The following is a 55,311-nucleotide window of genomic DNA, read 5'->3' on the forward strand; positions in this document are numbered from 1 at the left end:
CTCATGATGTTCTCCAGGAAACTTCTCTCGGTCCCAGGGGGAAAGAGCAGATCAACTATCAGCCACCTTGGTCTTGCACCAAAAACTGCAACATCACTCGCTGCAAAATGGTAGGTGAAGAATCCGAAGGTTTCTTCGGGCACGCCAAGTGTCGGGTCTGTGGCGACGATTAAGTAGTGCTCGTGGTCGTATTCGAGGACTGCCGAGTCGAACCCTTCCCGCGGGCCGTAAATAACCCGAACATCCTCAATTCCAATGTTTGGAAAGACAACTTCTCTCAGAACATCATTCCTTAACTTTCCGGGTGGGAGTCTCACCCCTCAACCCTCCGGAACTTCGCGATTATTTCCTGTGCATCCCTTAGGGTTTCTTCATCGCAGTCCCAGCACATGATTTCGAAGCTCGGAACGCGGACGCTCATGCGAACCTTTTTTCTCCTCGCGAGCTTACTTATCTCGTAGTTTACTCTATAAGCCAAATCCATGAGCTTGGGAGTTACAATTTCCTCACGGTCTATGTACTGCAACGGACAGCCCTCGCGCCACTGCCTTCTGCGGGCGTGTTCATACATGCGGTATGGCCTTATTCTGGCCTCTTCCGCAAGAGCTTCAACTTCCTCGGCGGTGTACTTAATCAATGGCCTGAAAAATGGGATGCCAATTCTCGGGAGGCCGCAGAGCCGTATATCCGTCCTGCACTGGTCGAGCAGGGCGCCAATTATCTTGTCGTTGGCGTTATCACCTTTAGCCAAAACATCAAAGCCGTTGTTGATGGCAAACCACTTGGCGTTCCAAAGCATCACTTTCTTGCAGTTGATACATATGGGACCCTTTCTGCCAGCTGTCTCACGGAGAAGACCATCAGTTACGTCCACAAGGTAGTGTTCAACGCCGAGCTTTTTCGTAAATTTCATGGCCCAGTTGAGCGTTTCCCTCCAGCTCCAGCGGTGGAAGAATGTGAGGGCTGAAACGTTGAGACCTGCTTCATTGAGCAGGTAGAGGGCCAAGCTGCTGTCCTTTCCCCCGGAGAATAGGACAAGAATCCGTTTCTCATAAAGCCCGCTTCGTTTAGAGAACTCCCGTATTTCATTAACGACACTCTCAATCATGGGGAAAAATACTGAAAGAGGCTTAAAAATCTAAGCCTCAGATGTTAATCTTGCCGACCCACTTCTCGGCGAGATTGCCGAAGATCGGGAACTTGTAGTACTCACCCTGGTAAGCCTTAAGTATTCCAAGTATCAAAAAGACAAGCCACGCCAACCACACCAACATACCCAGTAATGTGAAGAGAAGTCCTAGTGGTCCAGCAATGATACTCAGAATTGCACCTAGTATCCACAGAACTATCCAGATAATGGTGAGACCTATGAACGTAATCGTTGACTGCATAGCATGGAAACGGACAAAATCACTTTCCTTCTCTAGCACCAGAAAGAGTATGCCAGTGAGCCATCCGAGCACATACGCCAGCAAAGCCTCAACGTTCTCCTCCATGCCCAGAGAAGTCTTCTTTTTGGGTTCTTCGGGTGGAATCTCCTCCATAGACAACACACCTCCGAAATTCAATTAATTGTATTCTCTTTAATTCCTTAAATATCTTTCCAAAGTTTTAACATAGGCTCCAAAGAAGAAATCTTACGTAAGCCTACATCTAAACCAACAGTTTTCTGATTTCGAACCATCGGGCTTTGTTAGGCCCACCAAAGCTTTTTAAGGCTATCTACATACCCAAAATAGAATTAGGATAACCTAACGGTGATGCTCATGATTGTACCCTTAAACACCCTAAGACCCGGAGAAGGGGGAATCGTGGTTAACATAGTGGCTGGGTCCTATGCAAGACAGAGACTGGTTTCTATGGGGCTTACACCTGGAACCACGGTTCAAATCATCGAATCGCACTCAATGGGCCCAATGATTATCTCCGTTGGAGGAGTAAAGTTTGCCATTGGTAACGGATTAGCCGCCAAAGTCATGGTCAGAAAGCTCTGAGGTGGTTCTCCATGATGAAGGTCATTGCTCTGACCGGAAATCCTAATGTTGGGAAGACCACTATTTTCAACGCCTTGACCGGCATGCGCCAGCACGTCGGCAACTGGCCGGGAGTTACCGTTGAAAAGAAGGAGGGAATCCTGGAGTACAGGGGGCAGAAGTTTCTCGTGGTAGATCTCCCGGGAACTTATTCTCTTACCGCTCATTCTGTTGACGAGCTCGTGGCGAGAGATTTTCTCCTCAAGGGGAGCGCGGATGTTGTTGTGAACGTCGTGGATGCGACGGCCCTAATGAGAAACCTCTTTCTCACGATGGAGATACTCGAAATGAGCCTTGACAACGTGATCATAGCGCTCAATAAGACAGACCTCGCTGAGAAGAGAGGCATCGAGATAAACGTTAAGAGGATGGAGGAAGTCCTTGGCGTTCCTATCGTCCCACTTAACGCGAAGGAGGGCATCGGTATTGAGGAGCTCAAGGAAAGGATATACCAGATGGCGAACGGCAAGCTGAAGGCTCACCCCGTCATCCCGACCTATGACCCAGAAGTCGAAAGGGAAATCGAACACATAACCGCGGCCCTCAGAAATACTCCCCTGGCAGAAAAGTACAGCCTCCGATGGCTCGCCATAAAGCTCCTCCAGAGGGACGACGGAGTAATAAAGCTCATCCTCAGGCACCTTGGAAAGGAGAAGCTCGACGAGATAATGACTCACATAGAGGAAGTCGAAGAGCGGTATAAGCGCGCGATGGATCTCATAATAGCCAGCCAGAAGTATGAGTTCATAGATGGACTCATGCACAGGTTCGTGAGGTATTCCCATGAGCAAGGAGAGACCTTCAGCGACCAACTCGACCGGATTCTGACGCATCCAGTTTACGGCCTCTTGGCACTCTTTGGAGTGTTCTACCTTGTCTTTAAGTTCGTCTTCACCTTTGGAATGCCCCTTCAGGAACTGCTTGATGGGGCTTTCTCGAACTTTGGAGAGTGGCTAGCCCCCCAAATAGCTAGCGAGATCCTCCGCGGTTTGGTTGTTGATGGAATCATTGCCGGAGTCGGCTCGGTTCTAAGCTTCTTCCCGCTGGTGTTCCTCCTGTTCCTTGCCATGTCCCTGCTCGAGGACGTCGGCTACATGGCCAGGGCCGCCGTCGTGATGGAGAGAATAATGCGCAAGTTCGGCCTCCCCGGGAAGAGCTTCATACCCATGGTCCTCGCCTTCGGCTGCAACGTTCCCGCAGTGATGGCCACCAGAACCCTTGACGATGAGAGGGACAGACTCGTTACGATGCTTGTAAACCCATTAATCCCGTGCAGCGCGAGGCTGAGCGTCATAAGCTTCCTCGCAGGGGCCTTCTTTATCGAGAGGCGGGCCCTCGTGGCAGTCAGCATTTACGCCACTGCCATACTCCTCGCGCTCCTCACGGCATGGGTCATCAGCAGGTTCATAATCAAAGGGGAAGAAAGCCCCTTCATCATCGAGCTACCAGAATACCTTGTGCCCTCATGGAAGACGATACTGCTCCACTCCTGGGAGAGGAGCAAGGAGTTCGTCAAGAAGGCAGGAACGATAATACTCCTGGGATCGATAGCAATATGGTACCTCAGCAGCTACCCCGTCGAGATAGGCACCGGCCAGAGCTACGCTGAGAGGCTCGGCACCTTTTTCGAGCCCTACATGAAGTTCATGGGCCTTGACTGGAAGGCTGCGGTAGGCCTGCTCTTCGGTATAATCGCCAAGGAGAACGTCATCTCGACTTACGGTATAATCTACGGAAATGAGGAGGTAATAGCGAGCGTCATGACACCCCTTCAGGCGTATGTGCTGGCCCTTGTTACGACCCTCTACGTCCCGTGTATCGCCACAATCGGTGCGATAAGGGCTGAGAGCAACTGGAAGTGGGCGGCATTTACGGTTTTTTACATGATAGCGCTGGCTTCCATAGTAGGAATAATAGTCTGGCAAATCGGCACGGCTCTGGGTCTTTGAGGTGAAAAAGATGCTTGAGCAAATCCTTGAGCTGATCAAGGAAGGGAAAAGCCTCGATGAGATAGCCGAGAGGCTCTCGCTCCCGCGGGAAGAAGTTGAGGGGGCGCTGAAGATCCTGGAAACTCTGGGCTACATTGAACGGGTAGAACTCGGAAGCTCGACCTGTGAAACATGCCCTCTCAAGAGTGTCTGCCCCGGCTCCTGTTTCCGCTTTAAGGGGCAGATATACATCGTTCCGGAATTAAATCTCAGTGGACAGAAATGAACTCCTCCTCCTTTTCGTTCATTGTGGGACATATTTAATGGCCGTAAAATATATAAGTTTCCAGCAGGAGTGTTAAATGGTGATACTATGAAAGCCGTTATTCTTGCTGGTGGTTTTGGAACTAGGTTAAGGCCACTTTCATCAACCAGACCAAAGCCGATGGTTCCAGTTCTTGGCAAGCCGAACCTTCAGTACCTTCTGGAGAGCCTTGAGAAGATATCCGAAATCGACGAAGTTGTTCTTTCGGTTCACTATATGAAGGGGGAGATAAGAGAGTTCATCGACGAGAAGATGAGCGATTATCCCAAAGACATCCGCTTCGTTAACGATCCCATGCCGCTTGAAACCGGTGGTGCGCTCAAGAACGTTGAGGACTACGTGAGCGAGGACTTCCTCGTTATCTACGGTGATGTCTTCACGAACTTTGACTTCAAAGAGCTTATAGAGGCTCACAGAAAGAACGGTAGCCTCATCACTGTTGCCGTCACCAAGGTCTATGATCCCGAGAAGTACGGTGTCGTTGAGGTCGATGAAGAAGGCAAGATTGTTCACTTCGAAGAGAAGCCCAAGAGGCCGAAGACTAACCTCGTCGATGCCGGAATATACATGGTGAACAAAAAGGTTCTTGATGCCATTCCAAAGAACAAGGAGGTCTACTTTGAGAAGGAAGTTCTTCCGAAGTTTGTCGCCCAGGGAGAGGTTTATGCCCACCAGATACCACGCGGGCACTACTGGATTGACCTCGGAACGCCAGATGATCTTTTCTACGCCCACCAAATAGCGATGGACGAGATAACTAAGCAGAATGGCTACTACACCATCAAAGAAGGTGCAGAGGTTCCAGAGGACGTTGAGATTCAGGGACCTGTCTACATCGACGAAGGGGTCAAGATAGGCCATGGCGCCAAGATAAAGGCCTACACGTATATCGGTCCGAACAGCATAATCGAGGACAAGGCATATCTCAAAAGGGCCATCCTGATAGGAAGCGACATAGTCAAGGAGAGGGCGGAGATAAAGGACTCCATACTTGGAGAAGGCGTCGTTATTAGCAGGAACGTCCTCCTCAAAGAGAACGCCGTCGTCGGTGACTATGCCAAGATATACGACAACCTCGTCATCTACGGTGCGAAGGTACTCCCGTGGAAAAAGGTCGAGGAGTACGAAGCCTACATCAAGATAAAGCTCGATCCAACCAAGGTCAGACCCGGCGTTACGCCGGAGCGCTGTCCGCTTGGACTGCCCGAGTGCATCTACACCAAATTCAAGGCCATAGCAGGAGAAAAACCATCCTGTGACGAGTGTATCGAGAACCAGTGGCTCTTCTGAGCCTTTCCTCTTTTTGAACCTTTAGGACAAGCTTTAAATGCTCGTGAAAGAAGGAAATCAAAACTGACCTCCTCCCCACCCTGAAGGGCGATGCCTGAAGAAGAAAAATGTCAAAAACTTTCGATGAAACTTTGCGCCAGCAAAGTTTTCTTCAGTACCTAATTCTCGGGTTGTACTCGAGGAGCATCAGGCCGTTCTTGAATATTCTTATCGTGCCGCTCTCGGAGAGGCTTATGGAGATGGCTTTAGTCAGCTTCGTTATTCCAGCAGCTGCTATGTGCCTGCTGCCGAGTCCCGGCGGGAGCATCAGGTCTATGGCCCTGGGATCAACCTCTATGTACCTTCCCGCCGCTATGATCCTCCCAGTATTGCTTACGACGAACGCCCCGTCAAGCTGGGCAAATTCTTTAATGATCTCCTTGCTGTCCCTGTCAAGAACGTTTATCTTGTGGCCCTTGAAGGGGTTGGGTATCATCTGGTGGGAGTGCTTCAGCACGTTCCTCGTGTCGCCGATTATGAAGAGCGTTCCTACAGGTGTGCCCTCCCTTCCTTCTATGCTCAGCTCGATGGTTATCTCAAGCAACCGCTGAAGGACGTTCTGGTTCTGGGCAAAGAAGCCTCTCATGGCGGAGATGCTTTTCTTGACAGTTTTGATTCCGATCAGCTCGCTGGTAACGTAAACGAAAGAATCCCCCTCTTTAACTATATCATGCTCAAGGAGAAATGCCGAGATTAAGTTGAGAATGTTGTTCAGATCAAGATTCTGGGGAATTGAAACTCTTTTGATCTTCTCGTTCTCAACGTCAAAGGAAGAGCTCACTATTACAACAGTAACTCCTATGTCCGGAATTCTTCCCTGCTCAACGTCTTCGAGTATCACCAGCGATTTCCCTTCGAGTTCTTTTACGATATCGATCGCGCTTTTTATCAGTATCTCGGGGATTCTCTTGCCCATATTAACCAGCCATTAATGAAGTGACTTTGGGTAGTATAAAAATCTACCGTCTTCAGAAAACGTTAAAACTAAGCGTGCTATATGGCATTTGGTGTGAAACATGAGGATCGTGGTTGCAATAACCGGGGCAAGTGGTGTAATCTATGGTGTGAGGTTGATCGAAGTTCTGCGTGAGCTGGGGCATGATGTTGTGACGGTAGCTTCTAAAACAGGTCTGGCAGTGATAAGGCACGAGCTTGGAATAGATTTCAAGCCGGATTACCGAGAGGAAAATCTCTTCGCGCCGATAGCTTCTGGCTCCAACCGCTTCGATGCCGTGGTAATAGCCCCCTGTTCGATGAAGACTCTTTCCGCAATAGCCAATGGCTACGCCGACAACCTGATAACAAGGGTAGCCGATGTTGCTTTAAAGGAACGCAGAAAACTTATCCTACTCGTCAGGGAAACCCCCTTAAACTTGATACATCTGCAAAATATGGTGCTGGCCACCCAAGCTGGTGCAGTCGTTATGCCAGCTTCCCCAGGATTTTACACAAAACCCAAAACTTTGGACGAAATGGTAAACTTTATAATTGGAAAATCCTAGATCTTCTTGGGATCGAGAACGAGATATACCCTCGGTGGAGGAGTTGATATGGTCCAGCTTGATGACCTTGATAGGGCAATCCTCCGCATTCTGAAGGAGGATGCAAGGTTGACAATATCCGAGATAGCCGAGAGGCTTAATAGGCCGGAATCCACGATCCATTTTAGGATTAAAAAGCTACAAGAGCGAAACATCATTGATAAATACACTATAATCATTGGCAAAGAGCTCCAGCCGAAGAGTCTCGCCATAGTTTACATTCAGGCCGAGACCCCTATTATAGAAGACTTCCTCGAGAGGTATATTAATTACATTATGAAAACTCTTTCCATGCTTCCCAACGTCTTGGCAGTTTCTAGGAGTGGAAAGGATGGAGTTATTGCGTTGGTAGGGGAAGAAAGTCACGAGAAGCTCAACCGCTTTGTGGACGAGACTATAAGAGTCCTTCCGACCCTCAAGCGAGTCGAAGTATTCACGCTGGACGAGTTCAGCAAGGGCGAGGGACTCGTTGGGTTCCTAGTGGGGGTCTAAATGGAGATAGAGGTTAAGTTTCGCGTTGAATTTAATGAGACCAAAGACGCAATAGAATCTCTCGGTGCCATATTCATCAGAGAAGAGCTTCAGGAAGACCTCTACTTTTCTCTTTCCCTTCCAGAGCTCCTTAGGCTTAGGCGGATAACCAACCTTGGAAAGTCTTTCCTCACGTACAAAAGGATAAAGGATCCCGGAAAGAACGAGGAGTTCGACGAAATAGAAGTTGAAGTTTCGGATTTTGAAAAAACCCGGGAGATTCTAAAACGTCTCGGCTTCAAAGAGGACGTATGGGTTAGGAAAAGGCGTCTGGTTTATAAGCTCGATGATGTAACGTTTGAGCTGAGCGAAGTTGAGGGACTGGGGGCTTTTCTTGATATAGAGGTCATGAGCAACGACATTGAAGGCGCGAAAAAGCGGATATGGAAAATTGCAGAAAAGCTCGGATTAACGGAAAAAGACGTTGAGCCAAGGCTGTATCAGGAGCTCCTCCGCGAGGTTGATAGCAGGGGCAAAATGTAAATACTTCAAACCCCATAAAGACTATCTGGGGGTACCATGGGGGGTTAATAGGGGCCAAGGTTCTCTCGAGTACCTCTTCATGATAGTGGCCGCTCTGGTGATAATCCTGGTCGTGGTACGCGCGATAAGCGGCATATCTGCACCGTACTCAACCGCACTCACAGTGGATCCTGAAAGCCTGACCAGCCAAGTTGAGGACCAGGAGAGCTTTAAGGTTGAAGCATGGGTTGAGGACAGCGGCGATGGTACATACAAGGTTTACTACCGCATATGGGCTCTTGAAAAACCCCTTACGGGCGCAGAGGTTCAGCTGGTGTGTTTCGGCCCCACCAACAACGTCGCTGGCCTTGACCCCATTAAACACGAAGGTACCCTCGAGCCGGTCAATTACTGGGCGAACTACTGGACACCAGTTCCGAGGGAAGCGTTTCCATGCCAGGTGCAGTTCACACTCTGGAAGAGGGGACTGGGATGAAGTGGGCCAGGTTTTTCGTTTTGCTAGCTTTAATCTGCTTTTCAATCTTTACAACACGCGTCTCAGCAAGCTTCACGGTCTACTACGGCCAGATAGGACCCTCAGAGTACTCTGAGCTCGGTAGCTTTGACATAATAATCCTCTCACCTACCGTAAACTCGACCTACGTTTCGAAGCTATCGTCTAACCACACCGCTGTCGGCTACGTCAGCCTTGCGACAATAGGTGGCTGGGAACCATGGGCAAAGAACCTCCCGAAGGGCCTGCTAATAGGAGAAAACCAGAACTGGGATGAAGGAGTAGTGGACTTTTCGTCGCCTGAATGGGAGCGTATAATTTTGGAAGAGGCGATTCCATATATCCTTTCCCAGGGCTTTGATGGAGTCTTCCTCGACAACCTCGATTACGTTGATCTATATCCTGATAAAAAGGACGCAATGGTCAATCTCGTGAGGGCCATTAGGGAGCGCTATCCCAACATTACAATAATCGCCAACAGAGGCTTCTCGATAGCTAAGGAAATAGCGCCCTACGTTGACTACCTCCTCCTTGAGGACTTCGTGACATACTACAACTTCTCAAGCGACCGCTACGAGGTTTTTGATGAGAGCGAACTTCAATGGGAGTTCGACCAGATTCAAAAGCTTAAGTCCCTAAACGTCTCAATACTCGCCCTAAGCTACGCTGACCTAACCAACGAATCGCAGGTGAGGGAGTTCTCTGCATTAATCTGCATGCACGCGGAGGAATACAATATCTCCGAGGTCTATCTCGCCGACCTGAGCCTCCAGAGGATAGGTTTTGACCCGTGTGGGCGTCAGAGGGAGGGCGCAAGGACTACCTGGAAAGGCACACCTCAAGAAACGTCCAGTGAAGAAAATGAAGAGGCCGTCTGTGGGCCAGTGATTTTCCTCCCGCTGATTATTCTTGGTCGTTTCATCTTGCGGTAGCGACAATCTTGATGATGTCGTTGAACCCGAGCTCGTAGTCCTCTCCAACACGCCTGTGGGTTCTGGCGTTGACGGCGTAGAGGAAGGTCTTTCCGAGGTCTGTGTGGACTTTGTAGGCTAAGTCCCTCGGCGTTGAGCCCTTGGGTAGTAAGTGGACGTGCGGCAGAACGTTGCCGAACTGGTCTGTGAGCTTGTGCTCGTCCTCGACCGGGTAAACCGGAACCAACTGGAGTAACTCGAAGACGGCCCTGTTTATGACTTCCTGCACGCCGGTAGAGCCAAACCTGTCGAGAACTTTCTCCTTGATGAGCTGGAGAGCCTTTTCCTGCTTGGCGCTCATTGGCTTCAGGATCTTGAAGTCGCTTGAGCCAGGGACGTAGTCTATGAAGCCAGCCTTTGCGGCTTTTCTGAGGGTGAGCTCAGCCGCCGCTGAAGTCGGAACAACTATGTATCCCCTCTTCTCGCCCTCCTTGATAAGCCTCTCAATATGTTCATCGGTAGCTGCATCGGCCTTGTTGGCAGCGATGATAATCGGCTTGTTCACCTTCCTTAGTTCCCTTACGAAGGCCAAAAGATCCTTATCGCTCCATTTCGTGGGATCGTTGTCCAGACCGAGCCTGTGGATTGCCTCAAAGGCATCTTCCTCGCTTACGCCTATTCCCGTCAGCTGGTCAGCTATCGCCTGCGCCAATTTGAGGTGCTGGAGCTTTATCCTCTTGGCAAACTTTTCCCAGTTCTTCCTGAGAATGCCGTATATCCAGTAGTCTATCTCCTTCTCCAGGAACTCTATGTCCTCGACCGGGTCGTGGTAGTCAGTCGGCTGCCCCTCGGCATCGGTCTTGCCCGTAACGTCAACGACGTGGATGAGCGCGGAGGCCATTCTGAGGTCGTCGAGGAACTTGTTGCCCAGACCGCGGCCCTCGTGGGCGCCGGGGACGAGACCGGCGACGTCGATCATCTTTATCGGGATGAGTGCGAGGCCATCCTTGTATTCGTAGTTCTGCGGGTTTGGCTTACAGCCGAGCTCCTTGCAGGGGTGCTCCGCTACCGCGTAAGTGACGCCGACGTTGGCATCTATCGTCGTGAAAGGGTAATTGGCAATTTGAACGTCAACGAGGGTTGCCGCCGAGAAGAAGGTCGATTTTCCAACGTTTGGCTTGCCAACGACACCTATCTCCATGCTCACCACCGAGGTAAATTAGTCAGGGGGTTTTAAAGGGCTATGGTCTGCTACAACTCCGAAAACTATAACTCTCCAAGCATCCTAATCTTTTTTGGTGAATCCCTATGAAAATCTACACCCTCGTCGAGGACTACTCCGACTATGAGAGCCCATTCCTGGCGCAGCACGGTGTGAGCTTTCTCATCGAAAAAACGGGAAAAGAATCCTCTTCGACGTCGTCGGCGCGCTGTAAGATAGATGGCGATAGAGGGGATAAGAGCAATCATTGGAAACTTTCACCTGATTGATGCAAGTAAAGAGCGGATAGAGAAAACAATAAACGGCTTTCTTGAGGTGGACGTGGAGGAGGTTTACACCGGCCACTGCACGGGGCTGAAGGCGGAGGTAGCTTTCTGGAGATCTATGGCAGGAACGACATTATCAGAATTCTGACCGTTGTCTCAGCGGTTTTCATCCCATTGACGTTCATAACGGGCATCTACGAAATGAACTTCCGCTACATGCCCGAACTGGGGTGGCGCTACGGCTACTTCATGACAATATCCGGCATGCTGCTCACTGCCGTTGGGATGCTCCACTACTTCAAAAGAAAGGGGTGGTTATAAACCGAGGGCCAGCCTCACAGCCATTTCCGCTATCACATCGAGCGGGTCAATAAGAGGGACGCTCAAATCCTCGGGCTTTAGCGCAACACTGACCTCCGTGCAACCGGCTATTATGCCTTCGCTCCTCTTTTCCAGCCTCCTGGCAACCCGGAGGAGAAGTTCCCTGCCCAGCTCGAGGTTTCCAGCTTTAACCCCCTCGTAAATACCCTTCATGACGAGCTCCTGATCCTTTTTGATGGGCACTGCTATCTGAATCCCCCTGTCAAGGAGGGCACGGTGATAAACAAGGCCCTTAATGGTTCCATCGGTGGCCAAAAGACCGACCTTCTTAAGTCCCATCTCCTCTATTCTCTTCGCGGTTTCTTCCACCATACTGACGAGTGGTATGCTTATCTTCCTCTGAATGCTTTCCGCGAAGAAGTGGGCGGTATTGCAGGGCATTATTATAAAGTCCGCCCCCCAGCTCTCGAGCTTTCTGGCGCTCTCTACAAGCTCTGGCCTCGGATCTTCGCCCTCCCCGAGGATGAACGCCGTCCTGTCGGGTATCTTCGGGTTGTTGTAGATGATTATCCTCGGGTGATCCTGATCCCTCTTTGCTGGTGTCTTCTCGATTATCCTTCTGAAGAGTTCTGCAGTGGCTAACGGTCCCATGCCGCCGAGTATTCCGATGACCCTCTCGGTCATCATTACTCCTCCAGCCAGACGGAATCGTCGCCGTAGTAATTCAGCTTGACCACGAAGAGCCTGAAGGGCTCGTCGCGCTCGTTGATGACCCAGTGGACGGTTTTTGGCTTGACGAGGAAGATGTCGCCCGGTTTTGCAAGGTACTCGGTATCACCGATGCCGAGCCTGGCCTCGCCGCTTATTATGTAGAACAGCTCGTACTGCTTCTCGTGATAGTGCTTTTTAACCGTCTGTCCCGGCTTCACCTCGACGATTTGGGCGTAGCTTCCCTCTGGAAGTTCACCCTCGAAGAGAGGGAGCTTCCTGTAAGTGCCCCTGTCGATGAGGTTTTTGATCCCGGCCTTCATGAAGATCACCAGGAGGCAATTAGAAAAGGAACTAAATAAAATCATTGCCTGCATTTCCCTATTAGTTCAAACACATCACAATGGCAGCCCGCACTCAGGGATCCTAGTATAGTTCCGTTTCCGTTAATCTCAAGTAGCTCTTTGAATTCAAGGAGCTTAGATCAGAGACAGAAGAAATGAAGACAATTAGAACCTTTCTCCTGCTGAAGTGCAGGTGCATGATTCCCCTCTTGAGTATTAAGACCTCAGAAGTTTTAATCATTTCTTTCGACAACCATCGAAACCCTCAAAAGACTTTTATATCTCTTCCCCGAGACATCAGTGGACAAACGTAAACGGTGATGACCATGGAGGCGCTTGAGAAGGCCCTTAAATGGGCTGAGGACAACCTGAAAGCGGAATACATAGAGTTAAGGTATGAGAACTTAAGAAAAACGACGCTCGGCCTCAAGGATGGTGTCTTTACAAGCTTCACCGGCAAATTCCATCAGGGCGTTGCGATAAGGGTTCTCGCAGACGGTGCCTGGGGCTTTTCTTCGACGAGCGACCTTAACAACATCGAAAAGGCCATCGAGGAGGCTTACAAACTCGCCAGGGCTGCCGCTCAAACCAAGAATGAGAAGATTGAGCTGGCCGAGGTAAAGCCCGTCCAGGACTTCGTGAAGAGCAAGATGAAGATTAAACCCGCTCACGTAGACGTCGAGGAGAAAGTCGCTCACCTTAGGGAGCTTGAGAAGCTCCTCAAGGAGGATAATGCAGTAAAGAGCGTTCAGATACGCTACGAAGACGGCAGCGGGCAGAAGATACTCCTCACCAACGAGGGAACCAGAATAGAGTGGGACTACAACTACCTCTTCCAGGGAACCTACGTTACCGGAAAGAAGGAAGGAAAGCTTGCGATGGCAAGGGACAGCATCGGAGCCGTTGACTATGGCTGGGAACTCATGACAGATCACGAACCCAACGAGAAGGTAACTGAGAGGCTCCTCAGGAAGATGCACTCCCAGCTGGACGGCATCGCTCCAAAGCGCGGCGAGTGGCCCATCGTAGCGGGCCCAATAGTCGTCGGCATCATCGCCCACGAAGCTCTTGGCCACCTTGCAGAGGCGGACTTAACGATAAACTCACCGTTTAAGGACCTCATCGGCAAGCAGATTGCCCCAGAGTACGTCACAATGAGCGAGCGCTACGTTGAGGGTGGCTTTGGCAACGACAAGTACGATGACGAGGGTGTTCCGGTTAAGGACATCCACATCATCGAGAACGGAATTCTCAAGGAGATAATGCTCAACCGCGAGTACGCCCACAAGTGGGGAATGGAGCCAAATGGCCATGCAAGGGCCGAGAGCTATCGCTACCCGCCGATAATCAGAATGCGCAACACCGTCTTCGAGCCCGGTGATTACTCCTTCGAGGAGCTCATCGAGGACATAAAGTTCGGTTACTACGTAGTTGACTTCCGCGGCGGTCAAGCGCAGCTCAACTCGGCCTTCCAGGTTGGAATTCAGGAAGGCTACGTCATCAGGAACGGTGAGATTGCAGAGCCTATAAGGGACACCTCTATCACCGGCGTGGCAATAGAAGCCCTCAAGAAGATAAGCGCGGTCGGTAAGGACTTTGGCCTTGAAGTCGGCTTCTGCGGGAAGGGACAGATTGCCTTTGTCAGCTCGGGTGGGCCTCACATGCGCTTCGACGGAGGAATACTTATCGGGTGAGGTGGTGAAGATGGAGGAGCTTATCCGCTTCGGCGAGAAGTTTTTTGACGAACTCGAAATTGCCGTTTACCGCTCCCGCAATGTTAGCGTCAACATCGAACTGAACGAGATTTCAATGGCGAGCGTCAGAAGCGGCGCCGTAACGATAATCAGGGGAATAAAGGACAAGCGCCTCGGCCTAGCGATAATCGACAGCGACGAGCCGGCAAGAATAAAGGAAGCAATAGAGCAGGCTGCGAAGATGGCAAAGCTAAACAGCCCGGATGAGAAGTGGGTTTCACTTCCGGAGCCGGGCAAATACCGCGAGGCCCCAAAGCCGAACTATGAGCTTAAGGAGACCCCTCCTGACCGACTGGTCGAGATGATAGTTCACGGCATTAAGCTCGCCCGCGAGAAAGACCCCAACGCTATCGTTGCGGGTGGAGAAGGCGGCGTAACCTGGGAGGAGAGGCAGATCATCAACTCACACGGCATCGATGTCGAACAGGAAGGAGGAGCTGCCTACATATTCTTCGAGCTGGTCGGCAGAAAAGAAGGCGTCGTAACCCCTGGCATATTCGACTTCGAAGCGAGGAGAGACCTCAACCTCGATGTTGATGGTGTGGTTGAAAGGGCCGTTCGGAAGGTCGGCTGGGCTTACAACGTGAAAGCCAGCAAGAACGAGGAAGTGCCGATAATTCTCGGCCCATGGGCGATAGCGGGCCTCTTCAGCTACGCACTCTTCCCGGCCTTCAGCGGCGAGAGGCTCGTCAAGGAGACCACTCCACTTGCAGACAAGGTCGGGGAACAGATAGCGAGCGAGGTTCTTACTCTCTACGACGACCCGTTCCACGAGCTCGCCATTGAGCCGGTTATAGCCGATGGTGAGGGTGTCCCAACGAGGAAGAACGTCCTCATCGAGAAAGGAACCTTCAGGGGCTTCGTTTGGGACAACTACTGGGCCAGAATCTACGGCACTGAGAGCACAGGAAACGGCAAGCGTGATTTGAGGAGCGGCGGAATAAACATCGGCTTCCACACCATGGCAATCGAGAACGGTAAAAAGAGCTTTGAGGATATGATAAGCGAGATTGACAGGGGCTACTTCGTGGACGGCTTCCAAGGTGCGCACTCGAGCAACCCGGACAACGGAAACTTCGCTGTAACAGCTAATCCGGCCTACCTCATCGAGGACGGTGAAGTCGTCGGCTCCAGCGTCTTCCTCATAGCGGGCAACGTCTATGAACTGCTTAAACAGGCCAGCGAGGTCAGTAAGGAGCAGATCGTTATGCCCTTCATGACGACAATGATAACGCCGTTCATCAGGTTCGAGAATGTGAAAATTGCCGGAAAGTGACGCCTTTCTTTTTTCTCAACTTTTAGAGCCTCTGCTCTCAATAAGCACGCAGCTAAAAAAGAATGTTCCCCCTAGTAAAACAGTCACTTCAAAACCCTGAAGTCTATCGCGATGTTGAACTGCCTCGGCGCGTAGGGGCGGACCTTTCTCTCATCCAAAAACTCAACGTGGAAGCCGAGCCCCTTCGCTATACCATTTATTTTCGCCTCGTGTTCAAAAAAGAGGTTCTCCTCGGGCCCAAAGCCATAGTAGTGGACAATTCCGCCGTCCTTAACGCTCAGCATAGCCTCCCTCAAAAAGCGATCGGCGAACTTGGGGAGATTCATTATCACGCGGTCGGCCTCAATTCTACCAGCGATCTTTCTAACGTCGCCAAGGATGGGGACAACATTCGGCATCTTGTTCAGCTTTCTGTTTTCTTCGAGGTACCTAACTGCCCAGGGGTTGATGTCGCAGGCGAAGACGAGCTTTGCTTTCTTTGCGAGGAGTATCGAGTATGGTCCGACGCCGGCAAACATGTCGAAGACGATCTCACCCGGCTGGGTTTTCTCGAATATCCTCATCCTCTCGGTGGCGAGCCTCGGCGAGAAGTAGACCTTAGCAACGTCCAATCTGAGCCGTATCCCATTCTCTCGGTGGAGCGTTTCGGTTCTCCTCTCACCAGCAAGGCGAATCAGCTCCCTAACGCGGTATTCACCTTCAATCTTGCTCCCCTTAGCGAAGACGGCCTTTATGTGCCTGTGGACTTTCAGAATTGCCTCACCAATGGCCTTCCCGTAGGGCATCAGCTTTTCGGGAAGCTCGATTATCGCGACATCGCCGATGATGTCGAAAGAACTCGGGAGAAGAGGCCTCACTTCTTCGGGAACCTCAACGACCTCGCGGTAACTGTGGGGCCTCCGCTTAGTCTTCTCGAACTCTGCCTCCACGATTTCAAAGCCTTCAACTGGCCCGGTGACAGGGAAGAGTATGAACTCGCCCTCCCGCTTCACGGAGTAGCTTTTAGCCAGAACACCGAGCTCGATGAGCTTTCGTCTCGTCTTTTCGGCTTCTCTCTTGGGGACTTTTACGGCGAACATCAGGGATTAGTTACGCTGGAGGTTCAAAAGGTTTGCCGTTTTGACTTCCGAGGATATTACATCCAAGCTCCAGCGACGAAAGATTTTTAAACGCTCACCCTTCCCTAATATCGGGCCCCGGTGGTGTAGCCCGGTCAAACATGCGGGCCTTTCGAGCCCGCGCCCCGGGTTCAAATCCCGGCCGGGGCACCAAAATTCTCTCACCCACCTTTCTAAGAGCAGCTTCACCACTGGAGACAAGCCCTCTTTGAAAAAGAGCCACCTCAACATGCCATTAATAAAACGAGACCTACTATAAGCCACCCTCAAAGGCCCCACAACCTTTAAATCCAAAGCTGCATGAATTTGAAATACCGGTCTTTAGACTTTCAGCTGCCTCCAAGCTCAGCACTCATTTTGGATGAGTGATTTTTACATCTCTATATTGTATCTCGATAGTTTTTTGTAATTTTGGAGATTTTCCAAACAATTATAACATATTGTCAAAATAATGCCGAAAATTTTTTAACATTAAAAGGAGACCCTCTATGGTGGTATTATGGTAGGTGTTGTCAAGACTGGAATAGAGGAGATTGATTCTGCCTTGGGTGGAGGAATAGTCGATATGGGGAATCTTTTGATATCCCATGACAAAAGGTCACTGGGATGGGTACTTGGTTTGAAGATATTCAAGAGCATGATTGATCAGGGGGCAATTGGAGTCATATTAAATACGACCCTACCAATTTCAAAGCTTCAATTGAGAACCAAATGTGCTGGATTGGATCTTGAAAAAGAAGGAAAAGCAGGAAAGCTTTACATAATTGACCTCTTCGGATCCAAGTACGATATCCCATACAATAGTCCGTACGTTATCCAGATAAGGGACTGGAGTGGCGATACAGGGATTCCAAAATTGCTTCAAATATATAGCAGACTATCATCACGAATCCCTGAAGGCTCAACTGTAGTTGGTCTAGCTGCGACGTTGGAAGGGCTCTACCATGAATTTGGAAAACAAACCATGGACAACCTGATAAGAGCCTCACTCGCCAGCTTTGAAAATGAAGTGGTAAATAAAGGCAGGAAAATTAATATTCTCACCATTGCACTCCTAAACAGAGAAGCTGTTCCCGATTATGTAACAGCATGGCTGTACAGTCTTAGTGACCAAATCATAGAATTCATTTCCAATACTGGCACTGCGGGTCTAGAGGAGACTATACTAATACCAAGATCCCTTGTCCCTGAGTTCCAACCGAGGCATTACACAATAAAGCTCTCAAAAGAACACAGGATTCAAGTTCTTTGATTTATTTTTTTGAATTCGGCATCCTATACAATCCCAATATTTTTTGCCGGAGTTAATGATGTAAATGAAAAGGCTTTTAACCTTTCATCCGTTTTCCCGCCCGATGGCCATGAAGACACTCGCCCAGGTTTTCAGGGAAGTTCTGCAGGAGAAGGGTATAGAGAGCTTCGGCGTGCTTTCAAAGCGCTACCGTAAGTCAAAGAATAAGCTCCAGGATGTGGCCGTGGATGTCCTTAACGGAAAAGGAGTCATAGCAGAAGTCCCAGAGCCAACGGTAGTTGCGTGGGATTTAAACGGGAACCGCGTTAAGGGCTCGCGCTACGCCTACGTGCCGGGCTGCATGGCGAAAAAGTTCAAGGTTCTAATCAGAGCTGAAGACCTGAAGGCCCGCATTCCGGAGTGGCCCTACTTCATAATTGACCTAATGCACTGGGACAAGCACACCCAGAAGGAAAAGGGTAAGATATGCCTTCAGGTGGCTCAGAGCTACGGCCTGCTGAGAGACTACTTCACAGGAAAAGAGCTGGCGGTAACCTGGGCGAACGATGAGTTCAAATCCATGTTCCACGGCCCGGTTGAGAGGATAACGACATACGAAGGATCTACCGCCAACTTCCTGAAAGAAGAGGGCATCGATGAGGTCGTACTCCTCGACCCCTGGGCGGAGGAAGTTCTGGGAGAGGAGGACTTCGACGTTAAGGCCTTCATAATCGGGGGAATCGTCGACACCGGTGGAACCAAGAAGAAGACCACGCCAAAAATCGGCGAAGAGCTTGAAAAGGAAGGAATAAAAGTCCACAGGAGGAAAATAGTCCTTAGGGGTGATGTCGTTGGCGTCCCGGACAGGATAAACAGAATCCTCGGCATAATCCTTAAGATGATGATTGATGGCAAGTCAATGGATGAGGCAGTCTACGAGTTCCAGGAGCCACTTCACGCACGCTGGCGCCTCAGAAAGGAGCTTCCAAAGCATGCGACTCGCTACATGATAAACGGCAAAGTTTACCGCGTCGTCGAGAAGGAGCTGTTTGACGAGTATTCCAAGTGGCTTAAGATACGCTGGGAGGACTTCGTAAAGGTTCTGCGCGAGTTAAATCTCGTCGCGCTCGAGAGGAAGCGGATGCACCACCTCAACAAGATTTCCAACCCTAGAATAATCAACGGCAAGCTTTACAGGGTCATACTTCTCAAGAAGGCCGCGATGCTGTGCTACAACTGCTAAAAAGCATAGAAAAATCTTAAGCCCCCTTCTTTTCTCTGAGCTCTCTAACGAGTTCCTCCAGGGACTTCTTGGCTTCAACTTTGGAGTAAAAGTCGTATTCTTTCTTTAGAAACTCATAGTGATCTCTCTCATCGTTTGCGAGTTCGCTCATGATACGTTTGTGTTCTGGATCTTCCAGCCTCTCCATGAGCACTATGTAGATAGCTTCCGAAAGCTTCTCGGTATCCATACCTATACGCAGTACAGTTAGATAATCCTCTACATTTTTAAGCCGGAAGTCTTTCTCCGCAAGAACCTCTGCCCAGCTATTCAAAGGCATATCTAATGGTTCTTCTCCGGGGAACAGACCCTCAAATATCGTCCGGACTCTCTTGTCGTGACTTTCCTCAATCTCAACGAACTCCTTGAATTTCTTTTTTGCGTACTCCTCAGGCATGTTTTGGTGCAGGAACGTATAAAGTCCCGTAGCGTCTCTTTCTCCTTTGATGATGTATGAAAGGATTTCTTTCAATGAGCGCTTGGATATTTCACGAAGAGTTTTCATGACGTTTTCGTTTATGCTGGCCTTTTCCATAAACATTTCCAGAGCCTTGCTCATATCACATCCCTGAAGGCAATTAGTGGGCACTTGTTAAAAAACTTTTTTCGAGGATACCGTGACCTGTAATATTTCCTACAACCTTGTATAATCAGTAGCACTGGCATGTTGACGCTAAGGACGAGCTTAAACGATAAAGTAACAAAATGGAAAGATTCAGAAGAACAGAATCACAGCGTCTCCAACGACGGCCGTTTCAACCTCTTCGCCATCGCTGAACACTGCCTTTCTCAGAACGATGTCGTCCTTGCTCAGTTCGACATCTTGTCCTTCAATCTCGAACTCGACCTTGCCGCTCTCCTTGAGGGCCTTGGCAACTTCCTCGGCGTTCTCCTTGAGGTAGGCGGTTATCTTTGGCACGAGCTTGCCGTAGCGCGGCCCTACTGTTCTGAAGTTGGGCTTTATCTCGATGATGCGCTCCTCGAGCTCTGGCTCGCCCTTGATTATCTCAAGCCTCTCAACGTTCATAGTTCCGGCGATGTCCTTTTCGATGGCCTTCAGCATCTCGTAGGAGTCGGTAGCGTAGACCGCCACGTGCTTGAGCTTGGCGTTGAGTGCTAAGCCGTGGCTGTTCTTGTAGCGCCTCATGACACCTACTATCTCCCTGGCCAGCTCGCCGAGCTTCTCGGCGTTCTCGTCAATCCTGCCTTCGTCGTACTTCGGCCATTCGAGGAGGTGGACACTCTTCGCTCCGATGCGTTCTTTGAAGAGGTTCTGGTAGAGCTCCTCGGTTACGTGCGGCACGAACGGAGCGAGCAGGAGCATGACGTTGTAAAGCAGTTCGTAGAGGGCTACCTTTGCCTTCAGCTTGCTCTCCTCGTCGTCGCCGTAGAGGCGGTACTTGATCATCTCGATGTAGTCGTCAGCGACCTCGTGCCAGACGAATGTTATCAGCTCCCTCGTGAGCAGGTTGAAGCGGTACTTCTCCATTTCCTCCGTGGCGAACTTGATGAGCCTGTGAAGTCTCGAGAGTATCCAGCGGTCAATCGGCTCCAGCTCGATTCCTTTTGCTGCCTCCGGATCAAAGCCTTCAAGGTGTCTCTCGGCGAAGCGGTAGATGTTCCAGACCTTCTGGAGGAAGCGGTAGTTGTAGTCAACAGTTTCCCACTTGAACGGGTGGTCTTCTCCGGGCGGCGCTAAGGCAGTCCAGAGTCTCAGGGCATCGGCGCCGTACTTCGGGATCACCTCATCCGGTGCAACGACGTTGCCGTAGCTCTTACTCATCTTCCTCCCGTCTGGACCAGCCACCATTCCGTTGATGAGGATGTCGTCCCAGGGCTTTTCCCCGGTGAGCACGTAGGTCCTGAATATTGTGTAGAATGCCCACGTCCTGATGATGTCGGTCCCCTGCGGCCTCAGAGCCGTTGGGAAGTTGTGCTTGAACCACTTCTCGTCCTTGCCCCACTTGGTGATGATGAGCGGCGTAATGCTCGAATCCACCCAGCAGTCGAGGACGTCAGTTACAGGCTCGAGCTCGGCACCGCAGACCGGGCACTTCTCAACGGGCGGCTTGTCAAAGCGCGGGTCAACGGGCAGGTCTTCCTCTCTGGCAGGAACTACGTGGCCGTTCTTACAGACCCAGAACGGGATTGGGGTTCCAAAGACGCGCTGCCTGCTTATAACCCAATCCCAGTCCATTGACTCGGCCCAGTCCTTGAGGCGGAGGAACATGTCGCTCGGATACCAGTTGATTTTCTCTGCCACTTTCACAATCTCGTCCGTGAAGTCCTTCACCTTTATGAACCACTGCTTCTTCGGCAGGAGCTCGATTGGGGCCATACAGGAGCTCCTCTCGGTGTGCCTCAGGACGCGGTGGGTTATCTTCTCCTTCTTGTAGAGAAGGCCCATCTTTTCGAGATCCTCAGCGATGGCCTTCCTTGCCTCCTCGGTCTTCATACCAGCGTACTTGCCGGCCCTTTCGTTCATGGTGCCGTCCTCGTTGATGGCTATGATAACCGGCAGGTTGTAGCGCTTCTGCCACACGACGTCCTGCTCATCGCCGTAGGTACAGTTGTAAACGGCACCGGTTCCAAAGGTCGGATCGACGTCCTCGTCGGCTATAACCGGCACTTCCCTCTCGAATATGGGGAGCTTCACCTTCTTGCCAACGACATCCTTATAGCGTTCGTCATCAGGATGCACGAAGACGGCAACACAGGCCGGCATGAGCTCCGGTCTGGTAGTGGCTATCGGGACGTAACCGGAGCCATCAGCAAGCGGGAGCTTGATGTAGTAGAGGAAGCCATCTTCCTCAACATAACCTACCTCGGCCTTGGCAAGGCTCGTCCTACATCTCGGACACCAGTAAACCGGGTGCTCGTCGCGGTAGAGCATGCCCTTTTTGTAGAACTCGAGGAGGGACTTCTGGACCGTTGCCTTGTACCAGTCGTCCATTGTGTGGTACTCCAGATCCCAGTCGGCGGAATAGCCTATCCTTATGAACTGGTTGCGCATGGCCTCGATGGCCTGCCAGGTCCACTCAACACATTTCTGAAGGAACTTCTCTGGCTGATCCTTGCTGATTCCGAACTCCTTCTCTACCTTCAGCTCGGTCGGAAGGCCGTGGTTGTCGAAGCCCTGTGGGAAGAGCACGTTGTAGCCGGTCATGCGCTTATAACGGGCCACAATGTCAATCCAGGTGTGGCTGAGCACATGACCAAGGTGGAGTGTTCCGCTTGTGAACGGGGGTGGAGTGTCGATCGCGTAGCTCGGTCTCTTCTCGTCGAGTTCGTATTTGTAGATTTTTTCATCCAGCCAGAACTTCTGCCACTTGGGTTCGATTTCCTGCGGGTTGTAAGTCTTCGGGAGCATCTTACCACCTACCTGAGGCTTTTTCAGTGATGATTTCCCTATCAGAAGGGACGTTTAAAAAGGTTAATCCCTTCGGTGGTGCCCCTAGAGTTTGCACTAACCCAGAAACCAAGAAGCGTGCACGAGCTTTAGTTTTCCCGAATCTTCCGATGGACGATAGGCACCACCGATGCCCCTAATGGTGCATAGCCTTAAAAGGTTTTCGTGACAACATTTGAAGGAAAGCTCAGATGAGGTGATTCCGTGGGTGAGCTCTACAGGAGCCTCGCGCGCTACTATGACGTTATCTATCGAGCGCGGCTGGAGAGGATCTCCCAGGAAATTGGCTTCGTCGAAAGAATCTTCAGGAACGACGCGAGGCGGGAAGTTAGGCGCGTTCTCGACATAGCTTGCGGAACCGGTGCGCCAACCCTTGAGCTTGTCCGGCGGGGCTATGAGGTTGTGGGTCTCGATATCAACGAGGAGATGCTGACTGTGGCCAGAGGGAAGGCCCAGAGAGAGGAGTTGAGCGTGGAATTCATGTTGGGAGATGCCGCGGCACTCGACTTCCAAGAGGAGTTCGACGCGGTGACGATGCTATTCTCGAGCATCCTCTACTTCGATGAGGACAGAATTAACGAATTATTTAATTCTGTAATTAAAGCTCTACGGACTGAAGGAGTCTTCGTCGCAGACTGGTCGAATTTGCTCTTCTACCGTGATGAGGGTCCCGATGTGAGAGAAGAGCGTGAAGGAAACGAGATCGTCGTGACAACGACATGGAGGGAGTTCGAGAACGCCAGCCAGAGGCTTCACCTTAAGCATCTTGTTCAGATAATCCATCCGGATGGTGAAGTCAAAGCCTTTTTCACTCACGAGAACCTGAACGTTTACACCGCCAGGGAAATGCGCCTGCTTGCTGAGAAGCACTTCGACGAGGTTAGAATTTATGGCGACTTTCAGAGAGCTTCCGGCGAATGCGTGGAGACTCTGGCTCGTTGGAATCAAAGGCCAAGCTCCCTGAATGCCTCAATAAGCCTCTCATTCTCCTCCCTCTTCCTCACGCTGAAGCGGACGTACTGAGGCAAACCAAAGCTCGTGCAGTCGCGGACGGCTATTCCTTTACGTTTGAGCGCTTCAACGACCGCCTTTGCATCCCCAACACGCTTGATGAAGAAGTTGGCATCGCTTTTGATGTCCAGGGCCTTTTCCATCCGCTCCTTCTCGCGCCAGATTAGAGGCATCGTTTTCTTGAGATGCTCGAAGCCGTCCTCGATGAGGAACTCCAAAAAGGCGTAGCCGAGCGAGCCTATACTCCAGGGCATGCGGACGCTTTTAAAGGCCTCCTCAAAGCCGATGACGTAGCCCACCCTTATCCCGGGCAGCCCGTAGCTCTTGGTGAAGGTCCTGAGCTTCACGAGGTTTTCCCCTTCTGGACTTTTCGCTCCTTTGACGAAGTCTATGAATGCCTCATCAAGTATAAGGAGCGCGCCTTTGTCTTCGACGGCATCGAGAAGAGGCCTGAGCCCCTTTGGCGAGTAGAACTTGCCGTCGGGGTTGTTGGGGTTGCAGAAGAAAACGATACTCTCGTTCTCTACGAGTTCGGCGAGCTTCTCTGGATCGTTTGGGCCTGGTATGACCTCGGCCCCGAAGATTTTCGTCACCCTCTCGTATTCCCCGTAGGTGTGGCGCGGGATGATGACCTTCCTTCCCTTTAGCGCGAGGATTCCGATGAGGTAAAGGGCCTCGGTTATGCCTGCCGTAACCGTGACGGGTTTTCCGACGAGTTTGGAAAGCTCCTCCTCAAGCCCCCTGTAGTATGGGTACCTATTGCTGATAGATTTCGCCCTTTCAAACATCTCACCGGTCCACTCTGGCAGATACGGATTGAGCGAGGCAGAGAAGTCGAGCAAACCCTCTTCCCTCGCCCCTCCGTGATAGGTTGAGAATCTCACGGGTTCAAGCATGGACACACCCCCGTTAAGAGCAGTAGCAACACGACAGCTATCCACTCTCCCACGACAATCCAATAAATCCTCAGCGCCCGCCTTATATCTTCGAGCGTCGGCTCCCTGCCTTCAAAGTGATAGACCCCTTCTTTCTTAAGCCATACTCCGAGGACGGCGCTCATAGCTGCTATGGGCTTGTCGGCATTTATCTTAAACTTCGCCTTCCCCCAGTATTCGAGAACCTTTCTCGGACTGAGGGGCAGGAAGAGCAGAACGGTAATGCGGGCTGGGATGAAGTTGAGCAAATCGTCAAGACGCGCTGCAAACTTGCCAAAATACTCGTGCCTTTCATCGCGGTAGCCTATCATGGCGTCCAGAGTATTCACAGCACGGTAAACAAGAGCTCCTGACAGGCCGAAGAGGAGATAGTAGAAGAGCGGAGCAACGATGCTGTCTGTGATGTTCTCTGCGAGGCTCTCTATGGCCGCTGAATTGAGATGAGCCCTATCGAGCTTTGAGACGTCCCTGCTGACTATCCAGCCCACGTACTTCCTCTGCTCTTCTATGTTGTCCCTCACCGTGTTCTCCACGTGCTGGGCGAGGCTTTTAATCGCGAAGGAGCTTTTTAGAAGGTAAACGCCCAGGGCGAAACCCAGCCACTCTGGCAGAAGCTCCGGAAGCTTGGAGAGGGCAAAGGCGAAGGTGATGACAAAGAGAGAAGCAGAGGTTCCGGCGAGAAAGTCCAAAATCGAGCTTCTTCTTCTGTATATCCCATCAAAGAGACCGATTAGCCTGCCGAACCAGACGGTGGGATGGACTAATGCTGGCGGTTCGCCGAGGAGGAAATCCCAGAGGAGCGCAACCACAAAAGTTACTAAAGCTTCCATTCTCCGAGGGCCTCCTTTACCTGGGTGTATTCACTGAGCATCTCCTCGTTAGGTTCCCTCAAGCCCCTGCGCACGTACCAAGCGGGGTGTCTTAAATAAGTTGCATCAAAGCCAAGCCTTTTTAGGGCCTTCTCCGCCGTCCTGCCGATGGCAAAAATAGCTTTTGGCTTCAGGATCTCAAGCTCCCGTTGGAGGAGACTGAGCTCCCGTTCGTCGAAGCCCTTAAGCTTATTCCCTGGCGGGTTGCACTTCACGACGTTGGTGATGTAGACAAAGTCTGGGTTAATCCCTAGAGAAAAGAGGGTCTTCCTGAGCAGCATTCCCGAGGTGTCGCGATAGAAGCATATTCCAGTTAATCCACACCCCTTCCTCCCAGGCGCTTCGCCTACAAGGACAATGCCCGAACCGACCCAGCCATTGGCGAAGGGCAGACCATCGAAACTCCTGACCTCGAGCTGATAGCTGTAATACTCCTCGTGGCAGAACTTCAGCGGTTCGCGGAGAAACTCCCGGTAAAGGGCCTCAAGCTCTCCTGAGACTTTCTCATCCTTCATATCGACGACAAGGAAGCGTTGCTCCGGATTGTAAATCGTCCTCGCGTAGAGGCCGTAAACCTTCTCCTCGAGGTTGAGAAAGTCTCGCCAGTCCCTGAGGAAGAGGGGCTTAGTCTTAAGGTTTCTTGGATTTACATAGACCTTTCCAATCTGCTCCAGCTCGTCAAGCTTCAGCAGCATAAAGGATAAAACATCCAAGGCGTTTATAATTCTGGTGGTGACATGGGGACGAGAAAGTGTCCCTTCTGCGGAGGGACTATGGTGCCGAGCAAAACTGACTTCCTTGGGCACGCCCAGTACTTCTGGGTCCCGCCCTGGAAGAGCAGACTGACAGGCTTCCTGAAGCCGGGAGTAAAGGGCAGGCCCTGGCTCTGCATCGACTGCGGCGCGGTTGTGGCGTACGTTGATGAAAAGAAGCTTTCAATCCTCCGCGAGGAGTACGAGCAGACAAGGCTGGAGGGTTCAACTTGAAGGGCATTGCCTTCTTCTCCGGCGGCAAGGACGGGCTTTATGCAACTTATTTGGCCCAGAAAAGCGGCATAAGTGTCCCGTATTTCCTTGTCCTGAAGACCACCATCGGAGTCTCGCCACACTATGAGAACCTGAGCGAGCTGGAAAAGCTCGCTGGGGCTATGGGAAAGGGGCTTCTGATCTTTGATATGGCAAAAGGGAGCGAGGCTTTAGCTGAATTCATCGGCTCACTCGGCGTCGATTACCTCATCGCGGGAGATGTGCTTCTCGAAGACCACCTGGAGTGGATCGAAAGGCTGGCCGAAGGAGCGGGCGTTAAAGTCTTGGAGCCTCTATGGGGCAGGAACACGTTTAAGCTCGCGAGAGAGATACTAGAAGCGGGATTTGAATACGCGATAATCGCGGTCAACAAAGAGAAGCTATCCAAGGAATGGCTCGGCTACACCTTCCGCTCGGTTGAGGATTTGGAGCGCTTCCTCGATGCAAACCCCGGCATCGACCCCCTCGGCGAGTTCGCTGAGTTCCACACAGCGGTCTTAAAGTGCCCGCTGTTTGAGGGAAGTTTTGAGCTGAAGCCGCTGAAGGTGGAGGAGAGCGAGACCTACTGGTGGATGAAGTTCAGGCTGGTGAGAAAATGAGAGCCGGAGAAACCCTCAGAAAACTTGAATCAAAAGGCATAACCCTTGAAAAGATGCTCGATACTGCGATGGAGCTCTACATCGGTGAAAATGCCAGAGACGTTAGAAAACTGCTGAAGGAGACGATGCTCCGTTATCTTGACGACATCAACGTTCAGTCTCTGCTCATGGCGGCGCTCCTCCTTGAGGAGAACTTCGAGGTTGAAGGTGACCCCGTGAACTTAGTAGCCGATGAGCTCATTGGAATAAGCATAGCAGAATACATCGGCGGTAAAATGGCCCTTTTCAACTTCTTCTACTATGACACGAGAAAGCCCGGAATACTGAAGGAGCTGCCACCCTTTCTGGACGACGCAGTAGGCGGCTTCATAGCGGGCTGCATGACGAAACTCCTTTCGGAGGACTGAGTCATGAAAAACCTCCTCCCCTTCCTGACACGGGTGCCAATCAAGGGCGACTTCGAGAAAGTTCGCGAGGAGCTCTGGGCCTTTCCACTTGTCGCTTTGGTGAGTTCGGCGCTCCCAACGCTTGTCCTCTACTTAAAACTTCCCCTTTCGAACGTCCTGGCGGTTTTGGCGCTCTACTTCACCATCGGCCTTCTCCACCTTGACGGTCTGGCGGACTTCGCCGACGGAGTTATGGTCAAAGGCAATCGCGAGAGGAAAATAAAGGCAATGAAAGACCTGAACACCGGAATAGCGGGTCTCTTCGCGGTGGTCATGGTTCTGTTCCTACAGGTCTATTCCCTCCAGCTCGTTCCTTTCTACGCCATCTTTCTAGCGGAGCTAAACTCAAAGCTCGCCATGCTCCTCGCGCTGGCAACCAGGAAACCGCTCGGCCAAGGGCTTGGGGCCTACTTCATGGAGAGGATGAACAGCGGCCAGCTCCTCGGTGGGTTCATCTTCTACGCCATTCTCCTCGTCCCTGTAGTTGTCTACGAGCAAAATGCCCTGGTCTCGCTCCTTGGTCTGGCTTTCGGAGGTTACGCCATCAAAGTTGCCCTCGACAACTTTGGCGGAATAAACGGCGACTGCATAGGTGCAATAGCGGAGATAACGAGGGCTGGGACGCTTTTGGTTGTGGCGTTTGCGGGAGCTTACTTGGGCGGCTGAACACCCGGGATAATCACGAGCTCGTCCAGCTCCCTGTCTTCCATTGCCCCGTAGGGGATGTAGCCCCTTCATGAGCCTTCTCGATGAAGTCGAGGATCCTCACGAGATTTTCTTCGCTACTACTTCTGTCATCCACGTAGTCAACCACTAAAACAAGCTTTCCGGCCTTAACAACCGTGTCCAAGTAAGGCACCTTCTCGTCCCTCCAAGGGCTCGGCTTAAGGCCGTCGTAAAAGACGTCCTCACTGGCCCAGCCGGAAATCGTCTTCAAAAGTCTGCCGTCATCATATTCAAGGAGTTGCTCACCGTTTTGGGGGATTATCAGGAAATCCTCACCGGCCTTCGAGCGCGTGTAGTTTGCTATTTCGAGTATGAACTCGATCATCTTCCGGGCCGTCCAGTTCTCATCATAGCCATTCTCGCCCCAGTACTCGAACTCGTCAACTTTATCAAGGTAAACCCCCGCAAAGCCTTGCGCAATGATCCTGTCGAAATATTCAAACATTATCTCCTTCCACTCATCATCCCAGTATTTTACCGCGTAGTTCCCCTCCCAGTTGGGATTCTCCGGTCCGAGCCAGGCAGGAGGTTTTTCTTTCCACTCCTCTTTCCAGTAGAAGCGATAGTCCTCAGCCTCGCCGATGCTGATGTAAGCTATCGGAACAACCCCCGCGTTTTTAATCAGATCAATCTCCTCACCGCTGTAGGCAGTTTCATCGCTTCCGTCACGCGAGTAGTCCATGACGATTAAATCAAAGCCACTCTCTGCTATAACCAGGGAACTCGCGTTCTGAAGCCAGTAGGCCCAGCTGTTGATTATCAGAGAGGTTAAATTCTGTGATTCGTTGAAAAAAACACTAGAAGTGATTTCAGTTTCATTAGATGAAGGTGTCGGGGCTTCTGTTTGATTGAGGTTTTTTATGATAGTCTCAGTGGAGAAGGCCCGAGTTGATGTTAAGGGACGGGAGGAGAAAGTTGAGTTTGTGTTCCCGTTGAAGTAAGAAGGCTGTACTGGACTTGAGGTTGTTTCATTGGGTTGGTAACCCTGATAAGTGTCTAGGAGACAACCCCCAACCAGCAGCACAGCAACGAGAATCACAATGGGTATATATCTTTTAACTTCTGGCATAAGCCCAAGTAAAAGAGAAGACCTTTTAACGGTTTCTCCCACTTATAAACGGTGGGATTATGATAATCATCCTCGCCGGAGGCAAATCAACCCGCATGGGGCAGGAAAAGCCCGTCCTCAAGGTAGCCAGTAAACAGATGCTCCTCTGGGTCTACGAAGAAGCGGGGGAAGTTGACGACGTCCTCGTTGCTCTATCGCGGAACACCCCCAAAACAAGGGAGCTCTGCCTTAGGGAAGGGATTCCCTTCATTGAGACGCCGGGAAAAGGCTACGTCCAAGATATCCAGTGGCTTTTGCGTGAGTTCGGCCCATTCGTAAGCGTCTCCGCCGATATCCCCTTTGTGAAGGCCTCGGATTTTTGGCTTATCGAGAAGGCCTTCGACGGGAAGACGAGCCTGACAGGGGTCCTTCCGCTTGAAAAGGTGCCGGGAGACTTGAATCCAGTAGTTTACCGAGGTTATGCAATCGTTGGCCTGAATGCCGTCGCTGAAGAAGGGGAGAGATTCTTTGAGTTCACAAATCCCCTGTTGTCATTAAATGTGAACACTCCTGAAGAACTGGAGCTTGCGAAGAGGATTGCTAACCTAATCCGAGCTCCGAGATGATGTATCCCACGTCAAGGTTCTTCTCAACAACCCTAGCAAAGCGCTCTATCTCCTCCTCAATGCTCCATCCACCAACGCTTATCGGCTCGAGACCTTTTTCCGCCCGCAGAAAGTTGAGAAGACGCTCCGTAAAGGCGAAGTTATGGAAGATGCCGTGTAGATAGGTCCCGAAGGTTCTCTCACCAAGGGCTCCCTCCGGCTCAAAGGCCTTAGCACCGTTTATCTCGCGTATTATCGAGAAGGGCCTCTCTGAGGTTGAGCGGCCCATCCTTATCTCATAGCCCTCAACGCTCATTCTCTTAGCCGGCTCCCAAAGGATTTCGGCCTTCAGGTGATTTGTCCGTTTAACGGGCGTGAAGATTGTTTTAGCGGGCAACAGTCCAATACCCTTGACCTCACCGCGCTTCGATTCTACGTTGTCGATTATCTTCTCCCCGAGCATTTGAAAGCCGCCGCAGATTCCAACGACGAAAGAACCTTCGTGGTGAGCCTGAATTATCGCGTCCTCTATTCCATTCTCGCGCATCCAGAGCAAGTCCTCGACGGTGTTCTTGCTCCCGGGGATTATTATCAAATCACCTTCGATTTCCTCCGCTTTTGTAACGTAGTCCACCCCATTGGCCCAGTGAAGGGGCTCAAAGTCGGTAAAGTTGCTTATGTGGGGAAGCTTGACTATCTGGATGTGGAGCTCGCCATTAACCTTCGGAAAGCTAGTCAAAGAGTCCTCTTCTGGCAACTTGTGCTCGATGCAGGGAACGACTCCGAGGGTAGGCTTCCCGTAGCGCTTCTCTAGATATTCGAAGCCTGGCTCCAGCAGGGAGGCATCGCCGCGGAACTTATTGAATACGAAGCCAAGGATCAAGTTTCGCTCCTCCTTGCTCAAGAGCTCCATCGTACCCACTATAGAAGCGAAGCTCCCACCTCGGTCGATGTCGGTAACGAGGATGGTCTTCGCTTTGGCGTGCCTCGCAACGCGCATGTTGGCTATGTCGTAGTCCTTGAGGTTAATCTCAACGGGCGAGCCTGCGCCTTCGATTATCACAATCTCGTGCTCCACCATGAGTTCATCCAGAACCTTCATGGCCTTCCGAAAGAGCTCCTCCTTCCGGGAGAGCATGTATTCCCTAGCTGAAACGCTTCCTATTGGCTTTCCCATAAACACAACTTGGCTCCTCATGTTCCCCTCAGGCTTGAGGAGTATTGGATTGAACCTCACCGACGGCTTCTTTCTGCAGGCTACCGCCTGAAGGTACTGGGCGCGACTTATTTCGCCGCCTTCTATGCTCGGTGCGGAGTTCAGGCTCATGTTCTGGCTTTTAAACGGAACAACGTCATACCCTAAGTTCGAAAAGATCCTGCACAAAGCCATAACGAGGAGGGATTTCCCAGCTCCGGAGGAAGTTCCCTGAACCATTAGGGCTTTTCCCATTCACACCCCCACTGGAAGTGGACGAAGGACATATAAACCTGTTGGATAAAACCTCCATCGGTGATACTATGAAAAGCCTCATGCTGGTTGTCCTCGGAAACACAGAGATAAGCACCGTGCCAGGAATAAGCGTTGCTGGAGCAACGCCAGAGCTCACAAAGCTTACTCCACCAGCTGATGCTGAATACCTGTTCTACGAGAAGCCGAAAATCATAGACGTGATTCCCGTTACCCCCGATGGACATCCTACGCCAGCCATAATCACCAAGGCCGCAAGGGAGCTTGCCAACTTCCCGTTGATGATAGTCCGCGGTGGAACTTACTTGGCTCCCCTCGTGCCTCACGTCCACATCAGCGACTACGTTGGCAGGGACTTCAGGAAGGGACCGGCTTTACAAGAGGCCGAGGAGATAATCGCGAGAGCGAGACTCTTCGGCGAAGAGCTCAGCAATACCCCAATCGAAGAGCTCGTCATCGGTGAGTCCACTCCAGGGGGAACGACAACAGCTCAGGCTGTCCTCTGGGCGCTCGGCTATGAAGCCAGAACTTCTTCGGCGGCCCCAAACAACCCCCAGAGCCTAAAGGAGGAAGTCATAAAAGCAGGCTTTGAAAGGGCCGGAATAAAGCCTGGAGACTTCAAAGAGAAGCCCCTTGAAGCACTCAAGCAGTTCGGCGACCCCATGATGGCAGCGGTAGTCGGGATAGCACTCGGTTTCAAAGGCAAAGTCGTTCTTGCTGGTGGAACCCAGATGCTCGCCGTTGCAGCTCTGCTGAAGGCCCTCGAAGAGGACATGAGCAGATTTATGATAGCGACAACCAAGTGGGTTGTAAATGATAGAAGCGCCACATTCATCGACACCGCAAAGGATATCGGGATAATCACTTACGCCGCTGATCTGGACTTCTCGAAGAGCGAATTCAAAGGCCTCAGGGACTACGAGAATGGCTACGTTAAGGAGGGCGTTGGGGCTGGTGGTGCCACCTGGCTGGCGGTTAAGGCCGGATTCTCCCCCGAAGACGTCAGCAGAAAGGTGGACGAGCTTTACAGAAGGCTGATGGAGCTGAAGGCTACCTAACCTCTTATTCTCTCCCACTTCCTTATACTCTCTTCGAGAGCCTTCCTGACGGTTTTTCCGATGTTTATTCCTAGCTCCGTTGCTGTTCCGGCCCACTCTTTCTCCCCGGGATATGCAAAAACCCCTATACCGTCGCTTGTCGTTCCAGTGGCCTTGTAGCCGAGCTTTAAGAGGGTGTATGTCTTAGCCTCAGTCGCTGTCATTATCGCGTTGGCCATAGCCCCAACGGTTAGCCCCTCGTTTATCACGATTGCCATATTTATTGTACCCGGCTTCCATGGTGGTGGGACGTCGCCGGCTATTGCAGGATTGGTTATCCCTGCAGTGACATAGGCGGTAACGCTTCCATGTCTTGAAACAGCTAGAACTCTGCGGATATCCGCTGCCGTCATGAAGCCTACAAAGTTCTCAAGGCCATTCTCTCGCTCGAAGATGAGACAGTCAGCTTTGTAGTCTCCAGAATAGTCCTTGTGCACTTTCATGAAAAAGAAGCCGTTGGCGTTAACAAGACCTCCTCTGTGAGGCGCGTTGCTGAGGGCCATCATAGGTTCATTGAATGATTTTATGAAATGTCTGGACTCCATGGGGAACTCTACGAGGATGACATATTAACGCTTTACGCTTTTTCTGTTAAATGCTTCCGCTTATCACTGAAAAGGTTATTAACTTCCTCGCAAAGATTTTTTGGGTGATAGCATGGGAGCGGAGGAACACAGGAAAAAAGCGCCGAAGAAGTTTAAGTTTGCAGTTATAACGGTCAGCGATACCGCAAGCAGAGGAGAGAAAGAGGACGCCAGCGGAAAGTTTCTTGTGGAGGCTCTGAAAGAGAGTGGAAACGAGAACGTCCATTACACTATCGTGCCGGACGAAAAGCTGGCAATAATCAAAGCAGTCATTGAGTCTATCGAAAAAGGTGCCGATGTGATCGTTACCACAGGCGGAACGGGAATAACTAGCAGGGATGTCACGATAGAGAGCATAAGAACGCTTTTCGATAAGGAGCTGGTTGGCTTTGGCGAGGTCTTCAGGCTGAGGAGCTATGAAGAGATTGGAACAGCCGTCGTTCTCACCAGGGCAACCGCTGGAATCATTAGGAGCGATGGCAGGGCCATAGTTGTCTTCTGCCTGCCGGGAAGCCTGAACGCAGTCAAGACCGGAGTGGAGATAATAAAAAGGGAAGCCTATCATGTACTCAAGCACGCGAGGGAGTGAATATGCGCGAGTTCAAGAAGCTGACGCCTTACAGAGAGGCTCTTGAGCTGATGCTAAACGATTTAACCGAAATCCCGGACGTCGAGGAGATACCGCTCGAAGAAGCTCTTGGCAGGGTTCTGGCCGAGGACGTAGTCTCATCTATAGACAGCCCGCCCTTCGATCGCTCTGCAGTGGACGGTTATGCTTTGCGCGCCGAGGACACCTTCCAGGCTAGGGAATACAGCCCCGTTGAGCTTAAAGTTATTGATGAGATAGTCGCCGGGGAAGAGAGCAAGGCAAAAATCGAACCAGGAACAGCGGTAAAGCTTATGACAGGCTCAAAGATGCCGGAAGGGGCTAATGCAGTTCTCATGCAGGAAATGGTTGAGCGCGAGGGGGAGATAATCAGGGTTCTCAGACCCGTCGCCCCGGGTCAGAATGTTGCCTTCGCCGGGGAGGATGTAAAGAAGGGCCAGGTCGTGCTGAAGAAGGGCCAGGTTTTAAGGCCCCAAGATCTGTCACTGCTCAAGAGCATAGGGTTCAAAACGGTCAAGGTCAAGAGGAAACCTCGCGTTGGGATAATTGTCACCGGTGACGAACTCATCGAGAAGTTCGACGAGGAAGCGCTTAGGGCAGGGAAGATACTCGAGAGCAACTCTATTATGCTAGAGGGCCTTGTTAAGCAGTATTTCGGTGAACCCGTCTTTTACGGGGTCGTCCCCGATGACGAAGAAACAATAAAGGCAGCAATAGAGAAGGCAAAGGCCGAGAACGATATCGTCTTGGTAACAGGGGGAAGCGCCTTTGGTGACAAGGACTTCGCCCACCGCTTCGTCAGGCTCCTCTTCCACGGAACAACGATAAAGCCAGGAAGGCCAATAGGCTACGGTGAGAGGGTCTTCATTATGAGTGGCTATCCCGTTGCAGTCTTCGTGCAGTTCTACCTCTATGTCAAGCATGCTTTAGCGAAACTCGTCGGAGCTAAAAACTATGAGATCAGAGTTTACGCAAAGCTGGCCGAGAGGGTTTCGAGTCAGCTTGGGAGGCATGAGTTCATCAAGGTCTGGTACGAAAACGGTGTTGCAAGACCGATTAAGAAAAAGGGCAGCGGGATAATAAGCTCGCTCGTTAAGAGCAATGGCTACATCGTGATTCCAGAGGACAGTGAGGGTTATTTAGAAGGGGAAACCGTAGAGGTCGTGCTTTATTAAGAACTCCTCAAGACATCATGAAAGTCCATGAACTAATAACATACACTAAGAACCAAGAATCATAGAAAAGAACATTCACTCCTCCATCAGCTCTTCTTTTTTCGGCTTCTTAACGAGGAGTTTAACTTCACTGGGAAGCTCTCCATGGTCAGCAAGGTTCTCTATAAGCTCGATGACTTCGAGTTTCTCCTTTTCTTTTTCATCTATAGCCTCTGTCAGTGGGTTTGGCCTTGCCCACGGAATTATCTCCTGTATTTTGCTATCAAAGTCTTCCCGCCGAGTATTCAACCCTTGCATGTCTTTCACATTTGTTAATATCACGCAAGGATAAATAAACCTTTTCTATACAGATTTTGCAATTATCTGGACCAATAATGCAGAATTTGTAGGGAACACAAATGTTCATGCTATGGCCCGCCCGTAACTCCCACCCTCATTGGTGCCTGACGGCGAGCTCGGGCGGGCTAACCCAGGCGGGCCTTAGCTGTGCTCGGCCTGGGTTTCCCACGGTCATTGCGCTCCGTAACGCGGAAGGCCCTCCCGTGGGGACCTCGCTGAGGCCGAGCTGTAGCCCCTGCATCGCCCCCCGGTTCATTCTCCCCGGGGTCCTCGCGCAGGGGCGATATAAGATGGAAAAGAAGAGGTATATAAAGTTGCCTTCACCCAATGAGCTTCTTGAGCTGGGCGTAGAGCTGGGTTTCTAGGCTTTCCTTTTCGAGGACAACTATTAGAGTTCCTCTGTGGACAATTACAAAGTCCCTCAACTTTGACAGGAACTTCATGAGGCTCTCCCACGAGTTGTAAATCGTGAGATATTCAAGGCAGTCAATTACGATAATCCCATGTTCACCGGATTTTGCGAACTCTTCAAGATACCTGTAAGAAATCTCGGTTATCCTTGCGAGATTGGTGGGATTTATAGTGTTCTTAAATTTGCCCTGGAAGGGTATCGTTGTAACAAAGTAGTATTTCCACCCTTCTGGAATGTCATCCACATCCCTAATAAATGCAAGTACTGGCCGACCTCTTAGCTTTTCCTTGATCTTTTGATATTCGGTTTCACTGACTAAAACAACTCCAGGCTCGAGATTAATGGGGTTACCATCATCTCTTTTTGGAGGTTTGAAGAATTCCGATGATGTGAGTTTCACCATTGCGGCTACCATAGTAACTATTAGAACTGTAGATAGGGTAAACCCGATTGGTTTATACCACTCATTAGTTCCGAACAGCGCGGCAGGTACAAGATGGACTCCAAAGAGAATTATGCTAACATAAAGGATCTTAATGGCAGTTTTGTATATCTCTTCAGTCTCCTTCAGTAATAACCCGCCCGCTATCACGAAGATACCACTTATACCCAGTGTTGCAGCGCTAGTTGCTGTCCAAAAGGGATCCTTAGTGTATGCATAGACACCCATCATATAAACAATGAAAAAAACAGGCATAGGGGCAAATATAGTAAGGGTTTTATGTCTAGCTACAATAGACTCCTCCTCAAGGAACTTTACGGATCCGTAGAACATTAACGCCGAAAATGCCGGAAGAAATAGAACCCCAAGCATCTGAAATATTGGGTTTGTAAAGACCGTAGAAGAAATCGCAAGAAAATCGAAAATCCAAGCCAGAGAGAATGCTAAGGCAGATCTCCTTTTATTATGAAGATATATCTTAAATATCCATCCAGCTGCCACCAAATCTGCCATAAGTACCATTATTGCCTCCACAAAAACAATCGCCTGAATACTATCCAATTTTCTCACCCCGTACTCCTTTGGGGATTTCCAAACCCATCCCATTTGAATGGCCCTTCAGGGGGAGCCCTAATGGCAGTCTCATCTTCAAATTTAATCACTAGAACCTCAGGTCTGGCTACTATTATGCCAACCCTACCCCGTTCACCATGTTTAACTATGCAATATCTACCCCCCTCCTGCTTTAGTGGAAAAATAAGTGTGAATGGATAATTAGGATAATACCAGAACTCATTGCCCTTATGAATACCAACGAGATCACCAAAGAGATAGTAGCCATAGAGGGGTATTAACGTAGTGTTCTCAAACTTCCGGGATAATATTTCAAAAAACTCGTGGTTTATACCAACGCCACTTATTATTGCGGTCTCAATAGTTTCGCGGTATGGTTCGAAGAGGGCCATAAGTGGTGGGGCGGACCTAACAAGGTTTATCCTGTCATTTTCCATCACGCGTTTCGTGTACCTAACGAGAGGGTCAAGAATCTTAAGGACTGCTCCAAGACCTTGCTCCGCGTAGACTTTTTTCAATCCGTCAGTTTCCATGCCAATGAAATACAATATGCCACCATAGCTCCAGACGAGTTCACTTATTTCATCTTGGTACCAACCGTATGGACCGTGTGCAATTGCCTTCATTTGGTGCTCTTCATTGTAAATCTTATCAAGACCGTAAATTTTGTCAAGCGCCTGCCTGAGGTAGATATGAAGAACCTTCAAATAGTGATTGTCCCAATGTCCAATAGCCCGTTCTCGTGTGGTCCCAGAAGACTGGTAAAAACGAATTCTGCCCCGATAGTTGGTGGGGACGAACTCCAGCCAGTTGTTCCTAAGAAAGTCTTCATCAACGGCCAGTCCTGAATTGAAAATGTTCTCAAACACATTCTTTAGGTTTCCCTGAAATATATCATCAAGGTTCGGCTTAAGAGTCTCTGCAATCTTCCTCCAGTAGGGTGTTCGCTGGAAATGAAACTCGAAGATCCCCCGAAGGTATTCGAGCGTCTTGGTTTCATCAACATCCAAGGGATTGAGATACAGATTGTCCAATATTTCCCCGTAATTCATGGGGACCCCTTAGGCCGGGTTATATAAAAACCTTTCCTCTATCGAATCCCGTCTTTTTGATAAGATAATCTACAAAATATATTGGAAAAACCTTAAAAGTTATATATCGTGAGTTCAAATTATTGCATCGGTGAGCGTCTATGAGCCTGATTGTTGGAAGAATCAGCCGGGAGGACATGGAAGATTTCCAATATACCCTTGAAATGGCATTGAAAAGCACCGAGTTCTGGAAGAAGAAATTCTTCGAACTTGATTCAGAGAACCTAAAACCAGAGGATATGGTGTCTCTAACTGAGAAGGTAAAAATAACACCCCATGATCTGTATGAGATAGATGAAGTATGGCCCAATTACATAAAAAAGGCAGAAGTATTCCACACGGTAATGAGAACAAGCGGAACTACGGGGAGACCCAAGAGGATACCTTATACCAGAGACGACAGGTTTAGAACTGCCAGACAAGTAGAGCCATGGGTACGCAAGTACATGGACAATGGCGACAAGATCGCATCTTTCTTTCCACCGCTTCCGTCCTCATCCGGAATGTTTGCCTTTGGGGCATTTGAGGCCCTAAACGCCAAGTCGGCATATTATCAGATACCCATTCAGTACCTCCTCGACAAGGAGATGCTCTTGAAGGAGCTCCAAGACATCAAACCCACAGCTCTCTTCTGTCTAACAGCAACCGCTTACAACCTGGGACTCATCCTTCCAGAATCAATAAAGAAGGACATACAGACGATAGTTGTTGGCGGCGAGACACTGACCCCAGAACTCGCGAGGGCTACTTTAGAACTCTTCGAAAACGCGGTTATTATAGATAACTTTGGTTCAACTGAAGATGCAATAACAGGCTACCGTGTGATAACGAAAAAGAAAACAACCGAGTTCCATTTTGAAGAATCAGTAGTAATCCTCAAGGACAACGGCGACGGTTATGATGAGTATAAGCGGATCTATATAACAAAAGTGATGAGGAACGGCGAGCTGACAGGTCTGCCGCTCTTCAACTACGATATAGGCGACCTCGCAAGGGTTGTCGATGGTGAAGTCAGAAACATTATAAGAGTTAAAGATGTAATAAGTCTCGCCGGGGCAAAGCTCCACATAGATCAGGTGATGGAAATTGTTTTCAACCATCCCGACCTGCTCGATTTCGTGATAATCTACCACCCACTCTCACCCAGGAATCCAAAACCCAAGGCCACCATCCGTGTCGCATACAGTGGCAAGAAGCCTGCTGGAATCGAAGATGAAGTTAGAGAGCTTATATATGAGGCAAACAATCCTGTCAGATACGAAGTGGAAGAATCCAAGCAGGCGGAGCTCACAATCGAGGCAGTCCCACTGGAGAAGCTGAGGGAAGGCCTCCCAAGAAAGCTTGGCAAGACCAAGAGGATATACATTGTTGGTAGAGATCTTTAATTCTGCCACCTTTTCTCTCCAATTTCGTCACAATGCCGAAAATTTATTTAAGGCTCTTCTCAAACTTCCAGTGGTGGTGTTCATGGATGGAAAGATTATTCACGATGGAATTCACGGAAGTATGAAGCTCACCGACCTTATTCTAGACCTTGTTAAAACGCCTGAGTTTCAGAGACTCAGGAACATAAAGCAACTTGGCTTAGCGTATCTCGTCTATCCAGGAGCAAATCATTCCCGCTTCGAGCATTCCCTAGGTGCATGGAACATAGCCAAGAGGCTTTCCTCCGAAGTTGGCCTGAGTGAAGACGAAAGCATGCTCCTTCAGGTTGGCGCTCTTCTCCACGACATTGGCCACGGGCCCTTCAGCCACACCTTTGAGAGCATCTACAAGCACTATGTCAAGGAGCATGACCACATGCGTCTTGGCCAAGACATTGTCCTTGGGAGAATAAATATAACCGAAAGTGAGAATGGCGGCAAAATTCCCGAGATAATAGAGAACTACAGCTACGACTTCACGCCGAAAGACGTTGCCAACCTAATCCTCGGGAAGCACGAAAAGCGCTATCTGGGACAAATGCTCCACGGAGACGTTGATGTTGACCAGCTGGACTACCTCATACGGGACGCTCACTATACGGGCGTTGCCCACGGTATAATTGACTTAGAAAGGCTGATGAAAGTCCTGAAGGTGCATGATGGTGAGCTCGTTGTAGACGAAAAGGGCATCGAGGCCGTCGAGGGTATGATGGTTGCCCGTTCACTCATGTATTCCCGCGTTTACTTCCACCACACGGTGAAGATAGCGGAGGGGATGCTGACTAGAGCGTTGGAGTTTGCCCTAGAAGAAGGCCACCTCTGGGACTTTTGGAGGATGATTGACTGCCGCGTTCTGGTGGAGCTTGAGGACCTAGAGGGCTATCCAGCTGAAATCGTCAGGCGCATAAAGTATAGGGAACTCTACAAGGCGGCCGTTTTAGCCAGTGCAGACGAGCTGACGAGTGAGGAGAAGAGGGAGCTCTTGACCGCTTACAAGAATGTCAAGAGGAGGCAGGAGATAGAGAGAGCTTTGGCCGATGCAGTTGGTGCAAAGGAGGGCGAAGTGATCCTTGAGTTCAGCATAGCCGACCTGATGCTCAGCGAGCCGAGGCTCAAGGCCACGGAGATAAACGTGCTCCTCGGAAACGGCGAGCTCCAGCCCCTCACCAAAGTTACTCCCCTGGCCAATGCTCTCAAGAGAAGACAGACACCCCGGTGGGCCGTTCTCATAGCCTCTCCGAAAGAATACGTCGGCAAAGTTAGAGAAGTCTGGAAAAAGGTCATCTTCAGCTGAAGAGCTGTTTCTTTATCTCCTTTTTCAGCTCCTCAATCATTTCTATGAGCTCATCGGCATCTTTAACCTCTTGGAGGCTCTCCTTGGGTATGAGAGGCACCTCCTTGACGACCTCAGTCTTGGTCTTCTCCAGGATGAAGACACCGTCGCTGTTGATTATCCTGCTTACCTCCGCAACCATCTCTGCACGCTTGACCGTTGAGCGGGTCTTCTTCTCGTCTATGCCTGTGAGTATCTTGAACTTGTCTTCCTTTGAAACCGCGTTAAAGGGAGCCTTCTTGACCTTGACGACACCGAGCCCAAGCCCCTTGAGCTGCTCGAAGATTTCCTTTTCGAGGGGAGTCTCCGGTGTGACGTCAAGGTTGGCCTCGACAGTCGAGTGGAGTATGTCGATAGGCTCGGCAAGGGGCTCGTCAAAAAGCTCTTCGAGGCGGATTGCTACCTCAAGGGAAACCGCCTGTTCGCCCTTCTCGTAGTTGAGGAGGCTCTTCCTGGAGACTCCCACGAGCTGAGCCAGCTCATTCACGGAATAGCCATGCTTCTCGCGGAGGTGTTTCAAAAGCCTGCCGTTTATTCTAACGTAGAAGCCGCCGCGCTCGGCAAAGATAGCTGGCAATTCGTTCTCGATGAGGACATCGTAGAGAGTTTCCGGCCTCAGGGCATAGATGCCAAAGCGCTCGTAGACAACACCCTCCTCGAGCTCGGCGTTCTTGCTTCTTAGACCGACAATGAGCGGTGAGGCCTTAAAGAACTTGGAGAGCCTCTTCAAATCCTCTGCCTGCTCCTCGGTTACGGTGTCTATATTGGTCGCCACTTTAATGAAGAGCAACAGAAGTAACCTGCTCGCCACTATATCAAAGCACGCGCCTTTAAACTCTATTCTGGCAGTTTTGTAGCCCGTGCCTCTGAGTATTGCCTCAACGGTTCTTATGAGTCTCTCCCTGTCCATCATTTTTAAATAAGTGAAATACCTTAATAAAGTTAAGGTGTTTGCATGAGGCCGATAATCCTTGAAGGGAACCTTGTTTCACTCGGGATACTTCTGCGCGAGGATCTGAAGCATATCTGGCTCTGGTACAACGACAGGGACGTAAGGCACTACCTCTCCTTTCCGGAGGAGATATTCTTCTACGAGGACGAGCTCGAATGGTACGAGGCGCTGAGGAGGGAAAAGAAGCACGAAAAGGTTTTCGCGGTAATTGAGAACTCCTCGCGCTCCCTCGTTGGACTCGTGGGACTTCACAAAATCGACTTTCACAACGGACGCGCCGAGCTAGGCTACTTCATTGGGAAAGAGTACTGGGGCCGCGGCTACGCTAGTGAGGCCGTTTCTCTGGCGGTTCGCTATGCCTTTGAGTGGCTCAACCTGAGGAAAGTCTATGCCCATGTCTACGAGAGCAATGGGGCTTCAATTAGGATTCTCGAAAAGAACGGCTTCAAATTGGCCGGCCGCTGGAGGAAGCATCAGTACGTCCCAGGGGAAGGCTTCGTTGATGTTCTCTGCTACGAGCTCTTCCGCGAGCCTTAGCTTTTTAAACCCCTTCCCTTTTTCTTCCAACCATGAGGCTTCACATCGGCATCGACGACACTGACTCACCGAACGGCATGTGCACTACCTACCTCGGTGCCATCCTCTACCGCGAGCTGTCCCGGATAGCGGAGCCCATAGCCCTTCCCCGCTTGATCAGACTCAACCCGAACATTCCCTACAAGACCCGCGGCAATGGAGCGGTGGCGATGACCTTTGAAGTCGATGAGGAGCTTATAACAGAGGTTAAAAACACAGTTCTCCTCTACGTGGACCAGCTTGCCGACTTCGAGCACGAGAATACTAACCCCGGCGTCGTGTTCTTTGAAGGAGATATTCCAGAAGAGCTCCGCAAGTTCTCGTTGAGAGCTTTGAGAGAGCACGTTACAATCGAGGAGGCTGAAAGGGTCGCGAAGGAAGTTGGGGCAGAGTACTTCAAGTTCAAGGTCGGGAGGGGCATAATCGGCGCGCTCGCGGCGGTTGCTTACCCGCTGGAGAGGTTCACCTACGAGCTGTTAGCTTACAGAGAGCCCGACAACTGGGGAACGCCGAGGAAAGTGGACAAGGAAAGTGTCTTTCTGGCCGATAGCTGGAGCTATCCCTTCACCTACGACAACGTTGACCCCTACAAGAGGAGCGTCCTCATAACACCCCACGGCAAGGATCCCGTTCTGGTTGGCATCAGGGGAATTGACAGGGGAAAGGTTCTCCAGACCTTTGAGATGGTTCGCTTTGAGGAACCCGTGACATTTTACCAGCTCTACAAGACGAACCAGAACACGGACGACCACCTTACATACAAAAAAATCGGCGAGCTGAAGCTCTACGACAGCGCGGTGGTTAGGGGAACGGTGGTTAAGCCCTACTGGGAGCGCGGGAGGCACGTATTCTTTGAGCTTGAGGATGAAACGGGAAGGATTCGCGTTGCTGCCTTCGAGCCGACCAAGAAGTTCAGGAACTACGTGAGGAAGCTCCTCCCCGGAGACGAGATAATAGCCGCTGGAGGCGTTAAAGAGCACGAGGGCGTTCTGACGCTCAACCTCGAGAAGTTCTATCCGGTGAAGCTCGTCCCGAGGATCGAGTACCAGAAGCCGAAATGCCCGAAGTGCGGCGGGACGATGAAGAGCAAGGGGGATTACCTCAAGTGCAAGCGCTGTGGCCATAAGATGCCGAAGAAGCTCATTCCGGTTGAAGTCCCGCGCGAGCTGGAGAGGAAAATCTACGAAGTGCCGCCCGACGCGAGAAAGCACCTGTCGAGGCCGCTGGTGCTGCCGGGTGGAGAAAATAAGATGATAGAACGATTGAAGGAATATTAATAAACCAGTCCAAACAGGAACAGCGGGACTCTTCCCTTTCCGGTGACAAGACCATCAACCGCTATGTAGTCAGGTTTCTGGTAGCGACCCTTTGATTCACCGCCTACCTCGATAATCCATTCGCCAATCCTGAAGTCAGCGGTTTTCTCACCCCTCTTCCCTTTGAGGTAGCAGAGACCGAGGTTCCGCAGGTGGTTCACGAAGAACTCCTCGCGCAGGGCACCTTCGTGAGTGTTAAAGCCCTTTCTGGCAAAGAACTCTCTCAGCGGAACGGTGAGGTATAGTTTAGGCTCCTTCCTTCCGCTGCCGCAGGGGTGAAGGGCAATCAGGAGGCCGGCCTTTGAAAGGTCTTCCACGAGCCTTATCGCCATGTTCTTGGAGACTTCGAGAGCCCTAGCTATCCGGGAGTAGTTGGCCTCGAATGGGGCGGATTTGGCGACGATGTAGAGAAGCTTAAATGCATCGGTTTCGTACTTAACGCTAACCTCCCTCAGGGCGGAGAGATCTTCGAGGATTACCTTCCGAATAGAGTTGTCAAGGGCATCGTAGAAGCCACTCCTCGGGTAGAGCACTCCCCCCTCTCGCATGTATTCCCTCCAGAGTGGATGGAGTTCAGCGTACATATCTGTCAGGTCAAACGCTCTGGAAAGGACTTCTTTTAGTGGGTACCTGGGAACGTCGAAGTCCCTCTTTATGTTGAGCCATTCCCTGAAGGAAGCGGGGGGTAATTCCTTGAGGACGACCCTTCTTGACAGGTCAGCTCCCGAATGAACCAAATCTATAGCCGATGAACCTGAGAAGAACACCCTTACCTCGTGCTCGTCGTAGAGCGTCTTTAAGTCCTCGGCCCAGTCCGCTTTCCTGTGAATCTCATCAATGAAAACATTTCTGTATCCCATCTCCGCGAGGGAGTTCACAACCTCGTAGAGGGAGAAAGGCTTTATGAGGGTCGAATCGGCTGAGAAGTAAACGCTCCTTTCGGTTTCATTTGCCAGCTGGAGCAGAAGGACTGTCTTACCGACACCACGAACGCCCTTAACGCCAACGTAATACTCCTCATCAACAGCTTTAAGCTCGTCGAAGAGAAAGCGCTTTTTTGGGAACTTCCTCGCCCAAGCCATTACCCTCCTGCTCGTGGTGATGAGTGAAGTGAGTATCCTCTCGTCCATGTTTTGAAGTTGGATTCTTTATTTATAAATCTTGTCCTCACGCGGGGACGATATGCGTGCATATTGTTCAGAGAAAAGAACAAAATGTCAGCGCATCACCTTCCACACCAGCACCGGAAAGACGAGCGTCGCATCGGCCCATATCTCGACGTAGTCAGCCTTAGCCCTTATCTTGCCCCAGCTCACTCCTTCGCTCGGCGGCGCGCCGCTAAGCGAGCCATCCCAGGGAATGGCAGTGGTGACGTATATCGCGTAGTCCGTTCCTCCTCTGAAGAGGTTGGCGTTTATTATTGCATGCTTCGGCAGGGAACCTCCAAGGATTATCGAAGCGGTTTCCTTCGCTGTGACAGCCAGGTTGTTAAGCTTCACGATGTCGTTGGCTACGTCTATGATAAGCTCCCTGTCTCCGCGCTCCTCCTTGAAGAAGTAGAGCATGTCCCCTATTGAGCCGTCGGTTATAGCAGGGCAGAATATCGGGACGTTCCGCTTGTAGGCCCAGTAGATTATCGAGCGCTCCTTCTCCTTCCCGAGCTTTTCGTCCATGAAGCGGCCCATCTCGTAGATGAACTCGCTCGCCGTCAGCGGCTTCCCGCGCTCCTTTTCCATCTCAAGAACCCGTTCGAAGAAGGGTATCATGTACTTCTCGAATTCAATGTACCTGTCGTTGGGCACGAAGATGTTGCCTATTCTGTTTATGCCCTTCTCTCTCATCTCCGCGTCGTTGACGTACCAGTCGCCCAGAATGAACGGCTTTAGGGCCTTTATGAAGTCCTCCTCAACGCCGCCGGCCGTTGTTACGATGACGTCCACCTTGCCCTCCTTGACCAGCCATGCTATCAGCTCTCTGAGGCCAGAAGAGACTATGTTGGAAGTGTAGCCGAGGAAGACCCTGACCTCTTCGCCGCTGGCGCGCTTTTCCTCCACCTTTTTCCATATTTCGATGGCCCTTCCAAGGTGAGTCGCCTGGAAGCCTATGCGGTGATAGTAATCGATGACCTCTTCAAGGATCCTCACTTCATCCAGCCACGGCCCCTCGATGGGCGTTCCCTCAATCTCTTCCGATTCCTTGAGGACTATATCTTTTGGCTCGGTCATGATAGTGGGTTCAGGGGAGGGCGTATAAACTTTGCTCAGCACTTACCGCTGAGAACCTCCGCTATGAGCCTGCCGGTCATAGCAACGGGAAAGACCCTGCGCGGTGCCTTCCTTAGGAGCCACTCCTCTATCCTCTCAGCGACGGCTCTTCCCTCTCTTATGGCGGTGCCTATGTTCCTTGGGGTTACGACGTCACCGGCGAAGAATATTCCCGCCTCCTCCAGCACCTTTTCGCTGGCGCAGACGATTTCCTTTATTGGGCTCGTGGGCAGCTGGCCGATGGCATAGGCAACGACGTCTGCGTCTATGACAAAGTGCTCGTCCGTCGTCACGACGTTTCCCCCGACTATTTTTGTTTTAGCGAATTCAACACCCTCCACTTTCTCCTCTCCTAGTATCCTGACCGGAGTCGCGTGCTCTATGAACTCGACGCCCTCTGCGATGAGCTTTCTTATCTCGGCCTTAGCGTAGCTGTGCTCGAGGGAGCGGCGGTAGACCATGGTTATTTTTTCCGCACCCAGAAGACGACCCTCCATGGCGACATCAACTGCTGTGTAGCCGGCTCCGATCACTACGAGATGCTTCCCCTTAAGGTCCGGGATTCTTTCCCAGGAGTAATAGCCTATGCGGGCCATCTTTATGCTGTGGAGCAGGCTGAGGGCATCGTAGACTCCAGGAAGCCCAATACCGGGAACCTTCAGCTTTCTCGGCTTCCAAGCACCGGTCGCTATTATGAGAGCATCGAACTCGCTCAAAAGCTTTTCAATCGAAACGAAGTGCTCGGCCCACTCGTCGCCGAGCTCCTTTGGGGAATCATAGACTACCTTCGTTCGGAAGTGAAATTGAACGCCGAGCTGCTCAAGAGCCTCGACGCCCTCTCTGACGGCCCTTATTGGAATCCTTGCCTCGGGAATGCCAAAGGCGACCATTCCACCGCCCTCAGGCATCTTGTCGTAGACGTGAACTTCATAACCCCTGCACGCCAGATAACCCGCGGCGGCCAGGCCTGCAGGTCCCGCTCCGATAATCCCTATTTTAAAAGGCTTAACTTCTTCTCTCTTCTCACAGATGTAGAACCTCACACAATCACCTCCAAAATTTTTAAAGAAGTCTGTCTAAAACCAAAGGTTTTGCACCTTAAGTTGTTTTCTCTCGAAACACTGACGATAAGACGAATTAGGTTACCCTAATTCGGGTAATCTTCGTCAGAATGACAGCCAACGTTTATTAATCCACGAGCGAAGAAACGATCATGAGCGTGGAGATAGACCTCAAGGGCCTGGGTGTGATAGTCACGGCCTCATCACGCGGAATAGGGTTCAATGTGGCGCGGGAACTGCTGAAGAGGAACGCGAGAGTCGTTATAAGCTCACGGAGCGAGGAGAACCTGAAGAAAGCTCTCGACGAGCTCTCACCATTAGGAGAAGTCTACGCAGTTAAGACCAACCTCTGTGACCAGCGGGACCTGGAGAACCTTGTCAAGGAGTCCTGGGAGCTTTTGGGTGGAGTTGGTGCCCTCGTCTGGAATGCCGGAAACGTCCGCTGCGAGCCGTGCCTCCTCCACGAGGCGGGCTATGATGACTGGGTTGAGGCCGCGAAGCTCCACGCAGTTGCCCCAGGCTACCTGACGACCCTCCTCGTCCAGACGTGGCTTGAAGGGAAAAGGAAGGGAGTCCTCGTTTACCTCAACTCCGTCTCGATAAAGGAGCCAATGCCGCCGTTAGTTCTGGCTGACGTTACAAGGGCCGGCCTGGTGCAGCTGGCGAAGAGCGTTTCGAGAACCTACGGAAAGCACGGAATAAGGGCCTACAGCGTTCTGCTCGGCAGCTTCGATACGCCCGGCGCACGGGAGAACCTCAAGGCCGTTGCCGAGTCGAGGGGCGAGATCTTTGAGGAGACCTGGGAGCGGGAAGTGCTGGGCAGAACACCCCTCCACAGAACCGGCGGATGGGACGAGTTGGGTTCGCTGGTGGCTTTTCTCCTGAGCGATGAGGCAGAGTACATGCTCGGCTCGACGGTGGTCATAGACGGCGCGATGACGAGGGGAATAAATCTTTAAGCCATCTCCCCCTATTTTATGCCCATAAAAGAGACTTTCTAAGAGATACTTCCTCATCAAGATAACGCTGCTCAACCCGACGGTGAGCGTGCTAAAGAATAAGCTCACCAACGACGTTGACTTTGAGACGGGCCTTCCGATGAAGCACAGGAAGTTCGTGGACGATTAAAGAGGCTCGCTACGACGTCATTATATCGGTCGGCGACACGAGGGAGAACCTCATCGGCTCGAACTGAGGCCGGTATATCCTCCGCTTCCTCAAGGAGAGGCCAGAGCTGAGGGAAGCCTACACCTTCGCGAGGGGGTTTGAGTTTAGGGTGAGCTGAAGGCCTTTCTTCTCATTTCTTCAAAATTAGGAAAAAGAAAACTCACCAATCCGCCTCGTGAATCAGCTCTCCCTCCGCGAAGACGTGCGTCGGGTAGTTCTCCATGTGGAATGGATCGCCGTTCCAGACCACCAGCGAGGCCCACTTGCCCTTCTCGATGCTTCCGAGCTTGTCGTCAACGCCGAGGATTTTCGCGTTGTTGTGGGTTATGATCTTTATCGCCTCTTCCTTGCTCATGCCGAGCCTTATGAAGTGCCTGAGCTGAAGGTATAGATTGGCCTGGAGCGTAACTGGGTGGTCGCTCATCAGCCCAAAGAGCGGCTTGACCTCGAGCAGGTATCTGGCGTTCTTCCAGTCCTCATGCTTCAGCTCGACCTTGTAGGGCAGGGAATCAAAGGGACCGTAGACGAGTGGCACGCCTTCTTTCTTTATCTTCTCAAAGGTTTCCCTGCTGTGCACATCTCCAGCGTGTTCGATGGTTATTTTAAGCCCGAACCTGCGCTTAATCATGAGGAGAGCGGCAATGTCGTCCTCCTTGTGAACGTGAACCCTGAGCGGGACTTCGCCCTTCAGAACCGGAATCAGGGCCTCGACCGTCGGCTCGACCTCCTCCGGTTCCTTCTTGCCCTTCTCGAGGAGCGCTATTGTCTTCTGGGTCTTGATGAGCCAGTTGAGCAGAATTCCTATCGCACCCATTCTTGTGCTCGGCCTCGTTCCCTTCCAGTTCGTGGTCGAGCGCGGGTTGTAGCCGAAGGCAGCTTTGACACCGGCGTACTTCATGAATGCCTCCTCTATGTCTCTGCCGTAGTTCTTGATGAGAACTGCCTTTCCACCGATGATATTTCCGCTGCCCGGCAGAACGGACGAATACAAGACACCAAACTCAATCGAGTGCTTGAAAGCCTTGTCGTCCATATATATGGAGTAGAGTGCATCAACGAGTGGAAGAACTGCGTCCATCTGCTCGTTGGCCTCACCTTCCTGATAGGGCTCACCGTAGCGGTCCATACCTATGTGGCTGTGGCCGTCGATGAATGCAGGGGTTACAACGCCCTCCGCTATCACTTCGGCCTCCTTGGGCTTTTCCTTCGTTATCTCCTTAATCTCATTGTCGAAGACTACGTATACGTCTTTCTGGACATTGCCCAGACCATCGTAGAGAAGGGTGGCTTTAACGGCCTTCATGGTCGTCACCGCTCAGAAATATAAACGAGCGCTTAAATGCCTGTCGATGATGTAATTACAGAATTGAACAATTCTATAATTCAAGAACCCCACAATATCCATCTCCATCTGACAAAATAAAAACAGAAGAGAAAGGCCTCAGAAGTAGATGCCCATCTCCTCCGCGATCTTCCTGAGCCTCTCTATTCTCTTCTCCGTTGGTGGATGGGTGGAGAACAGGCTCGCGAGGCTCGTTCCCTTGAAGGGGTTGACTATGAACATATGGGCCGTCGCAGGGTTGCCTTCTCTCATTGGCTTGTAGTAAACGGCCTGCTCTATCTTCATCAGCGCACTGGCCAGAGCGTGGGGTTTCCCGCTTATCCTTGCCCCACCTTCATCTGCGAGAAACTCGCGGGAGCGACTTATGGCCGCCTGAATGAGCATCGCGGCGATGGGTGCGAGTATTGCCACAAGTATGGCCGCGAGTACATCTCCACCTTCGTCCCTGTCCCTGCCGAAGCCTCCGAATATTGCTATCCACCTAGCCCAGTAGGCGAGCTGGACTATCGCCCCCGCTAGAGCTGCTGCTATTGTACCTATGAGTATGTCCCTGTTCTTGATGTGAGTGAGCTCATGAGCTATAACCCCCTCAAGCTCGTCCCTGTTGAGTATCCTGAGCAATCCGGTTGTAACGGCTACCACCGCGTGCTTGGGGCCTCTTCCGGTGGCGAAGGCATTCGGTGTCTCGCTGGGAACTATCGCAACCCTGGGCATCGGAAGTCCAGCCCTCTCGGCAAGGCTCCTGACTATCGCGTAGAGTTCCGGCGCTTCCTCTTCGTCAACTATTCTGGCCCGATACCAGGCCAGCACTATCCTGTCGCTGTACCAGTAGGAGATAAAGTTCATGACGAGCGAAAACATGAACATTACGAACATCAGACTCGTTCCGCCGATGAGGTAGCCTATCGCCATCAGTAATCCCGTAAGCACGGCCATCAGCAGGCCGGTTCTGAGCCACAGTTCGAGCCCCATGGTCTCACCTCCACTTAACCTTTACCCACAAGATTAAACTAACCAGACAATACTAAAATATTTCGGTGCCTTAAGTTCCCTTGAAGTGCACTCCTGCACTCTTCGACCTTCTGAAGAAACTCCTTCCTGCCGAGACAGTCCCCACCGCGCTTGAGCTTCACCGCCGCAATTTTGTAGTTGCCCTTTCCAAAGAACCTGCAGACTCTATCGGGCTCGTCCACAAGCCTCGCCACTGCAAGGGTCTGCCCGTTGCATTCGACGTAGTCTATTACCGTATCCTGAAAACCCGTGAAGATGACAACGCACTTCCTGTTAGGATTGAACTGCGTTAAGTCTTCGTCTACAGGCGGGAGCTGTTTAACGACGCAGACTTCCGGATATTTTCCAGACTTTATTGACTTTACCAGTTCTGGAGGCTCTCCGCTCTTTTCAAAGCGCTCTATTTCCTCCCTACTAACTTGGACTGGCTTTATGGAGTAGCAGAGGACTCTCTCGTCGTGGTACATAAGGTACGTGCCGTCCTCAAGGAACATGAACGCTATCCTCTCCCTCGGAAGGTCAAAAATGTAGCCAGCTTTGCTTTTCTTCACGCTGTACATACAACCACCGGAAGGATTGCTTAACGCTGCTTTATAAGAACTGCTGGACAGAAAAGAGAAGTGAAAGGGGCATCACATGCCCATATCCATACCGCCCATTCCGCCCATATCGGGCATGCCACCGCCCTGGCCACCTTCGGGCTTGCTAAGCTTTGCGGCGATGACGTCATCGATTCTGAGGATCATTATGGCAGCTTCGCTGGCGCTCTTGATGGCCTGCTTCTTGACGCGGAGTGGCTCTATGATGCCCTTCTCTATCATGTCAGCAGGCCCGCCTTCGAAGATGTCTATGCCTATGTTCTTGCCCTTGTTCTTGTGCTCACTGATGACCTTGACGAGCATCTCGACGGTGTCGAGACCGGCGTTCTCAGCGAGGGTCTTCGGGATTATCTTGAGGGCCTCAGCGAAGGCCTCTACAGCAAGGGCCTCCTTGCCGCCAACGGCCTTAGCGTACTCGTCGAGCTTGATGCTGAGCTCAATCTCACCGGCACCTCCGGCCGGAAGAACGTAGCCATCCTCCATGACGTCCTTGACGACCTTGATGGCGTCCTCAAGGGCGCGCTCAACCTCGTCGATAACGTGCTCGGTACCGCCCCTGATGAGGATGGTGACGGCCTTCGGGTTCTTGCAGCCCTCAACGAAGATCATGCTCTCGCCCGCTATCTTGCGCTCCTCAACGAGGTCGGCGTGGCCGAGGTCCTCCGGAGTGAGGTCCTTGACATTGGTAACAACCTTAGCGCCGGTAGCCTTGGCGAGTTTCTCCATGTCGCTCTTCTTAACGCGCCTGACGGCGAGGATACCGTACTTGGCCAGGTAGTGCTGAGCAAGGTCATCAATACCCTTCTGGACGAAGAGAACGTTTGCACCAGTGGCAGCTATCTGGTCGACCATATCTTTGAGCATCTTCTCCTCCTGCTCGATGAACTGGAAGAGCTGGTCAGGGCTGGTGATGTTTATCTTGGCATCGGTCTCGGTCTTCTTGACCTCGAGGGCCTCATTGATGAGGGCTATCTTGGCTCCCTCGACCTTGTTAGGCATCCTCGGGTGGACGCGCTCCTTGTCGATAACCACACCACGAATGAGCTCGCTCTCTTCGACGCTCTCACCGGCCTTCTTCTCGATCTTGATGTTGTCGATGTCGACGACGTACTTGCCGTTCTTCTTCTCGGCGACCTGCTTGACGGCATCAACGGCGAGCCTGGCGAAGAGCTCCTTGTGGCTCTCGGCGTTCTTACCGGTAATAGAGGTCATGGCTATCTTCATGAGGGTCTCGTCATCGTCAGGGGTAACCTCAATGGCGATGTTTTCAAGGATTTCCTGGGCTTTCTCAGCTGCCATGGTGTAACCCTTGACGATGATGCTTGGGTGAATGTTCTGGTCAAGAAGCTCCTCAGCCTTCCTGAGAAGCTCACCAGCAATCACAACAGCGGTAGTAGTGCCATCACCGGCCTCTTTGTCCTGAGTCTTAGCAACCTCAACCATCATCTTAGCGGCAGGGTGCTGGAGGTCAATCCTATCAAGAATGGTGGCTCCATCGTTGGTAATGACAACATCCCCAAGGCTGTCAACAAGCATTTTGTCCATACCCTTCGGACCGAGGGTGGTCCTCACGGTCTCAGCAATAATCCTCGCGGCAAGGATGTTAATCCTCTGGGCGTCCCTTCCAACATACCTCTGAGTTCCCTCGGGCAGAATAACAACCGGCTGTCCACTAAGCTGTGCCATTCGACATTCCTCCTTCTATATCAATTTGGCAAAAACGCTTCGTCAGCACTCTATAAAAGTTTTTGGGCCGAAAATTTCAAAAAAACGACTAATTTTTGAATTAATGACAAAAAGATGACATAGAAGTGGGGGAAAGGGCTAAAACCTTCAAAACTGACCAATTCCAGGTGTGGAACATGGAGCCGAGGGTTTACGAAGTGCCTGTTGAGAGGGTGAGAGAAGTCTTTGGGCGCATTGAGGAGTACGACCTCCTGAGCGTGGACGTTGAGAACGAGGCTTCCGTGATTGATGATATGCTTGGATCAGAGGAAGGGAAGCTCAGATACGTCCGCGAGAAGCTCGACGACGGCAACATCGATTCGGCCGTCCTCGTAGTGAGGGACGGAACTGGAACCCTCGTTGTGAAGATGGAAAACGTAATAACGATAAGGGCAACAGTCAGGAACTACGAGAGACTAATCGAGGAATTCGGACTTAAGGAGAGGTGATCGGGAGTGGAGCTCATAAAACAGGGAGCGGAGGCTAAGATATACCTAGCACACTTCGAGGAGCTCTACTTTCCGTGGGACAACGAAAAGGTCATCATCAAACACCGCATTCCAAAGAGATACCGCATAAAGGAGATAGACGAGGGGCTGAGGAAGGAGCGAACCGTCCGCGAGGCGAGGGTGCTCCACAAGGCGAAGGAGTTCGGCGTCAACTGCCCCTACGTCTACGAGGTCGACCTGAGGGACATGAAAATCGTTATGGAGTTCATTGAGGGAGAGAGATTGAAGGAGCTCCTCGAGAGCGTCCCTGTGGAGGAGAGGCTGAACCTCTGCCGGGAGATTGGGAGACAGGTGGGGAAGCTCCACGAGGCAGGAATAGTGCACGGTGACCTTACAACTTCAAACATGATCCTCAGACACGGAAAGGTTTACCTAATAGACTTCGGTCTGGCCGATTTCGACCCAACGCTTGAAGCCCAGGGCGTCGACCTGCACCTGCTCAAGAGAGCCATGGAGAGTACGCACTACACTTGGTTCGAGAAGGGCTTTGAAGAGGTGCTGGAAGGCTATGCCGAGGTCAGGGGCAGAGAAAAGGCGGAAGAGCTCAAGGCGAAGATTGAAGAGATCGAGAGCAGGGGACGGTACAGGGAGAGGAGCTGGGTTGGCTGAATATAATAATCTTCTGCTGGAGAGGATATAAAGAAAGGCCAAGGATAATATTGGGCTTCAAATCTTAAATCTATTAACCGCCTGCATGAGGTTTTCGACAACCCTCTCAAAGTCCCTAAGCGTGGCACGGACCTCCTCGAGCGCCGATGTCTGCTCCTCAGCGGCGGCACTAACCTGCTCGGCAGCGGCGGTCGTCTCCTCAGCGCTGGCCGCAAGGTTCTCGAGGAAGCGTAGACCCTCGTCTATCTTCTCACCCTCCTCGAGAACCTTGCTCTTAAGCTCGTTTGCCTTGATCTCCATCTCCTCAATGAGTTCTGCTATGTGTGTGAGATAGGAGACGCTCTCCTTGAGGACTTCTGTTGATTGAGTAACGGTCTCCACGCTCTTGCCAGTGACATCGACGCTCTCTTGTATCTTCTCCATAATCTGGGTGACGATGTTGCGGATGTCGTCCGCTGCGTTCTTGCTCTCCTCTGCGAGGTTTCTGATCTCCTCTGCAACGACGGCGAAGCCTTTACCAGCTTCCCCCGCCCTAGCAGCCTCTATTGCCGCGTTGAGGGCGAGGAGGTTGGTCTGCTCGGCTATGCCGGTGATGACGTTGGTGATGCTGGCGATGTTCTTGCCCATCTCCGCGACTCCCTTTACAGTCTCCTCTATCATGAGCATCATGTTTCTGATCTCCTCTATCTGGCCAACGGCCTCCTGACCCTTCTGGCCACCCTCCCTTGCGAGCGAAACAACCTCCCTCATGGAACGCTCGAAGTCCTCCATGGTGCTGATGGTCTCCTTGCCAATCTCATCGATGTAGCGCATCGTCTCTGTCATGTGGTTGATATTCTCTTGCTCGCGCTGGGCCTCTATGCTGACCTGGTTGATGGCCTCGGCAACCTGGTTAATTGCCTCGCTTATCTGCTCCACGTTCTCACTGATGAGCTTACTGCGATCCTGAACAATAACAGCAGCATTTTGTATGTTTTGGATCATTGCCGCAAGACCCTGCCTCATCTTTTCTATGGCTTCCCGTATCTCAGAAAGGTGGCCGCTTAGGTTTTTATCTTCGACCGAAAGGTCACCCTCGGCTATTCTGTCAAGTATCTGAGCAATAACGCGGATCTGCTCCTCTATCTCCTGCTTGTACTTAAGAACATCTAGAGGAATACCATGCTCTACTGTAGAACTCCGGACCAGCATGATCGCTGTCAGCACCCCAATTGCACCGCCTACGACCGCGCCTATAGTGCCCACGAATATCGAGGGCACTATGGTGAGCAGGAACACAAGTACTGGGGATATGATTATCACACTTCGCTGTTCCATGTCGATCCCTCCGAAGAGCTAGGGGAATAAAAATACTTAAATATTTCTAATTAACAAAAGTAATAACCTAACCATAAGACGATGTAGTAACTACCTACACAACGACCTACATATTAAAAGCCCCTGAACGCCCTCCAAACTCTCTCAAAAATCTCCCTCTCTCTTCCACGCTTCTTCTTTGCGAGGCGCTCGACTATGAGCTCGGGCGTGCTTCTTCCGAGCGTTCCAAACTTCGGCTGCCTGTCCACAATGAGGTCGAGGTTCTCGTCTAGACCTTTGGCCTCTATCCCATCGACCCTCGCGAAGGGCAGCTCCCTCCTCAGATCCTCGCCGAGGTGTGAAACTATGACAACGTAAAAGCCCCTCTCATAGGCGACTTTGAGGAGCTCTCCGATTATCTTGACAGCCGCCCCCGGTTCGGTTATGGCCTCGAACTCGTCTATGAGGATCAGCTTTCTGCCCTCTCCCTTCAGTGCTCTCACGAAAGACCTCAAGGCCGTCTCAAAGGCTCCGGCACCGTAGACGCTCCTCTTACGCCTGAAGAAGAAA

At 51.2% G+C, this 55,311-nt stretch carries 59 protein-coding genes, 1 tRNA gene and 1 pseudogene (2 of these 61 only partly in view); 32 read left to right on the forward strand and 29 right to left on the reverse strand.

The annotated features are described in order from the left end of the window. The 3 genes in view from TON_RS03365 to TON_RS03375 are tightly spaced (at most 37 nt apart) and all read right to left on the reverse strand, a layout consistent with a single transcriptional unit that may run on beyond the window. Window positions 1-317, reverse strand: the 5' portion of a protein-coding gene (locus tag TON_RS03365) for an AIR synthase family protein (protein WP_012571612.1). It extends 682 nt beyond the left edge of the window; the window shows 317 of its 999 coding nt (coding positions 1-317); its start codon is at window positions 315-317; its stop codon lies off the left edge, out of view. After that, window positions 314-1,108 (reverse strand): DUF7411 family protein, encoded by a 795-nt coding sequence (locus TON_RS03370; RefSeq protein WP_012571613.1) that lies wholly within the window; start codon window positions 1,106-1,108, stop codon window positions 314-316. Before TON_RS03370 ends, TON_RS03365 begins: the two co-directional genes overlap by 4 nt. Window positions 1,109-1,145: 37 nt before the next feature. Further along, window positions 1,146-1,544: a DUF4870 domain-containing protein gene (locus tag TON_RS03375; RefSeq protein ID WP_012571614.1), complete on the reverse strand. Its 399-nt coding sequence runs from the start codon at window positions 1,542-1,544 to the stop codon at window positions 1,146-1,148. A 216-nt stretch (window positions 1,545-1,760) separates the two neighbouring features. On the opposite strand from TON_RS03375, the gene TON_RS03380 reads away from it, so the two are divergent. From TON_RS03380 to TON_RS03395, 4 genes are all read left to right on the forward strand, one after another. Next, window positions 1,761-1,994, forward strand: a complete 234-nt coding sequence (locus TON_RS03380; protein ID WP_238516350.1) for a FeoA family protein — start codon at window positions 1,761-1,763, stop codon at window positions 1,992-1,994. An 11-nt stretch (window positions 1,995-2,005) separates the two neighbouring features. After that, window positions 2,006-3,982, forward strand: a complete 1,977-nt coding sequence (gene feoB / locus TON_RS03385; RefSeq protein ID WP_012571616.1) for a ferrous iron transport protein B — start codon at window positions 2,006-2,008, stop codon at window positions 3,980-3,982. 10 nt (window positions 3,983-3,992) lie between these two features. Beyond that, window positions 3,993-4,247: a DNA-binding protein gene (locus TON_RS03390; RefSeq protein ID WP_012571617.1), complete on the forward strand. Its 255-nt coding sequence runs from the start codon at window positions 3,993-3,995 to the stop codon at window positions 4,245-4,247. 87 nt (window positions 4,248-4,334) lie between these two features. Then, window positions 4,335-5,576, forward strand: a complete 1,242-nt coding sequence (locus TON_RS03395; RefSeq protein WP_012571618.1) for a sugar phosphate nucleotidyltransferase — start codon at window positions 4,335-4,337, stop codon at window positions 5,574-5,576. A gap of 151 nt (window positions 5,577-5,727) precedes the next feature. Here TON_RS03395 and TON_RS03400 read toward each other — a convergent pair whose 3' ends face one another. After that, complete coding sequence (locus TON_RS03400) at window positions 5,728-6,531, reverse strand: DNA integrity scanning protein DisA nucleotide-binding domain protein (RefSeq protein ID WP_012571619.1); 804 nt, start codon at window positions 6,529-6,531, stop codon at window positions 5,728-5,730. A 100-nt stretch (window positions 6,532-6,631) separates the two neighbouring features. Here TON_RS03400 and TON_RS03405 point away from each other — a divergent pair. The 5 genes and pseudogenes from TON_RS03405 (at window position 6,632) to TON_RS03425 (ending at window position 9,595) form a co-directional block, all read left to right on the forward strand. Further along, window positions 6,632-7,164 (forward strand): annotated as a pseudogene (locus TON_RS03405) (UbiX family flavin prenyltransferase). Between the two features lies 1 nt (window position 7,165). Continuing rightward, window positions 7,166-7,648, forward strand: coding sequence for an Lrp/AsnC family transcriptional regulator (locus TON_RS03410; RefSeq protein WP_012571621.1), 483 nt, complete (start codon window positions 7,166-7,168; stop codon window positions 7,646-7,648). Further along, window positions 7,649-8,170, forward strand: coding sequence for a class IV adenylate cyclase (gene cyaB / locus TON_RS03415; RefSeq protein WP_012571622.1), 522 nt, complete (start codon window positions 7,649-7,651; stop codon window positions 8,168-8,170). Then, entirely contained in the window at window positions 8,148-8,645 is a 498-nt protein-coding gene (locus TON_RS03420; RefSeq protein WP_274378399.1) for a class III signal peptide-containing protein, read from the forward strand. Before cyaB ends, TON_RS03420 begins: the two co-directional genes overlap by 23 nt. Beyond that, a complete protein-coding gene (locus TON_RS03425; protein ID WP_187146217.1) occupies window positions 8,642-9,595 on the forward strand; it encodes an endo alpha-1,4 polygalactosaminidase in 954 nt (317 codons plus the stop codon). The genes TON_RS03420 and TON_RS03425 overlap by 4 nt, the downstream gene beginning before the upstream one ends. Here TON_RS03425 and TON_RS03430 read toward each other — a convergent pair. Beyond that, on the reverse strand, window positions 9,582-10,775 hold the full coding sequence (locus TON_RS03430; protein ID WP_012571625.1) for a redox-regulated ATPase YchF: 1,194 nt from the start codon (window positions 10,773-10,775) through the stop codon (window positions 9,582-9,584). The genes TON_RS03425 and TON_RS03430 overlap by 14 nt on opposite strands. Window positions 10,776-11,015: 240 nt before the next feature. Between TON_RS03430 and TON_RS03435 the strand changes: the two genes are divergently transcribed. Beyond that, on the forward strand, window positions 11,016-11,210 hold the full coding sequence (locus tag TON_RS03435) for an MBL fold metallo-hydrolase (RefSeq protein ID WP_012571626.1): 195 nt from the start codon (window positions 11,016-11,018) through the stop codon (window positions 11,208-11,210). Between the two features lie 26 nt (window positions 11,211-11,236). After that, entirely contained in the window at window positions 11,237-11,383 is a 147-nt protein-coding gene (locus tag TON_RS10575) for a CorA family divalent cation transporter (RefSeq protein ID WP_238516351.1), read from the forward strand. Here TON_RS10575 and TON_RS03440 read toward each other — a convergent pair. Beyond that, window positions 11,378-12,067: a cysteate racemase gene (locus tag TON_RS03440; protein ID WP_012571628.1), complete on the reverse strand. Its 690-nt coding sequence runs from the start codon at window positions 12,065-12,067 to the stop codon at window positions 11,378-11,380. The genes TON_RS10575 and TON_RS03440 overlap by 6 nt on opposite strands. A gap of 2 nt (window positions 12,068-12,069) precedes the next feature. Then, window positions 12,070-12,414, reverse strand: a complete 345-nt coding sequence (locus TON_RS03445) for a cupin domain-containing protein (protein ID WP_012571629.1) — start codon at window positions 12,412-12,414, stop codon at window positions 12,070-12,072. A 347-nt stretch (window positions 12,415-12,761) separates the two neighbouring features. Here TON_RS03445 and TON_RS03450 point away from each other — a divergent pair, with 347 nt between their 5' ends. Next, a complete protein-coding gene (locus TON_RS03450; RefSeq protein ID WP_012571630.1) occupies window positions 12,762-14,129 on the forward strand; it encodes a TldD/PmbA family protein in 1,368 nt (455 codons plus the stop codon). A gap of 10 nt (window positions 14,130-14,139) precedes the next feature. After that, window positions 14,140-15,465 carry a TldD/PmbA family protein gene (locus TON_RS03455; protein WP_012571631.1) on the forward strand — a complete coding sequence of 442 codons (1,326 nt, stop codon included), beginning with the start codon at window positions 14,140-14,142 and terminating at the stop codon, window positions 15,463-15,465. A gap of 83 nt (window positions 15,466-15,548) precedes the next feature. On the opposite strand, the gene trm5b is transcribed toward TON_RS03455, so the two are convergent. After that, on the reverse strand, window positions 15,549-16,544 hold the full coding sequence (gene trm5b, locus TON_RS03460) for a tRNA (guanine(37)-N1)-methyltransferase Trm5b (RefSeq protein WP_012571632.1): 996 nt from the start codon (window positions 16,542-16,544) through the stop codon (window positions 15,549-15,551). Window positions 16,545-16,658: 114 nt separating this feature from the next. Here trm5b and TON_RS03465 point away from each other — a divergent pair. The 3 genes from TON_RS03465 (at window position 16,659) to trm10 (ending at window position 19,057) form a co-directional block, all read left to right on the forward strand. Then, window positions 16,659-16,736, forward strand: a tRNA-Glu gene (locus TON_RS03465). Window positions 16,737-17,082: 346 nt separating this feature from the next. Then, window positions 17,083-17,835 carry a hypothetical protein gene (locus TON_RS03470; RefSeq protein WP_012571633.1) on the forward strand — a complete coding sequence of 251 codons (753 nt, stop codon included), beginning with the start codon at window positions 17,083-17,085 and terminating at the stop codon, window positions 17,833-17,835. A gap of 109 nt (window positions 17,836-17,944) precedes the next feature. Then, the gene (trm10, locus tag TON_RS03475) at window positions 17,945-19,057 is read left to right on the forward strand and encodes a tRNA (guanine(9)-/adenine(9)-N1)-methyltransferase (protein WP_048055152.1); all 1,113 of its coding nucleotides are present in this window, start codon (window positions 17,945-17,947) and stop codon (window positions 19,055-19,057) included. A gap of 16 nt (window positions 19,058-19,073) precedes the next feature. Here trm10 and TON_RS03480 read toward each other — a convergent pair whose 3' ends face one another. Both TON_RS03480 and TON_RS03485 read right to left on the reverse strand, forming a co-directional pair. Next, window positions 19,074-19,655, reverse strand: a complete 582-nt coding sequence (locus TON_RS03480) for a ferritin-like domain-containing protein (protein WP_012571635.1) — start codon at window positions 19,653-19,655, stop codon at window positions 19,074-19,076. Between the two features lie 156 nt (window positions 19,656-19,811). Further along, complete coding sequence (locus TON_RS03485; RefSeq protein WP_012571636.1) at window positions 19,812-22,466, reverse strand: valine--tRNA ligase; 2,655 nt, start codon at window positions 22,464-22,466, stop codon at window positions 19,812-19,814. A gap of 243 nt (window positions 22,467-22,709) precedes the next feature. Here TON_RS03485 and TON_RS03490 point away from each other — a divergent pair, with 243 nt between their 5' ends. Beyond that, a complete protein-coding gene (locus TON_RS03490; RefSeq protein ID WP_012571637.1) occupies window positions 22,710-23,528 on the forward strand; it encodes a class I SAM-dependent methyltransferase in 819 nt (272 codons plus the stop codon). Here the strand turns inward: TON_RS03490 and TON_RS03495 are convergent. The 3 genes from TON_RS03495 to TON_RS03505 are packed head-to-tail and all read right to left on the reverse strand — an operon-like array spanning window position 23,450 to window position 26,015. Further along, window positions 23,450-24,412 carry an aminotransferase class I/II-fold pyridoxal phosphate-dependent enzyme gene (locus TON_RS03495; protein ID WP_012571638.1) on the reverse strand — a complete coding sequence of 321 codons (963 nt, stop codon included), beginning with the start codon at window positions 24,410-24,412 and terminating at the stop codon, window positions 23,450-23,452. The two genes, TON_RS03490 and TON_RS03495, sit on opposite strands and share 79 nt — an antisense overlap. Further along, window positions 24,397-25,281, reverse strand: coding sequence for an adenosylcobinamide-phosphate synthase CbiB (gene cbiB / locus TON_RS03500; protein ID WP_012571639.1), 885 nt, complete (start codon window positions 25,279-25,281; stop codon window positions 24,397-24,399). Before cbiB ends, TON_RS03495 begins: the two co-directional genes overlap by 16 nt. Then, window positions 25,269-26,015, reverse strand: a complete 747-nt coding sequence (locus tag TON_RS03505) for a uracil-DNA glycosylase family protein (protein ID WP_012571640.1) — start codon at window positions 26,013-26,015, stop codon at window positions 25,269-25,271. The genes cbiB and TON_RS03505 overlap by 13 nt, the downstream gene beginning before the upstream one ends. A 42-nt stretch (window positions 26,016-26,057) precedes the next feature. On the opposite strand from TON_RS03505, the gene TON_RS03510 reads away from it, so the two are divergent. The 4 genes from TON_RS03510 to cobS are packed head-to-tail and all read left to right on the forward strand — an operon-like array spanning window position 26,058 to window position 28,056. Next, complete coding sequence (locus tag TON_RS03510; RefSeq protein WP_012571641.1) at window positions 26,058-26,306, forward strand: hypothetical protein; 249 nt, start codon at window positions 26,058-26,060, stop codon at window positions 26,304-26,306. After that, complete coding sequence (locus tag TON_RS03515) at window positions 26,303-26,944, forward strand: PAB0415 family putative ATP pyrophosphatase (RefSeq protein ID WP_012571642.1); 642 nt, start codon at window positions 26,303-26,305, stop codon at window positions 26,942-26,944. The genes TON_RS03510 and TON_RS03515 overlap by 4 nt, the downstream gene beginning before the upstream one ends. Beyond that, window positions 26,941-27,351 (forward strand): alpha-ribazole phosphatase CobZ, encoded by a 411-nt coding sequence (gene cobZ / locus TON_RS03520; RefSeq protein WP_012571643.1) that lies wholly within the window; start codon window positions 26,941-26,943, stop codon window positions 27,349-27,351. The genes TON_RS03515 and cobZ overlap by 4 nt, the downstream gene beginning before the upstream one ends. Window positions 27,352-27,354: 3 nt before the next feature. Beyond that, the gene (cobS, locus tag TON_RS03525; protein WP_012571644.1) at window positions 27,355-28,056 is read left to right on the forward strand and encodes an adenosylcobinamide-GDP ribazoletransferase; all 702 of its coding nucleotides are present in this window, start codon (window positions 27,355-27,357) and stop codon (window positions 28,054-28,056) included. Window positions 28,057-28,069: 13 nt separating this feature from the next. Here cobS and TON_RS03530 read toward each other — a convergent pair whose 3' ends face one another. Next, window positions 28,070-29,185 (reverse strand): MJ1477/TM1410 family putative glycoside hydrolase, encoded by a 1,116-nt coding sequence (locus TON_RS03530; protein WP_012571645.1) that lies wholly within the window; start codon window positions 29,183-29,185, stop codon window positions 28,070-28,072. 59 nt (window positions 29,186-29,244) lie between these two features. Here TON_RS03530 and TON_RS03535 point away from each other — a divergent pair, with 59 nt between their 5' ends. Further along, on the forward strand, window positions 29,245-29,790 hold the full coding sequence (locus TON_RS03535; RefSeq protein ID WP_012571646.1) for a GTP--adenosylcobinamide-phosphate guanylyltransferase: 546 nt from the start codon (window positions 29,245-29,247) through the stop codon (window positions 29,788-29,790). Here TON_RS03535 and TON_RS03540 read toward each other — a convergent pair. Further along, window positions 29,765-31,219, reverse strand: a complete 1,455-nt coding sequence (locus tag TON_RS03540; RefSeq protein ID WP_012571647.1) for a cobyric acid synthase — start codon at window positions 31,217-31,219, stop codon at window positions 29,765-29,767. The genes TON_RS03535 and TON_RS03540 overlap by 26 nt on opposite strands. A gap of 68 nt (window positions 31,220-31,287) precedes the next feature. Between TON_RS03540 and cobT the strand changes: the two genes are divergently transcribed. Continuing rightward, window positions 31,288-32,295, forward strand: coding sequence for a nicotinate mononucleotide-dependent phosphoribosyltransferase CobT (gene cobT, locus TON_RS03545; RefSeq protein WP_012571648.1), 1,008 nt, complete (start codon window positions 31,288-31,290; stop codon window positions 32,293-32,295). On the opposite strand, the gene TON_RS03550 is transcribed toward cobT, so the two are convergent. Then, window positions 32,292-32,879: an adenosylcobinamide amidohydrolase gene (locus tag TON_RS03550; RefSeq protein ID WP_012571649.1), complete on the reverse strand. Its 588-nt coding sequence runs from the start codon at window positions 32,877-32,879 to the stop codon at window positions 32,292-32,294. The two genes, cobT and TON_RS03550, sit on opposite strands and share 4 nt — an antisense overlap. Before the next feature lie 112 nt (window positions 32,880-32,991). On the opposite strand from TON_RS03550, the gene TON_RS03555 reads away from it, so the two are divergent. Next, the gene (locus TON_RS03555) at window positions 32,992-33,507 is read left to right on the forward strand and encodes a MogA/MoaB family molybdenum cofactor biosynthesis protein (protein ID WP_012571650.1); all 516 of its coding nucleotides are present in this window, start codon (window positions 32,992-32,994) and stop codon (window positions 33,505-33,507) included. A gap of 2 nt (window positions 33,508-33,509) precedes the next feature. Continuing rightward, entirely contained in the window at window positions 33,510-34,700 is a 1,191-nt protein-coding gene (locus tag TON_RS03560; RefSeq protein ID WP_012571651.1) for a molybdopterin molybdotransferase MoeA, read from the forward strand. Between the two features lie 75 nt (window positions 34,701-34,775). Here the strand turns inward: TON_RS03560 and TON_RS03565 are convergent, their stop codons facing one another. The 3 genes from TON_RS03565 to TON_RS03575 all read right to left on the reverse strand — a co-directional run bounded on the left by TON_RS03565 (window position 34,776) and on the right by TON_RS03575 (window position 37,518). Then, entirely contained in the window at window positions 34,776-34,997 is a 222-nt protein-coding gene (locus tag TON_RS03565) for a hypothetical protein (RefSeq protein WP_012571652.1), read from the reverse strand. Window positions 34,998-35,359: 362 nt separating this feature from the next. Beyond that, window positions 35,360-36,499, reverse strand: a complete 1,140-nt coding sequence (locus TON_RS03570; protein WP_012571653.1) for a DUF835 domain-containing protein — start codon at window positions 36,497-36,499, stop codon at window positions 35,360-35,362. Next, complete coding sequence (locus tag TON_RS03575; RefSeq protein WP_012571654.1) at window positions 36,460-37,518, reverse strand: hypothetical protein; 1,059 nt, start codon at window positions 37,516-37,518, stop codon at window positions 36,460-36,462. The genes TON_RS03570 and TON_RS03575 overlap by 40 nt, the downstream gene beginning before the upstream one ends. A gap of 140 nt (window positions 37,519-37,658) precedes the next feature. Here TON_RS03575 and TON_RS03580 point away from each other — a divergent pair, with 140 nt between their 5' ends. Continuing rightward, a complete protein-coding gene (locus TON_RS03580; protein WP_012571655.1) occupies window positions 37,659-38,942 on the forward strand; it encodes a phenylacetate--CoA ligase family protein in 1,284 nt (427 codons plus the stop codon). An 82-nt stretch (window positions 38,943-39,024) separates the two neighbouring features. Continuing rightward, the gene (locus tag TON_RS03585; RefSeq protein ID WP_012571656.1) at window positions 39,025-40,275 is read left to right on the forward strand and encodes an HD domain-containing protein; all 1,251 of its coding nucleotides are present in this window, start codon (window positions 39,025-39,027) and stop codon (window positions 40,273-40,275) included. On the opposite strand, the gene TON_RS03590 is transcribed toward TON_RS03585, so the two are convergent. After that, window positions 40,268-41,224 carry a transcriptional regulator gene (locus tag TON_RS03590; RefSeq protein ID WP_048055039.1) on the reverse strand — a complete coding sequence of 319 codons (957 nt, stop codon included), beginning with the start codon at window positions 41,222-41,224 and terminating at the stop codon, window positions 40,268-40,270. The two genes, TON_RS03585 and TON_RS03590, sit on opposite strands and share 8 nt — an antisense overlap. A 45-nt stretch (window positions 41,225-41,269) precedes the next feature. On the opposite strand from TON_RS03590, the gene TON_RS03595 reads away from it, so the two are divergent. Next, window positions 41,270-41,803, forward strand: coding sequence for a GNAT family N-acetyltransferase (locus tag TON_RS03595; RefSeq protein ID WP_012571658.1), 534 nt, complete (start codon window positions 41,270-41,272; stop codon window positions 41,801-41,803). A 32-nt stretch (window positions 41,804-41,835) separates the two neighbouring features. Then, window positions 41,836-43,119: a tRNA(Ile2) 2-agmatinylcytidine synthetase TiaS gene (tiaS, locus tag TON_RS03600; RefSeq protein WP_012571659.1), complete on the forward strand. Its 1,284-nt coding sequence runs from the start codon at window positions 41,836-41,838 to the stop codon at window positions 43,117-43,119. On the opposite strand, the gene TON_RS03605 is transcribed toward tiaS, so the two are convergent. The 3 genes from TON_RS03605 to TON_RS03615 all read right to left on the reverse strand — a co-directional run bounded on the left by TON_RS03605 (window position 43,116) and on the right by TON_RS03615 (window position 46,465). Next, entirely contained in the window at window positions 43,116-44,288 is a 1,173-nt protein-coding gene (locus TON_RS03605) for an AAA family ATPase (protein WP_012571660.1), read from the reverse strand. The two genes, tiaS and TON_RS03605, sit on opposite strands and share 4 nt — an antisense overlap. An 87-nt stretch (window positions 44,289-44,375) precedes the next feature. Then, a complete protein-coding gene (locus TON_RS03610) occupies window positions 44,376-45,383 on the reverse strand; it encodes a deoxyhypusine synthase (protein ID WP_012571661.1) in 1,008 nt (335 codons plus the stop codon). A gap of 35 nt (window positions 45,384-45,418) precedes the next feature. Next, a complete protein-coding gene (locus TON_RS03615; protein ID WP_012571662.1) occupies window positions 45,419-46,465 on the reverse strand; it encodes an FAD-dependent oxidoreductase in 1,047 nt (348 codons plus the stop codon). A gap of 170 nt (window positions 46,466-46,635) precedes the next feature. Here TON_RS03615 and TON_RS03620 point away from each other — a divergent pair, with 170 nt between their 5' ends. Further along, window positions 46,636-47,442, forward strand: a complete 807-nt coding sequence (locus TON_RS03620) for an SDR family oxidoreductase (protein ID WP_012571663.1) — start codon at window positions 46,636-46,638, stop codon at window positions 47,440-47,442. Window positions 47,443-47,810: 368 nt separating this feature from the next. On the opposite strand, the gene TON_RS03625 is transcribed toward TON_RS03620, so the two are convergent. From TON_RS03625 to thsB, 4 genes are all read right to left on the reverse strand, one after another. Then, window positions 47,811-48,953: an amidohydrolase gene (locus TON_RS03625; protein ID WP_012571664.1), complete on the reverse strand. Its 1,143-nt coding sequence runs from the start codon at window positions 48,951-48,953 to the stop codon at window positions 47,811-47,813. A 138-nt stretch (window positions 48,954-49,091) separates the two neighbouring features. Further along, window positions 49,092-49,964, reverse strand: a complete 873-nt coding sequence (gene htpX / locus TON_RS03630) for a zinc metalloprotease HtpX (RefSeq protein WP_012571665.1) — start codon at window positions 49,962-49,964, stop codon at window positions 49,092-49,094. Between the two features lie 38 nt (window positions 49,965-50,002). Further along, window positions 50,003-50,563, reverse strand: a complete 561-nt coding sequence (locus tag TON_RS03635; RefSeq protein ID WP_012571666.1) for a hypothetical protein — start codon at window positions 50,561-50,563, stop codon at window positions 50,003-50,005. A gap of 72 nt (window positions 50,564-50,635) precedes the next feature. Further along, window positions 50,636-52,288 (reverse strand): thermosome subunit beta, encoded by a 1,653-nt coding sequence (gene thsB, locus TON_RS03640; protein WP_012571667.1) that lies wholly within the window; start codon window positions 52,286-52,288, stop codon window positions 50,636-50,638. 176 nt (window positions 52,289-52,464) lie between these two features. On the opposite strand from thsB, the gene TON_RS03645 reads away from it, so the two are divergent. Continuing rightward, a complete protein-coding gene (locus TON_RS03645) occupies window positions 52,465-52,776 on the forward strand; it encodes a hypothetical protein (protein WP_012571668.1) in 312 nt (103 codons plus the stop codon). Window positions 52,777-52,782: 6 nt separating this feature from the next. Next, window positions 52,783-53,445: a Kae1-associated kinase Bud32 gene (locus TON_RS03650; protein WP_012571669.1), complete on the forward strand. Its 663-nt coding sequence runs from the start codon at window positions 52,783-52,785 to the stop codon at window positions 53,443-53,445. Window positions 53,446-53,502: 57 nt separating this feature from the next. On the opposite strand, the gene TON_RS03655 is transcribed toward TON_RS03650, so the two are convergent. Both TON_RS03655 and TON_RS03660 read right to left on the reverse strand, forming a co-directional pair. Next, window positions 53,503-54,762 carry a methyl-accepting chemotaxis protein gene (locus TON_RS03655; protein ID WP_012571670.1) on the reverse strand — a complete coding sequence of 420 codons (1,260 nt, stop codon included), beginning with the start codon at window positions 54,760-54,762 and terminating at the stop codon, window positions 53,503-53,505. Between the two features lie 113 nt (window positions 54,763-54,875). Further along, a protein-coding gene (locus tag TON_RS03660) for a P-loop NTPase family protein (RefSeq protein ID WP_012571671.1) crosses the window boundary here: on the reverse strand, window positions 54,876-55,311 show its final stretch. It continues 1,295 nt past the right edge of the window; only the last 436 of its 1,731 coding nucleotides appear in the window; its start codon lies off the right edge, out of view; it ends in the stop codon at window positions 54,876-54,878.

The organism is Thermococcus onnurineus NA1, assembly GCF_000018365.1.
GTDB classification, from domain to species: Archaea; Methanobacteriota_B; Thermococci; order Thermococcales; family Thermococcaceae; genus Thermococcus; species Thermococcus onnurineus.

Bases quoted from the DNA above. Each gene is read 5' to 3' on its own strand.
- TON_RS03370 (WP_012571613.1), bottom strand. From the start codon at position 1,108: ATGATTGAGAGTGTCGTTAATGAAATACGGGAGTTCTCTAAACGAAGC.
- TON_RS03375 (WP_012571614.1), bottom strand. From the start codon at position 1,544: ATGGAGGAGATTCCACCCGAAGAACCCAAAAAGAAGACTTCTCTGGGC.
- TON_RS03380 (WP_238516350.1), top strand. From the start codon at position 1,761: ATGCTCATGATTGTACCCTTAAACACCCTAAGACCCGGAGAAGGGGGA.
- feoB (WP_012571616.1), top strand. From the start codon at position 2,006: ATGATGAAGGTCATTGCTCTGACCGGAAATCCTAATGTTGGGAAGACC.
- TON_RS03390 (WP_012571617.1), top strand. From the start codon at position 3,993: ATGCTTGAGCAAATCCTTGAGCTGATCAAGGAAGGGAAAAGCCTCGAT.
- TON_RS03395 (WP_012571618.1), top strand. From the start codon at position 4,335: ATGAAAGCCGTTATTCTTGCTGGTGGTTTTGGAACTAGGTTAAGGCCA.
- TON_RS03400 (WP_012571619.1), bottom strand. From the start codon at position 6,531: ATGGGCAAGAGAATCCCCGAGATACTGATAAAAAGCGCGATCGATATC.
- TON_RS03410 (WP_012571621.1), top strand. From the start codon at position 7,166: ATGGTCCAGCTTGATGACCTTGATAGGGCAATCCTCCGCATTCTGAAG.
- cyaB (WP_012571622.1), top strand. From the start codon at position 7,649: ATGGAGATAGAGGTTAAGTTTCGCGTTGAATTTAATGAGACCAAAGAC.
- TON_RS03425 (WP_187146217.1), top strand. From the start codon at position 8,642: ATGAAGTGGGCCAGGTTTTTCGTTTTGCTAGCTTTAATCTGCTTTTCA.
- TON_RS03430 (WP_012571625.1), bottom strand. From the start codon at position 10,775: ATGGAGATAGGTGTCGTTGGCAAGCCAAACGTTGGAAAATCGACCTTC.
- TON_RS03435 (WP_012571626.1), top strand. From the start codon at position 11,016: ATGGCGATAGAGGGGATAAGAGCAATCATTGGAAACTTTCACCTGATT.
- TON_RS03440 (WP_012571628.1), bottom strand. From the start codon at position 12,067: ATGACCGAGAGGGTCATCGGAATACTCGGCGGCATGGGACCGTTAGCC.
- TON_RS03445 (WP_012571629.1), bottom strand. From the start codon at position 12,414: ATGAAGGCCGGGATCAAAAACCTCATCGACAGGGGCACTTACAGGAAG.
- TON_RS03450 (WP_012571630.1), top strand. From the start codon at position 12,762: ATGGAGGCGCTTGAGAAGGCCCTTAAATGGGCTGAGGACAACCTGAAA.
- TON_RS03455 (WP_012571631.1), top strand. From the start codon at position 14,140: ATGGAGGAGCTTATCCGCTTCGGCGAGAAGTTTTTTGACGAACTCGAA.
- trm5b (WP_012571632.1), bottom strand. From the start codon at position 16,544: ATGTTCGCCGTAAAAGTCCCCAAGAGAGAAGCCGAAAAGACGAGACGA.
- TON_RS03470 (WP_012571633.1), top strand. From the start codon at position 17,083: ATGGTAGGTGTTGTCAAGACTGGAATAGAGGAGATTGATTCTGCCTTG.
- trm10 (WP_048055152.1), top strand. From the start codon at position 17,945: ATGAAGACACTCGCCCAGGTTTTCAGGGAAGTTCTGCAGGAGAAGGGT.
- TON_RS03480 (WP_012571635.1), bottom strand. From the start codon at position 19,655: ATGAGCAAGGCTCTGGAAATGTTTATGGAAAAGGCCAGCATAAACGAA.
- TON_RS03485 (WP_012571636.1), bottom strand. From the start codon at position 22,466: ATGCTCCCGAAGACTTACAACCCGCAGGAAATCGAACCCAAGTGGCAG.
- TON_RS03495 (WP_012571638.1), bottom strand. From the start codon at position 24,412: ATGCTTGAACCCGTGAGATTCTCAACCTATCACGGAGGGGCGAGGGAA.
- cbiB (WP_012571639.1), bottom strand. From the start codon at position 25,281: ATGGAAGCTTTAGTAACTTTTGTGGTTGCGCTCCTCTGGGATTTCCTC.
- TON_RS03505 (WP_012571640.1), bottom strand. From the start codon at position 26,015: ATGCTGCTGAAGCTTGACGAGCTGGAGCAGATTGGAAAGGTCTATGTA.
- TON_RS03510 (WP_012571641.1), top strand. From the start codon at position 26,058: ATGGGGACGAGAAAGTGTCCCTTCTGCGGAGGGACTATGGTGCCGAGC.
- cobZ (WP_012571643.1), top strand. From the start codon at position 26,941: ATGAGAGCCGGAGAAACCCTCAGAAAACTTGAATCAAAAGGCATAACC.
- cobS (WP_012571644.1), top strand. From the start codon at position 27,355: ATGAAAAACCTCCTCCCCTTCCTGACACGGGTGCCAATCAAGGGCGAC.
- TON_RS03530 (WP_012571645.1), bottom strand. From the start codon at position 29,185: ATGCCAGAAGTTAAAAGATATATACCCATTGTGATTCTCGTTGCTGTG.
- TON_RS03535 (WP_012571646.1), top strand. From the start codon at position 29,245: ATGATAATCATCCTCGCCGGAGGCAAATCAACCCGCATGGGGCAGGAA.
- TON_RS03540 (WP_012571647.1), bottom strand. From the start codon at position 31,219: ATGGGAAAAGCCCTAATGGTTCAGGGAACTTCCTCCGGAGCTGGGAAA.
- cobT (WP_012571648.1), top strand. From the start codon at position 31,288: ATGAAAAGCCTCATGCTGGTTGTCCTCGGAAACACAGAGATAAGCACC.
- TON_RS03550 (WP_012571649.1), bottom strand. From the start codon at position 32,879: ATGGAGTCCAGACATTTCATAAAATCATTCAATGAACCTATGATGGCC.
- TON_RS03555 (WP_012571650.1), top strand. From the start codon at position 32,992: ATGGGAGCGGAGGAACACAGGAAAAAAGCGCCGAAGAAGTTTAAGTTT.
- TON_RS03560 (WP_012571651.1), top strand. From the start codon at position 33,510: ATGCGCGAGTTCAAGAAGCTGACGCCTTACAGAGAGGCTCTTGAGCTG.
- TON_RS03565 (WP_012571652.1), bottom strand. From the start codon at position 34,997: ATGCAAGGGTTGAATACTCGGCGGGAAGACTTTGATAGCAAAATACAG.
- TON_RS03570 (WP_012571653.1), bottom strand. From the start codon at position 36,499: ATGGGATGGGTTTGGAAATCCCCAAAGGAGTACGGGGTGAGAAAATTG.
- TON_RS03575 (WP_012571654.1), bottom strand. From the start codon at position 37,518: ATGAATTACGGGGAAATATTGGACAATCTGTATCTCAATCCCTTGGAT.
- TON_RS03580 (WP_012571655.1), top strand. From the start codon at position 37,659: ATGAGCCTGATTGTTGGAAGAATCAGCCGGGAGGACATGGAAGATTTC.
- TON_RS03585 (WP_012571656.1), top strand. From the start codon at position 39,025: ATGGATGGAAAGATTATTCACGATGGAATTCACGGAAGTATGAAGCTC.
- TON_RS03590 (WP_048055039.1), bottom strand. From the start codon at position 41,224: ATGGACAGGGAGAGACTCATAAGAACCGTTGAGGCAATACTCAGAGGC.
- TON_RS03595 (WP_012571658.1), top strand. From the start codon at position 41,270: ATGAGGCCGATAATCCTTGAAGGGAACCTTGTTTCACTCGGGATACTT.
- tiaS (WP_012571659.1), top strand. From the start codon at position 41,836: ATGAGGCTTCACATCGGCATCGACGACACTGACTCACCGAACGGCATG.
- TON_RS03605 (WP_012571660.1), bottom strand. From the start codon at position 44,288: ATGGACGAGAGGATACTCACTTCACTCATCACCACGAGCAGGAGGGTA.
- TON_RS03610 (WP_012571661.1), bottom strand. From the start codon at position 45,383: ATGACCGAGCCAAAAGATATAGTCCTCAAGGAATCGGAAGAGATTGAG.
- TON_RS03620 (WP_012571663.1), top strand. From the start codon at position 46,636: ATGAGCGTGGAGATAGACCTCAAGGGCCTGGGTGTGATAGTCACGGCC.
- TON_RS03625 (WP_012571664.1), bottom strand. From the start codon at position 48,953: ATGAAGGCCGTTAAAGCCACCCTTCTCTACGATGGTCTGGGCAATGTC.
- htpX (WP_012571665.1), bottom strand. From the start codon at position 49,964: ATGGGGCTCGAACTGTGGCTCAGAACCGGCCTGCTGATGGCCGTGCTT.
- TON_RS03635 (WP_012571666.1), bottom strand. From the start codon at position 50,563: ATGTACAGCGTGAAGAAAAGCAAAGCTGGCTACATTTTTGACCTTCCG.
- thsB (WP_012571667.1), bottom strand. From the start codon at position 52,288: ATGGCACAGCTTAGTGGACAGCCGGTTGTTATTCTGCCCGAGGGAACT.
- TON_RS03645 (WP_012571668.1), top strand. From the start codon at position 52,465: ATGGAGCCGAGGGTTTACGAAGTGCCTGTTGAGAGGGTGAGAGAAGTC.
- TON_RS03655 (WP_012571670.1), bottom strand. From the start codon at position 54,762: ATGGAACAGCGAAGTGTGATAATCATATCCCCAGTACTTGTGTTCCTG.